Raw genomic sequence first — 57,671 nt, 5'->3', positions numbered from 1 at the left:
ATTATAAAGCGCATCAACACTCTTAGAAGGAATGACAGTTCCATTCTTACCTTCAATAATAATCTCACGCGCACCATTAATATCGGTTACAATTTGAGGTAATCCCATGGCACCAGCCTCTATCACCACATTCGGAAATCCTTCCCGATAGGATGCAAGCACGGCAACATCTGCTGCTGCAAACCAAGGACGCACATCGTTTTGCTGCCCTACAGCCTCAATAGCACTACAATTCTTAATTAAGTTAAGTGTTTCAGATTTAAGAGGATCAAGTTTATCTTCATAACAGCCAACAAGAATCAGACGTGTGGCACTATTTTCCTTATTCAATTTAACAAAAGCTTCAACCAATTCATTTATACCTTTGTCACCCACTATACGACCTACAACAATAAAGGTACAAACAGACTTTTTACGCAATTTCTCAGCCTGTTCCATCACTTCCGGTGTCTTGTCAAAGCGTTCAAGGTCTATTCCGCGACAATTGCCGTAACCCAACACCCTTATTGGCTTTTTAGTAATGCCATTGTTCAACAAATCATTTTTTACCCCCTCCCCTTCTGGAATAATATGTGTAGCACAAGCACAAGTAAGCCAATCCGTTGCCATCAATATTTTCTTTTTCAACCCAACGGAAGTAGGAAATACCAACCCTGTAAAGGTATGCACACGCACAGGTACACCAGCCATCCGAGCCGCCAGCATACAAAGCAAACCTGCTTTAGGGGTCATAGAATGCACCATTTTCGGCTTTTCTTTGCAGAATGTACGCCACAACCGCCACAAAGATTTTATATCCTTGATGGGAGAAATGTGACGTTCCATATCCACCTCTATGCACTTGACATCAGGATGCAATCTACGTACCTCTTCCCATTCTAGACCAGAAGATGACAATAACACTACTTCATACTTTTTTTGTAAATCGGGAAGCATTCCCATCACAAAACCCAAAGATTGGGGAACTGTGCAGGCACGAATTATTTTCTGTTTTGCCATTTTTCTATTATTAAAAAATACCTATCCTATCATTTACCAATCAAATCCATATGAATGATATATCTGATTATTCACATCCTTCACCCTATACTAATCAACTTATTACCAACAACTTCCAGTGAATAATTAGTTTTTTTTCACTCTTCACACCCTTCACTTATCGAATCACGGCATCACGGAGACGCTTACCCAGCCTCTTTCATTAGTAACCGTTTTAGGGATAAATAACCACTTGGCAAAGTCTAATTGTTTCTCTAATCAATAGCCGACTGTAGTCGGCTGATTGGTCAACTACAGTCAGCCGTCCAGCCGACTCCAGTCGGCAAAGTGGACAACTATAGTCGTCTACTTATATATTAAGACATTCAATCAAATAAAATATAGTCAGTCGACAGTTTTTAGCATGAAGATAAAAGGCCGTGAGTCCGTGAAGGTGTGAATGATAGATGTTTTCTTCATTTCTTCACAGAATATATCTGTTAAACAGATAATTATCTCCTCGTGAAGGAAGTGAAGGTTCAAAATTCAACTTTATTACACCTTTAGCTAGTTCCGATGAAGTTCCATATAGAACTGCCATGAAGCTTTACCGTTCCTATTACACTATGATAAGTTGCAGCCATCTCAACACCGGCATCACTTCTCAACCTGAGGTCATGATTCTGCTCAGCAAGGTATTGTATGTATCGGTCTTTTTGATCGTCTGCCATACATTCACTATAATTTATAGGATTACGTGAGTAGGTTTCCCTACTCAACACCTCCTTTTTTGAGTCGATTTGAAGCCGTTCACGAATGATAGACAACACACGGCTGTGCTTGCAACGCATATCGGTAAAGTCACGCACATAATAATAATGATTCAGACCGGTAACATTCAACATAAAATCTCCAATTTCTCTACCATACGAACTAAATCCTGATAGCTTAAATTCTTTTTGGGACAAGTGTAATCCATTACTAATACGAAGGTCAATCCATATGCGAACGGAATTTTCACTGTTTTTTGATACAGGTTGAGGTTGAACACCGGTCTTGTCTTTTTTCTCATGAGTAGGCACAGGAGCACCATCAATCTGAACTTCGATTACTTTTTTGCGAGTATCCTTAAACCGTTTTTGAAAGATGTTATAAGGAACTTTGTTCTTAACACAGAATGATTGGAGAGATTCTCCATGAGGCAAAGCCTCGCTCTGGTACTGAAAGTAAAACCTTTCCAGATCTTCACTGCTATACATAATTATATAAATTGGGTTGGCAGCGAAGGTATCACTTTCAATTAATAGCCTTTTTTGACTGCTTACCATTTTCTATGACAAATAACAGTGAAAAAGGAGAAAATTGCATTTACCAAATAAGAACACAACAAACTTACTATAACCAATACCACATATATAACCAAAGGATAACGTAGCGAGTACACAAAATCATGAAATATATAGTAACAAAACCAAGCGTGTATCAACCACATGTTCATAGAATGGTCACCCAAATGTGCCAATACTTTATCAACCCATTGCTGGCGGGGAGCCGAAAGAAATAGTACTATAAATGTTGTTGCATACAATGGTCCCCAAGCCGCTGTGCGTGTGATACACATAATAATAACTATTATCGTCAATGCAAGCCATAACCATTTTGTTCTACATTTCTGCTGCACTTTATATACAAATCCCGTTCTTTGCAACATTGCACCGAATATAAAAGACGGCGCCAAATGTATTATCAAGAAAGGATCGTACAACCAAGGAGTATTATAAAGATACTTCGCACCATAACGACTGACAATAAAACTAGTGCATGTTCCCACTAAAAACGATACCAGCAATATCCATCTGACCTTAAACTTATCAGTCAATTTGAAAAGTAATGGAGCCAAGAGAGACAAACAAACGAATGGGAACAGAAACCAGCCTTCAGCATACCACGAGGTTTTAAATGCCGTATAATTATTTACTACTTGAGAATAGTTAGTATAGTAATTCCCATTATAAACAAAAGACGGTACTGTAAACAATGCTAAAATCACCCACCAATGCAAATATAATTTTGCAACTCGGCTCCATCTATGAGTATCCCTACTTTCCGTCCGAACATGAATAAAATGCATACCGTAACCGGAAAGAATAAGAAAAAACGAAACAGGATTTGTTGCCGCAGAAAGCCAATACACAAAAGGCATATTCCCTATGTATATAAATGACTCACATAACTCAACATTGTGCATCTGATTGAAAAGGTGAAGGAATATCATCAGCAATACTGCCACTCCTTTCATTATTTGAGTTTCTTGCTTTGTCATGTTGCTAACACTGATAGTTTTCTACCACAAACGCCCCATTGTATTTGGCAGTTGGAGATGACGTTCTTTGAATTATTGTGCCCGGATTTCCAATTACAATACAGTTATCAGGTACATCGAAGTTACAGAATGCACCAGGAGCAATCAATACATTGTTTCCTATTGTAACTTTACCTATCACCATCGAATTAGTACACATACGCACATTATCTCCAATCGTCGGATGCCCTATTCTTTTCCCAAGAGTAAATCCGACCAAAGCGCCAGCGGCTATCGTAAAGTTCTTTCCAATCTTCGCTCCGGGATTTATGATGATATTCCCAAAATGAGCAATGTACAACCCTTCTCCTATGGTTGTCTGATACGGAATCTGAATCCCTGTTTTAAACATGCACCATCTGAGAAGTATCATCCAGAAGAATTTGAATACTCCACCTTTTTGACATTTACGCATCAAATAGGTGTATTGAAACCCTGGGGTAAAAAATAAATAGCGTAGCTGCATATGCAACTTATGACAATCCGAACCAATATATCGGAACAAGTCTTTCTTGATTCGCACATTCATTATCCAAGCAATTTTTTATATACATCAAGATATTTTTCAGTCATCACACTTATATCATATCGGATTGCCTTTGCCTGACATTGTTTGACAATACGTTCTCTGTATGCAGTATCGTTATCGAGTTTTAAAACAGCATCTGCAAACCCTTTTGCATCCTTGTACCCGAACAAGACTCCATTCCCTTTAACTATTTCACGAAGACCGTCTACATCATCGGCAAGAAACGGCTTACCGGATGCCATGCCTTCGAGTGAAGAAAGAGACAAACCTTCAAAATGGCTACACATCACAATATAATCGCTTGCTGCAAGTATTTCGGGAACATCGCTACGCAAACCCGATAAATGCACACGTTGTTCCAAACGATGCTCTTTTATCAACGCTTCAAACTCTGCCCTACGTTCACCGTCTCCGACAAGACAAAGATGATAAGTATCTGGAAGATATTTCATCGCTTTAATAAGTGTGGGCTGATCTTTCTGATAACGAAAACCCGCTACATTTGTAATAATCTTCTCTCCCAACGACCTTATATCTTCAGCAAGAGCAGCATTGGCGTATTTATGATAATCAATACCGTTATATATCGTACATACGTTCTTGCTATCATTATCGCTCATATGGTTGCGATGATTAATCTCGGCTTGGTCGCTGATACATATCACCTCCTTATACTGTCGAAACATCCATCTGTCAAACCAAGCATACCACTTCCAATCGCGTCTGCGATTGGAAGTGTTATGCTCTGTGGTGACAAGCACCACAGAGCATAACACTCCGCCGAAAGCGGCAAATAATTGTGGAGCAGTATTATGGGTATGTACAATATCCCAACCTTTACACATCAAACGCCAAAGACGATAGACATTTAACGGATTGTAAACACTACCTCCTTTACGAAACCAGTGAATCTTTATTCCAGAGTTTTCCAACTGCACAAAAAAAGGAGTACGGGTTCCATCAAATATACATAATTCTACTTGATGACCTTTTTTCTGCATACGCGGAAGCAAATCAACCATCAACTTTTCAGCCCCCCCTGTATAGAGAGAAGTAATTACATGAAGGATTTTCATAACTAAACTTTACTTTTATCTTTCATATGCATCAACCACCCCAATGGAGCAATTAAATTGCCCCATGATGCAATTTTTACATTTCTTTTTTTTGTACAGAATGCAAATCGCCAATAGTTAATTGCATTACGCAGTTTGTGTTTCAATGGCACATTAAGGTCAAACAATTCCGAATATGTCAACATAGCACCGACAGGACTCTTCATACGAATTTTTATGATATTGTCTGTCAACCCTCCATCAAGGTAGTCTCTATAATAAATAATATCAGGTACTAGAAGTAATTTGTACTTTCGTGCTATGCGATACCATACCAACACCTCCGGACAAAATCGTTCACCCTCTATCTCAGGAAAAGGGAACTCACGTAAGGCCGATGTCAGAAACACCTCCATCATATCACCTGTTATTCCCAGCTTATAGCGCATCTCTATGGATGACACCACCTTGGGTTCTGCCACAACCGGATTTCCTATAATCTCACCATTATGATGTGCCATATAGCCGCAAACACCAGCAGCGGCAACATTTTTCATTTGAGGAACATATCTCAGCACCACCTCAATGGCATTAGCGGGCAGACTGTCATCACTGTCCAAAATCCAAAACAAATCGCCTTTAGCTTCCTTAACCCCTCTGTTTATTGCCGTATGCTTTCCACCATTGGACTTTTTCACATAGCTTATCGGTATCTTCTGTTCTGCAATAATTATCTGCATCAGTTCTTCCGTATTATCGGTCGAACCGTCATCTACCACCACCCATTCAAAAGGGTGGTCCCATCCGGATTTAAGTACAGTTTGCTCACAAAGACTATCATAGAGTCTTTGCAACAAATGTGCTCTGTTGTACGTAGGAGTAAAAACTGTTATCATCGCCAAAACATAAAATAGGTAAATAAATTTATTCCCAACAAAGTCCAAAAGACCTTATCACGTACATTTTTAAAATGTTCAGGATTTTCCAACAACGGATACATCATAACCAATGCATACATAAACCAAGAAAGATATGCGAATCGGTCAGAGAAATTGGCGCGAATCACCAAAACCCAAAAGGCATTGGCTATGATATATGTACTATGGATCAATGAATAAAATTCATTTTTATAATATAGCCTATTTTGATAGATATATCCTATAATAATAGGCAAGCAGCTATATAAAACAAAATCGATTCTAAAACCTACATTGTAATGAGTTTCAACAGTTGTCAAATAGCTCGTACGCGAATCAAATTCATTCCCCCATGACGAAAAAAGACCTGTGAAGAATCCTCCCATAGCTGCACTTAATACTATACATAGGAACCAGAAATAATAAAAAAACTTAGGTCTATTATAGTATCTTGCCACCAAAAACGCGGCAATTGGAATAGCTGTCGAGTGATGAATGTGGTAAGCAATGAAAAAGAATACAAGAACTTTCCAAATATTTCTATAATATGTCAATCCGACCAAGACAAAAGAAAGAGCCAACCCTGCACGAATTGTATTAACGCCATATCCTCTAAAACAAAAAGCTCCAAGCATTGCCAACAACAGCAAAAAAACACTTTTCGGGGCTAGTCTCTTGGCTACAATATAATTATTGAATACATAAATTAACGCCGTTAGTACAAACCAATACTGTGGTTCTCCTAAGAAACTTGTTACTTTTTGATAACCCTGAAACATCCACTCACTTTCTGCCAATATTTCTTCCCAGCTTACATCATAATTCACATATCGCAGAAAAGAATATGCATATCTCTCACGATCGGCACTATATCCATACCCTATGTCATACAGTCCAAGCATAAATGCCACAAACACAGCAAAGATAAATGCCTCCCCCTTAGTGTTACTTCTTATCGCTGCCGACCCTGAACGTATTTGTAAGCTATATACAAGCGCAATAAAAAAAGTTACATGAGCCAACATGTCAAGTGTATATAATGAGAACATCATTAATCAACCAATTCGTAAATCTTACTTATTTCTGATGTATTATCTGTTTGATGCGTTTTCAAACAACTAACGTATTTTTCGCACAAAGCCTTGTCTTTAATCAAGGTCTCAATAGCATTGGCAATAGCGACAGGATTCATTTCACAGATAGTAGCATTTACCTTGTCCTTAAACTGGTCATGGACAGTAGAGAAGTTTGTGACAACCACCGGCTTGCACAAGAGTTTTGCTTCGTCAAGAGCGATACTTTTACCTTCAAACTGCGAAGGATGCACAAATATATCAGCCGACTTGATATAAGGATATGGATTTGGAGTAATTCCGGCAAATGTGATAGTATCTCGCAGACTCCATTGTTCTATCATTTTATTATATCGAAGAGCATTACTGACAGAACCAACAAAAACCCAATGTATATTTATTCCACGTTCTTTGAGGATATGCGCCGCTTCAATAGCCCAATGAGAACCTTTGGTATCCACTACATGCCCCACTGTTATCAACTTTACACTTCCGGCAGGCCACGGATTCTCAAACGATTCTTCTGCCAGTTTGTTTATAAGTAATGGCGAAGTGATATTCTCCATCAGATGTATCTTATCGTCCTGTTCAGGAAACCACTCTTTCAGCACCTCCACACAATGTTGGGAAATAGTAAATATCGCATCAACTTTGGGAAAATATTTTTTATCTGCCATGAAGTAATAGGGCCATTGCGAATAGTCGCTATGGAAAAAAGTAACTTTTTTCTTTCCTCTCAGTTTATTGACCATATAGTATAACTGTTGCTGACCATTATAATCTACAATCAAATCATACTCACTTTTATCAATGACAGGCATCAACCGTGCCAGGAGAAGCCCCGCCCATGATTTGGATACTTTAGACACCCCCATACGAAGCAAACTACCGGATGCCCTCAATAAGCACCCTTGTCTTAACAAGCCGACAACCCCGTTAAAACCTTGCATGAGTGCTGTAATCCGCTTATCGGAAATCACTTTCACATCCTTAGGTACTTGTGCGAAAAACACACCGTGAGGAGATGCTATCCACAATGCCACATCATACTTCTGTCTGTCAATGGTATTGAGCAAACTCACCATGCTTTTACTCACTCCACCGCTCTCAAGATTACTTATAAGGAATAATATTCGTTTTTTCATGCCAAATTACAATAAATAGATCTGCTTCATGCATTCTTCAGCAGCATATTTCTTGACACGTTCTTTACCGACCATAGCATAATGTCTACGCAAGTCTGCATCGTTTACCATCGTAAGCACAGCGTTGAACATGGACTCTTCATCGTGGTCACATAATATTCCATATTTGTCATTGTCTATAATTTCTATCGGACCTGACGTTTTAGTACTTACCACCGGCACACCAAGTACCATCGCCTCACAGATAGCCAAGCAAAAGCCTTCATAACCAGAACAACAGAACATCATATCAGCAGATTTCACATAAGGGAAAGGATTCCGTTTAAATCCCAATATCTGCACCATATCCCCTACTTCAAGGTCATGAATCTGCTGTTCCATTGTACTGCGCAGTTCACCATCACCTATCCATTGGAACAGAATATCACTACGCCCTATATCTTTGAAACGTTTTGCCAACAACGCAAAGCGCTCTGTTTTTTTTTGGGGGGTTAGTCTACCAGTCATAACAATTGTAAAACGCTTGTTATCAACATTTTTTTCATTCCCCATCCGTTCCACTTTGGCAATATCGATGGGATTATATATCACTTGAGTTTGTGTAGTACATTGTGGAAATCGTTCTTTGAATGCACGTTCGGTATCTTGTGCCACACACACCACAGCATTCATGCTATTGTACGCAGCCAATTGCTCACCAATGCGAAATTGACTATCAGTATATGGAAAACGTAACAAATCGCAATGTACCCATGTCACCTGTTTCCCCTTCTTTATATCCAGCAGGTAGTGAATACGCAAAGGCATACCTTCAAGAAAACTGATAACAACATCGAAATTTCCGTAGGCATCCATTATTTTATGAAATTGATGACGTAAAAGTCCATGCCAACCAAATTTCAACGATGCACGATAAGCCAATTTATAACCCAACGTATAGCCAGGCCACAGTTCATGCTTCACAACTTTTGCTGGTACCTCATCAATTAAAATCCCACCACCACAAAAGAGACACAAATGCACCTCGTTTTCTGTATAATCGAAATTACGCAAAATATCAAGCAACACCCGCTCTGCACCGCCACCATTGAGGGGACCATATAAAAATAAGTATTTCTTTTTCATTGAATAGTTTTATTCAAACTTTTTACCAACCATTCTAAAGAATTCTTCGTAAGGGAAGAAATGGCTTCATCTGTTTTCTTAAATTGCATTTTTTGAGAGAGATTCACAAAGCTTGGCTCTTTTACTATTCTGTCATTCAGTTCAAATTGATTTATCAATCCAGCCATTCGGCTTGAACGTACAAGATCGCCATAATAAGCCACAAACTCTTTATGAAACTTCAATGAAAAAATAACGGCATGAAAACTATTTGTATATACAAATTGTGAATTACTTAGAAGATTCATCCAATCAACAGCAAGTTCCCCTGTCAGAATTCGGTCAGCCCAAGGATAATTTTCATTTAATTCAGTAGTTAGGGCTATAACCTGAATATTACCCACTGTTTTACGGATGTGTTCTATGTTCCTTGCATGCCATTCCACAGGTTTATCACCCAATACATAAGCAAAAATATATGGTTCTGCAATATTTACAGGCTTAATATATTTTTCAAAATCGTAAAGCAATGTCGGATCGGCTACAATTGCAGGTTTAGGACACTTCACGCTTTCTACAAGATGAACCGTGGTTGTATCACGGACTGAGATTGCGGTAAATTTATTAAGCGACTGTCTTATATGTTTGCGGTTATAGAACGGTACCCTATCATGTGCCGAACAAGCAGCATAAGCAATTCTTAACCCTTTAAAGTCACCCACACCATCGCAAAAAAAAGGATGTACAGCGGAATAAACATCCGTCCATACCTGGTCACTACCAACAATGATAGCATCATATCGCTTACAATACTTCGGCAACTCGACCATACCGAATTTGGGTGTATAGTTTAAGTTCTCATAATTAAAAGCGTCACAACGCTTATATAAATCCCAATTACCTACCCAAATAGATTTTTTCTTCACAATTCTCGATTTCAATTCACGAATCGCCCCCCAAAAACTATATGATGACAATACCCCTAAAATCCTACGAAAAACAGATTGAGATATATCGTTCTGCACACAAACCACCTGTGGTTCATGCCCCATAGACTTCAATATTTCAAAAAGTGCAATTTGCTGCAATCCGCCACCAAAGTTTGTGTTACTATGAAGGGTAAATATTCCTATCTTCATTTAATAATTGTTTTTAAAATAAAACGACTGACATAATTATTGGACTTCATCAAGAATAAAAGGAACTTGTCAAATATGTTTAATGGGAGAATATCAGAAAATCCAAAATCCTTGTCATAAACAACAATATTCAAATATTCTTTCAGACTCGCCTGTGCATGTTTGATACTACTAAGCAATCCACGTAAAGCCACCAATTTTATTTTATTCTCAGTCGGATAGAAAAGCTGTTCTATGCCATATTGTTTACGAAGTTTCTTATACTCACCACGTCTATTAACCTGATTAGCCCAAAATTTATCAGGGTGCAGTCTCACAGACGAGAGTGAACCAGTTACCGCCACAGAATAATTATAAAAAGTATTGGAAAGAAAAGAGATACTTCTGCACAAATACAGATACTTCACATAAAAAACAAAATCTTCACCATAAGCTATGTTTGGTGGAAACTCTATTTTATTATTATGAATATAATCAGCACGGAAAAGTTTACAATATGGGCCACAGAAATAAAACAACTCTTCAAACATCTTATCGTCAAGTTCACCGACTTTTACTATCAGATTAGGAAATACTTTCTTATCTCCCAATCTACCATCATAAAGATTGTTCAATCCCTGCAATACAATATCAACATGCGTTTCCTCCATAGTCTTCACCATACATTCCACATAACAGGGTTCTACACTATCATCGGAATCTACAAAACAAATATAATCGCCATGTGAATGTACAATACCTTTGTTACGCGCCATTGATACACCCGCATTCTCCTGTTCTATGTAGACAAAACGTTCATCTTCCTTTGCGAATTCCTTGCATATTGATGCGCTATTATCCTTGCTGCCATCATTCACCATCAGTACCTCAATATCGTGATAAGTCTGTGACTTAATACTGTCAAGGCACACACGAAACTTATCACCGGGATTATAGATAGGTATAATTATTGATACCATTATTTCGACAGATCTATAATAATTTGTTTCTGGTATATATCATCTTTCAGTTCGCCCACAACAGTACTCTCTGCAAGGCCAAGTATTGCTGCCTCGTTAGAAAATTTGCCAGTAACGGGCACTTTTTGAGTTACCCCCATACGATACCATTCATATTCTATATCCATATGCCCCATATCCAACGCTTGTAAACCTGCTTTGTGCAAATCTGCCGCCATAGCTGTCGCTGTAGGACCAAGAGCAAGTATGAACAGATTATTTTCGTTATGTGATATTTCTAAAACCTTGGTAATAATATCGTCATACTTTTCAAAGGCATCTTTTGAAGGACATAACACTCGGCGGATAGATTGGGCATTGTCAAACAAATCATTACCTACCCCCATCTTTGTATCTCGTCCCTCAACAAAGATTATATCCCTATTATTCCAGAGTTGCTTAAGAAGAGTTATGCGATGAGCTGATAGAGCCTTATCAAACTCCATACTATAAAAACGTGACAAAAATGTATTGCCATAACATTTACCCGACTTCAAACTTTTAAGCCAACGTCTACGGTTAAAATAATGATGAGCATTCCAAAAGTCTTGTTCAACTTGATTATACCGCTCCAAATTCTGAAAAGTATCAGGAAGACAAATAAGCAAATTTTCTACATCCGACTCCAACACCTGCCGTAACTTTGTACTTAATTTCTCATTTCTTTCTTGAAATCCCAACGTGCGACCGTAAATCACTCCCAATTCTCCATCACCAAAACGAGTGATAGATGCACGATGACTAAGGATGTAAGCAACACAATCCTGATACGACATTACAAAAGGCGGGGTAACAATCCTGCGATATATTTGATCGGTCCATTTGTGCCATTCCCAATGCAAACGACGTTTGATTCTAAACAGCATATTCATTTTTTTAATTGTTTGCCTAAAAATATCGGAGTAAATTTCAACATAAATCGAATAATAGGATATGAAACCACGAAGGTAAGAATGGTTACAATAATCTTCTCAAGTAACGTATTCCCCGAAAAATCACCTGTGGCTTTATTCCATATAAGAAGCATATACTCAAACATCAAAGTGTGCATACAGAGGTAAAATAGCGCACCTTGCATAAAGGTATCGAGAATTTTATGAGGGATACGGATGTATTGTGACAGACGTACCAGCACTGCTGTACCCATCAAACCGAAAAACAAGAAAGCTATCATATTATTACCATACGAATGTTCATGTATACCTACTTGACCGTTAAGTATAGCCAAAAGACTTACAATAGCCATAAGAACTGTAGTCCCAATACCTCCATAGTTTATATACTTCAGAACATACTCTTTCGTTATATATCCCATTAAGTAAAAAGGCAATCCCAAAACAGAAGAACCTAAGTTCAACATATTCCATACACTACAATTCTCTGTAAAAACAAACGTACCTAACAACACAATGGTTACAATCAACAACGTACGTATTTTCCCATATTTATAGGCATATGAACAAAATACCCTAATACAAAACAGTGATAATAAGAACCAACTTGGTCCTATCGCATACCCACTCATCAGCCATTTCATAGGATGCAAATTGGGGAATTGTAGTGTTCTGTATAATAAAAAATCAACGCAAACAGACATGAAGACCGCCAATACATTGAATAGAATAAAAGGTACTAATAATTGCATCGCAGTTCTTTTCACCGAAAAACTCTCAGGTTTGAAAAACATTCCACTTAACAAGAAAAACAACGGCATATGAAAGGAATACACCCACACATGAAAATCTCCTTCTGGTAAAGGGATATGACAGAAACAAACCAATGATAATCCTATGAGTTTTGCGATATCAAGATAATCTATACGCTGTGACATTTATTTATACAATTATTTATTAATGAGCGTAATTGATATATTGGAGCTAAAACCAAATAGTACTTCATAAAACGTTCATAAAAAACTTTACTCTCCACAGTCCAAGTCTCACTATACTTTTTGTAATACTTCATTAATATTTCATTATTGAGAAAACGTTTAGGATACTTAAACATTTCATTCTGACAAGTCTCAATGAACAATTTTGCACGATTTGAACAAAATACAGGATTTATTTCTGGAATAATATCCACTATTGAAAAAAAAGATTGCATGTGTAGTGCAGCCTGTTCAATAGTCATCTCATATTTCAAACTATAACTATCAGGAGTATAGTATTTATATACCTTTTGAGATATTGTCCTCACAGTATCAGAATTACTTAAACATTGAATAGTAAATAAAGTATCTTCAGCAAGTTTCATTTTGGTATTGAATCTAATGTCTCCGATGACAGAACGTTTCCATATCATAGAGCAAGGTCCTGAAAAACGAGGAGACACCTTATGTACTTCCGAGAAGATTTGTTTTCTACCCGAAAAAACAGCCGGTGCGACTATTTCATCAATCTCAGATGTCTTTCTTATCATCCCATCAAGAGTTAATAAAACAGAACCTCCAGATACAACATCTTCATCATACCCCATTGTCGTACTAAAGAAACCTTGAATTATTTCATCATCGCTATCTACAAATGTTACACGCTCTCCTATTGCTATATCAAGTCCAACATTACGAGCCGAACCAACACCACTATTTTGCTTGTGTATAACCTTTATACGAGAATCTATTGCAGCATATTCATCACATATTTTACCACTATCATCTGGGCTACCATCATCAACTAGTATCAATTCCCAATCCCTATAATCTTGTAACAATATACTTCTAATACACCGTTCTATAGTCTTCTCTGCTTTATATACAGGGACAATAATAGAAAGTTTCGTCATATTATTTTTTTAGTGCGTTATCTATAAAACTCTTGAATATTTCACGTTTTTCCTCTAAAATTAGATTCACTTTCTCCCACTGAATACCATTAAGTAACCATTCCTTGCTACAGTTTGTTGCTGTTTCTATCAATCTATCCTCTAAATCAAAAATACTTAAAAGTGTTTCAATGCGTGCAAGCCCTCTTGTTTTATTAACAACGACAATGAATGGTCGATGATGTAAAATAGAGAACACAGTACCATGAAATGAATCCGTTACTACTAATTCGGTTTCTTGAAACCCTCGTAGCCACTGAGATACAGATTTAGGAGCATATTCCATCGCCTTCTTTTTACTTGCGTATGGACCATACTTATGGTTTTCTATTTCAAGATTCATAACTGGAAGTTCCAGTTCCTTTGAAATATAATTTAAAAACATTTGGTTTTCTACACTCTCATCCAATACATACGAAAAGATACCTCCCCGCATGCTCTGCGTATTCTGCACATCCATGTCTACCAACTGAACATAATCACTATGTGTAAGCATCATAGTTGGATCAATCACCTGTATAGCTTGAACACCTAAATATTTTTGACATAAATCTACCCCTGATATTTCACGAACCGATATTGCATCAAATCTTTTAGCAAAGGGTTTTAAATAATCAGTTTGTTCTTTTGAATATTCCCAATCACTTATACCAAAACTGGCTGAAAGTGCTATACGTTTGACTTTTGTATCCTCTGGAAGAAAGCTCAAAAAATACCAACTAATATTAGGACTATACATGAGACGCCATACTTGGTCACTACCAACGAAATAAGCATCGAAATTTTGTTCTTTTATATAATATTTAATAGCACTTTCTGACTCCAACGTAGGCGATAAACGAATAATACGTTTGATAAAAGGGTGCATTGAATGACTAATGAGCTTCCTATTACGCTTTCTTGTATTATATGGCCACACTATATCTTGTGCTTTCAATTTATTTAAAAGAAAAAGCAATAGTGTAACAAAAAAAAGGCGAATGTGAGTATATAAAGAACATTTATACTTCACATTTTGATAAGGTATGTCCAAAGTCACTACTTCATGCCCCATATTGCGCAAAATCTTCTGTACAGCATAAGCTTGTAGTATACCTCCGTAATTGGTATACAACGGTTGAGTTAATATTGCAATTTTCATTATCTCTTTATAAAATTCTTCAAAATTGACTTTATCTTAATTTTCATCCGTATGGAAAATGATGGCAACATAGCCTTTTTCAATGATTCGGATATTGTTTTTCCTTTATAGAAATTCTTCCAAAACTTAATACGACCAACAGGAACGGATACAGATTTATAATATGAAGAATTAGCCCTTACAACTTCATCATATTGCACTTCCATATATTCTGCTTCTATTGAAGAAAATAGATTTTTTCCCTTTTCCGTATGTACAAAGACAACTCCAACACCTTTATCATCATCAAACTCCGGATACAAATTTTCTATTCCCCAAAAATCTGCAATGGTCAAATCGCTTCCGCTTTTTCCATCCTTAGCAGGGCATGAATAGCAAGAGGGACGTAAAATCAAATTGGAAAGAAATCCCCTCATAAAATCATTCTCATTAAATACTGTGGACAACAAAACCGAATTTTGATCGCCCTTAAAGGGCGATTTTTCGTGGACAACAAAACCGTATTTTTTCCAGCGATAACCACCAAGTTGCTTTTCTCTAAAATTTATACCTGTTATCACAGGCACAGATTTTAGAGAAAAAGGCAAAACCGTATTTTTTCCAGCGACCTCGCTTCGCGAGGATTTATCGCTTATTATTTCTTCTAAATATTTACGCCACACACCCGGACTAGGTACACCATGACAAATAAAATCAACCGTAAGCAAGTTGTCATAATCCTTTCTTAAAAATTTATGTAATCCGGCTATTTGGCAAGAAGTCCCCACAAACAAAATCTGTCTACCATGTTTCAAAAAAGACTCTACTTCTTTGTAGGTATTAGCAATTCGGCTCTGCACATATTTGCTACGCATCAACGGCTGAAGTTCTTCTATCCTTTCCGCATAACAGTGTTCAACTTCCCAATTCTTGTCAAAACGGGCGCCGAAGACCACACCTCCATTTTGAATTATTTGCTCAGCAAGAAGAATGAAAATCCCTCCCGAGGAACTATGCAAACGCTGAATCTCATTTCTATTTTTTGCCGCAAACACTTGAAGAGGCTTCCTCACATTATTCTGGTTCAGCACCGGACACACCTTCTCGCAAAGTCCGCAATCAATACATACAGCAGTATCTATCACCGGATAAAGGAAACCTTCCTTATCATCATGCATCTCTATGCATTGCTTGGGACAACGCTGCACACAAGCATTACAGCCGCAACATTTACTTTTATCCGTTATTTGCAACATGTTATTTTCTTTAGTATAGAATATGCTTTATCTCCAAAAAATGCACGTTCACTCTTAGTGAGCCCAAATAGCACGCAACATGTGCACGTCCAAACAACAGAAATCGTTCCATTCACAAAAAAACGTATAATGCCTTCTTCCATGTAATATGCTACCATAACAGGTAATATAAACGAAGTTATAGATACTATCATACAAGGAACAATACACTCTTTTAGAAAAATACGTACGGAAAATGCCATTAAACGCCTGAGAACATTAAAACGAACAATATTGAGCAACAAGAAATCTATAATAAAGATAAGGTAAGCCGTCCAAACAGGAGCTCCAGCATTAAACGCCAACCACACCAAAGGAAATATCAAACCGGCAGTAATAGCGGCACGTATCGTATAATTCTTAATATGTCCGTCCGCTTGTATCAATTTGAAAAGGTTCTGCCCAGAAGATACGGCAAGTGACTCAAACATGGCAAAACGCAAAAACAAAGGTGCAAGTTCCGGAACTTCACCAAGCCAAAGTCGCAAGAGGGTTTCGGCTTCCATACAGACAGGTACGATAAAAACATACATCATCAACCATGTAAACTTGGTTCCTCTATTTGCCAAATGGACTGCATATGCAGCATCACCAGCAGCGTAACTTTTGGTTATCTGTGGTGAAAACGCAACTGTAAAATTATTTACAAAGCCTTGAACAGTACCATTTACAGTCATGGCTATTGACCGGGAAGCGTTATAAACAACACCAAAAAACACATTCACAAGCATATTCACACCCTGAGTGGCAAAAACATATGCACCATTATTTATCAGATTCCAGCCACTGAACATGGAGAGTTCCTTCATTAAGCTTTTATCTAATATTCGGGGGCTGTAATGTGCGCCTTCAAAATTTCTACTGCAATAATAACCGTAAAATATACTCATACTAAAAGCGACTACTACTTGTAGAACTACAAGCAACACAAGCCTGTCACCGCCATACGCCATAATAACAAAGCATATAGCAAGTTTCAGCGTAACATCCACAACACTCATATATGCATAGATTGCCATTCGTTCGTGGGCGATTATCAATGCATTAAAGGGAGAACTGATAAGTGAAATCATTAAGGTGACAATAGAACATTGTAACACCCAGTTTGCTGCTTCCATGCGTCCCTCCGGTATATTGGCCTCATTATTAAGAAACCATACACCAGCAATTTCCAAGACCAATGCAACAATCATAGCCATCACAATCTGTGCATTGATAGATGTGGAAAACATGGTCTTCAACTGTCCGTCCTCCTTCTTACCCAATGCACATGTAATATAACGGCTAATAGCTGCTGACATGGTGCCAGTGATAAGCGAACTCATACCTACGATACCTCCTACAACAGCATTGATACCATAGTTTTCTACCCCTAACGCCTGCAACATCACACGACCGGTATATAACCCCACAATCATTGTAATGAATGTACGGAAATAAAGGGCAAGCGTATTTTTAGCTATACGTTTATTATTTTCCGTTATGGACATTTTTCAAGATATAGAAGCCCCCTTTTGCTGACTTTCAATTTGTTCAAACACAACATTACTTCTGATCTAACTCCTCAAACCGTGAATTCTTCGACTTAAACTCCGGCACCGTCCGTTTCATCAACTTCACCGTCTCCCAAATCTGCACCGAACGGGACAATTTCTCAAACTCATCGTATGTCTCTACAATATCCTCATACTCATATTTTCGAACCTTAGCTATCTTTATCTTCTTATGATGCGTAGGAATCGTATTCTCCTCGTTACTCAACACTTCCTCATACAATTTCTCTCCCGGACGAAGACCCGTAAATTGAATCTCAATATCGTCTCCCGGCTTATATCCCGCTAACTCTATCATACGGGTAGCCAAATCCACAATCTTCACAGGTTTACCCATTTCGAATACAAAGATCTCATTTCCTTCCCCCATAGTAGCGGCCTCCATCACCAGGCGACACGCTTCGGGGATAGTCATGAAATAGCGTATGATATCAGGGTGTGTCACGGTAACGGGACCGCCATTTTCTATCTGTTCCTTGAAGCGGGGAATCACCGAACCATTACTGCCCAGGACGTTGCCGAAACGGGTAGTGATAAATTTGGTTTTACCCTCTATCTTACCTTCTTTAATGGCATAACTCAAACTCTGCACATAGATTTCAGCCAGACGTTTGGAGCATCCCATCACATTGGTAGGATTGACAGCCTTGTCCGTGGAAACCATTACCATCTTCTCCGCACCATACTTCACTGCCATATCCGCCACCTGGCGGCTACCCGTGACATTCACCAATACAGCCTCACAAGGATTTTCTTCCATCAGCGGAACATGCTTATAGGCTGCTGCATGAAATATGATTTGAGGATGATAAATGTCAAATACCATACGCAGGCGGTCTATCACACGGACATCTCCTATCACCGGAACAAAATCAAGGTTAGGGTACTTCCGCTCGCACTCAAGACGGATGTTATGTAAAGGCGTCTCGGCAGAATCGAACATAATCAGTTTACCGATATTCATCTGCGCCAATTGACGGCAGAGTTCACTACCGATACTACCGGCTGCTCCTGTAACCATGACCACCTTTCCACTGAATTCATCAGCGACTTCACTCATATTGATATTAATCTCAGGGCGTCCCAACAAGTCTTCAATCTTTACCGGACGTACCCATTGATGAAAATTCCCGTCTTCATCAGCCTCACTGATAGAAGGGGCAATGAGTGTCTTTATATGGTTATTCTTGCAGTATTGAAGCAAACGGGTCTCTTCCGCACGGGTCGACTCATTGTGAGCAAACAGGATACCTTGAATATGCCGTTTATGGACCAGTTGCTGGAATGTCTGCTCGTTCGTAAAATAATAGATAGGCAATTCGGCCAGGCGACGATGCTTATAGATAGTGCCATAGCTATAAAAACCTACCACTTTATAATGAGAGCTATGCAGCAAACGGGTCTTCAAAGCCACACTTTTGTCATCCGTTCCATAAATCAGAATACGCATATTCTCCTTGTTCATCATGTCTATCAAGGCCTCGTAGATGATAACCATCAACATCCGGGAAGTAGCGAATACGATGATAGTCAACATTCCGTCGAACAAGACAAACAAAAGTTTCTGATTGGCCGGTAAGCCGACAGAAGGCAGGAATGTAAAGACAGCAATTGCCACACATGCCATCTTAAACAATGAACTACAAATGAGCGGCCATAAACAACGCAGTTGAGAATAACGAACCGTGTTACGGTATGTGTGAAACAGATAGGAAGCTATCGTAGTGGCAACTGCTGCTAAAGCTCCGGTCTGAATCATTCCCCAACCATTCAGTAATGTGCCCGTAAGATAATGTATCCACCAATAAGTGAAACAGGTGGAAGTCACCGAAATGACTAAGTCAATTCCCCATATTATCCAGTAACTAAAATAAGTCCTGCTTATATACCGGATAAATTTTTCCAGATTTTGTTTCATCTCTATTATTTATATCTATTTATATTCCTCATATTTATAACCATAGCCGTAGCCATAGCCGTAACCGTAGCCATATTTTTTCTTTTCAATATGGCTGTCATTCAAAACGATACACAAGTGATTAAACTTACCTTCCTTGTGTAGTCGCTCCAATTCCGGAAGATAGCGACGGTCAAGCTGTCCGTCACGAATGACATACAAAGTCAATTCTGCTACACGATTCACAATGGCGGCATCTGCCACAACTTGTGCCGGAACATTATCCAATATGATATAGTCATAACGTTTCTTCAGTTCCTCTATTAATTTCTCCAACCGGTCGCTCATCAATAGTTCGGAAGGATTAGGCGGAATAGGACCAACAAACAGGGAGTCGACAGACGGATGAATCAGTCCTTTATCCAAGATGCTGTCAACATCATTATGCTGTCCTGACAGGTATGTACTCAGCCCGTCTTTATGCTTAATTCCCGCCAATTTACTCTGCGTTCTCTTGCGCATATCAGTATCGACCAATACCACTTTTTTCCCGGCAATAGCGATTGCCACCGCTAGATTGCGGGATACGAACGACTTTCCTTCTCCCGGCATAGTGGAAGTGAACATGAGGACACGCGCGTCTTTCGCAACAAAGTTTATATTGGCACGAAGCAGACGGAACGATTCGGAAATAAAGTCATTCTTCTTATCGTCTACCACGATAGCATCGTCTGCCATGTCTTCTTTACGGGAAGGAATCTCACCCAAAAGCGGAATGGTGGTATAATCTTCAATATCCTTTCTACCGCGGACGGACGTATTCCACAACATAGTTAATATCTGGATTCCCAACGGGATAGCCAGTCCTACAGCTAAAGCCGCCAGCAGAAAAGTTGCAGGATGAGGCGCGATAGGTGCATTGGAGCCGAACGGTGACTCCACCACACGGATATTCGCTTCGGTCACTGCCAGTTGCAGTGCGTTCTCTTCACGCTTGTTTAACAGGAAAGTATATAACGCTTCTTTGATGGATTGCTGACGGATAATACTTAATGCCATCTTCTCCTGCTTGGGCACAGCCTGAATCTCTGAGTTGATCTGACGTTCTACCGCACGGGTCTTTTCCAGTCGCAGTCGAAGGTTCTTGATATAGTTATCCATGGAACCGGAAATTACCGTACGCATCTCTGCCAGGTTCTTATCTGCCGTCTGCACAACGGGATTCTTTGCACCGGATTCAGCCAGCAGATGGTTGCGTTGAAGCATCAGTTCATTGTATGCGGTTATCTGACTTTGGACGCTTGCGTCTCCGACACCGGATACGTTAGGTATCAACTGATTGTTTCGGGTGGCATCCAATAAATAGCTTTTAATGGATTGGGCTATGGACAATTCCGTTTCCATCTGAAGGTTTTCGGTCTTCATCCGGCTGCTTTCCGCAAGAAATTGCGACCCGTTCCCTTCCGAGCCTATAATCCGGTTACGCTGCTTGAAGTCTGTCAGTTCTTCTTCCACATCGCCCAACTCTTTTCCGATTACCGCAATACGTTCGTCTATAAACTTGGCGGTGTTTACCGCTATACGGTTCTTGTCCTCGATGATGGTTTCATTATAAACATTAATCAAGGCATTCAAAATCGCATCGGCACGGGATACATTATCTCCGGTACAAGTAATCTGCACCATAGTAGTACCTTTGCCCGCAAGTGAAGTAGAAATACCACTTTTATATATAGCTGCCGCCGTTTCGGGGCTTATTCGTGTCACTGAAACAAGCTTGCCTATATAAGCACTTAAATTTTCCGGTTTCAAATTCACAACTATTCTTCCCGCTTCTGTCTGAACAGTATCCCCGTAAGCATATTTTTTATCTGAAATGGTGTAATTCTTTACGTCCAACGGGGTCACCTTCGTACGGTAATAAGCATGATACGGATCTATGAAATTCACTTCAACCGGAGATTCCGCATATAAAGATGTATTACGGAAAAAGCCTTCTTTCTCATATGACACATCCAAATGCAGCCGATTGACAACCTCTCGTACCAGTTGATGGGAACGGAGTATGAACATTTCATTTTCAACGCCACTGCCGGTAATTCCGCCTTGCAACTCCAGCATAGCCGAGATGTCGGAATTCGCAGTCTTTCCTCCCGTCTTTACCAGCATTACAGCCTGACGCTGGTAAACAGGGACCAAGGTACGGGTATATAGATAAGCCGCACTTACACAAATAAATACTGAAAGGGCAAACCAGTACCATTTAGCAATGAGCAATTCTACAATATCACGCAAATTAATATTGAGTCCGCTTTCCTTGACTGTTTTCTCATTATTTTCCTGTGTATATTCCATCTTATTATTTTGCAAGAATAAATACTAATGATAATATAGAAGCCAATACGCCGATAATGCTGCTACCGGCAGACAGGTAGGTAAGTGCGGAACTTCCTTTCACATTTATAGCCTTGTTGGGTTCCACATAGACCACATCATTCTGCTGAAGATAAAAAACCGGTGAGTTCAGGATATCTTTTCCGGAAGTAAGATTGACGCTATAACTCTTACGTTCACCATTTTCCTCACGGATAACCAGAATATTCTCCCGATGGGCTGTCGGCGGCAAATCACCTGCCAAGCCGATAGCTTCGAGGATGGTCACACGTTCACCGGGCAAGTCTTTTACTCCGGGACTGCCCACTTCACCGAGAACGACTATTTTTGCCCCCTTGAAGCGTACCAATACGGTAGGGTCCTTGATATACTCACCTTCGATAAGTTTGTTTTTAATCGCAGCCGCCAATTCCTGGCGTGTCAATCCGGCCGCCTGCATCTCGCCCAAAACAGGTATTTCTATCTTACCACTCTGGCTGACTAAAAGGCCGGTGGTTTCCTGAATATTCGTAGACGAACTTGAGCCTAATACCTGGCTGTTCGCGAAAGGAGTCAACAACTCAGGAGCCTTACTATTAATCGTAATCAGAAGCTGGTCATCCGGTTTGATACGCAATTCATAATTGCTTTCTATTCTCTGTGGATTCTCATGCAACTTATCAGCGCCTTGCAGATAAAGCATTTTTTTGGATGACACACAAGAGGTCATCCCGCCCAAGACACATACCAACAGCATAAAAAGAAAAGGAACTCTACTGCTTTTCATATTCATTACAAATTGAGGATAAAATTAAAGAGAGGGGAATTAGTTTTTCGCGCTGATTGACTCTACATAACCAATAGGCATATCAACACAAGCACAGCCAAGCATATTCAAACGGACGGCAATCTTGCTCTTGCCGTCAACATTGACCAACTCACCGACAAGTCCGGTCAAAGGGCCTTTGACAACACGGACTTTTTCACCACGTGCCAAAGGAGAACTGTTCATACAGATTGCTTCTTCGGAATAATCAAGCATAAAACGGAAACGAGCCATCTGATCATCAGGAATCACCGCCGGTGTACTCTCACCCCGCATCACCATATAGCGGCTCACTGTAGAAAAACTCAAAACCTCCATACGCTCTTTCGGATCAACATGAACAAAAACCATCATTGGGAGCAGGACTGACTCGACCATCTTACGGCGGTCACTCCATTGATGAATTTCTTGTTGGACAGGAACGAAATTCTCAATCCCCATTCTGTCCAAACGCTCGGCAACCTTCTTTTCGTGATGCATACGAACCAAAGCTACATACCAGCGTTTAGAGTGTGCTACGCCTTCCCCTGTCCCATTGCTAGGCCCAGCAATTACTGATTTTCTCTTCGTTAAAATCATGTTTTTTTACCCCATTTTTGTCCGTTACTTCTTAGGTAACGGAATGAGCACACACACAACAATGGAAAGGAAAATTATGCACATAAACAGAGCATAAAAAAGAGAAAATCCTAATAATCAGAGAAAAAGCTCATGATTTTAGGCAATAAAAAGTTAGAGCATGAAAAATCTATTATTTCATGTTCGGATTGTTTTTTGCTCTATGTTTCAGATAAAACTAAAAAAAGTGAAGAAATATTTGTATGCTATCCATGTTTTTGTCTATCTTTGCCCCAAATTTAAATCCGTTACCTAAGAAGTAACGGATGATTATTACCACTGATTGCCAATATATTACGCCAAAATCATCTGTTAGTGCAGTAGTTTCTTACGTAAGATAAATTCCCTTTATTTACCTTTGTACGTTCTTCAAGTCCGAAGCCTTTCAAGTAGATTTGTGTGGTTTTTATAGATTTATGCCCCAATGATTCACTAATCATTTCAATTGAGACTCCCCGGTATTTGGCGGTAGTAGCCCAGGAGTGCCGGAACGTGTAGGAAGAAACCGGAGATTTCAGATGCAACACTCTTGCCAAATCTTTCAGGCTATTATTAAACCGACGGAGAGCGGACTGGTATTCCCGATAAGATGCTACATCTTTCCGTTTCTTGTCACCACGAAGAATATCAAACAGATAATCCGGACAATCGGGCAAAGACTCCTGCTTGTTCCGTAGTTGCTCAATCATCTCCTTTGCGCTGTCCAGCACCTCCACACTCATGGGAGTCTTGGTCTTGACACGGTTATAACGCAGCACATTGCTGTCCAAAGACGACTTCTCCAGGTGAGCCAAGTCGGCGAACGACATTCCGCAAAACTGAAACATCAGGGCGGCAATGGCTTGCGTACGACGTAAACGTTCCGACTTCGGGTCTTCATACAAGAGTTTATGAAGTTCGGCAGCAGGCAAAGCTTTTTTCTGACGGACATCCACGCCTGTATAGACATCACCGAACAATCGCGGCACGTAAGAGGCATTCCCCGCTTCCACCCCCCGATTGTAAATGCTACGGAGCATGCGCATATACGTAGAAACCGTATTAGGCTTCAACCCACACTCGCAAAGATACTGACCGTATAGTCGTAAACGCTCACGGGTGACTTGCCTGAACGACACATTGGATATGCCGCAAAATTTGCAGAAAGAAAAAAGGGCGTTTTTGTAGACGTGCGCTGTAGAGTGGCGTCCCTCTTTTCGCAAACGACCGATGTAGAGTTCCCCACATCGGCTAAATCCATTTTTACTCATCATTTACATCGCTAGTTATTTTATACATATATACCATTTGGCAGGCGGCAAAAGAACGAATCTTTTTGCATAACCGGAACGTATATACTAAACGACACGTGATTATTGACATTTTTTAATATTACCAGATTCACATAAAAAAATATCCGGATGCCCACAAAAGAACATCCGGATATTACTCCCTCTTTACCTTTTTAACTAATTTACCTTTCTGAATAGTTTGCCAGATTGTAACATACCGGCTTCGTGCTATTACCCACACGGTAAATACCGAACTTAAAATAGTAGCCGTCTTTGTCGTTACGTCCAATCAGGATTTTCTCATTGTCTACGATATGTTTACTAACCTTTTTTCCTTTGTCCCGATAATCCATCTGCACATCGAGCATACCCGGCTTCACGATTGTTTCGGCTTCTTTTCCGTAGACCGTCCAGTCGATATGGATGCGGAATGTAATCCAGCAATCTTTCGGGAAGTCTGCGAAAGGCATTTTGTAGGCGATGGTAGATGCTTTATACTCAGATGTCACAGGTTTCATAATCTGAGTTCTCTCTACATTTGCGTTGCAACGGTCATCTTTGTCTGTCAACCACCTACGATCGGAGTTTGCCTTGATATAAAACCAGCCACCTGAGAATCCGAACGCCAGTGGCGGGTATCCTCCCTGTTCAACCAGCCATCCGTTGGCTTTGCCGGCTACATACACCGGATTGCCTTGTTTGTCTTTAACCGGATTGCCCTGCTTGTCCAGTTTGACTTTTTTCTCGTGTCCTATGTTTTTCTTGAAGATAGTAGACTTATCCAGTTCGATGAATTCGTCAACTGTCAGCGTCTTCACTTCGCCCTGCGGAGTCTGCACCAAGGTACGGTCGGGCATCCCGTGCCATTGGGCGAAAATTGTCGAGACATCACTGCCCAGTGTAGAAGGGATATATACCGAAAACTCATAGTCGCGGGAGGAACCTTGCGGACAAGCCCCTTTACCATGATGATATACAGTTTTCATTATTTGTGCCTTTTTATACGTATCGGCCGGTTTCCCTTTGAAATCATCGGAAGTTGCATAGCAATAAGAAAATTCCGCACGCCCTTTTGTTTCCCCTTTTGCGTAACCCGACAACGTGTTATCATCTTCTTTCAGTTCAAAGCGATAAGAAGGTTTGCCGTTGAACATACGGGTGAAGTCGCGTTGAATGGCATGTGTTTTTTTGGTTCCGACCGCTACCCAACAGCCGTCTATTATCTGGTCGACACGTGCCGAATCTGCCTGTACGTTTACACGCTCGGCAAGCGGAACCAGCGTTTGTGTATTTTTAGTCTGGGCAGTCATTGCCATATATCCTACCACTACCGCACAGATAGCTAAAATGTTTTTCTTCATTCTATTTGGTATTAAGTTTGTTGACGGTGCAAAAATACGAAAGGCAACCTCTTCGGCTGCCTTTCTTTTGTCTCAAATGTTTTCACATTTGTGTAATTCTGCTGTCAATACCCGCTCACAGGCTCAATTGAACGATTCGTCATCGTATGCTTCTTCAAGCATATCCACTTTTTGTATGCTCATTTTTCCATCGGCTGTGATAGTGATAGAAAGCGGCATATACAAATCTGTCTGCGGATAACAAACACTGGCGGCATATACTATTCCCTGTGGAGTGGTCTTGTCATACACGATTCCTTCGAGGACAGAATTCGACAGGAATTTAGCATCTACTACGGATGAAAAATCATTCTTGGTAAATGTTTTATCAAACACTTTCTCGCTGCCACGTGTCAGGCGCAACACGATTTTATTATCGACATAGGTATCTCCCATTTCGTTGACGACATGAGGCAGATTTTCATCCGGTGTGCGCGAAACCATGGAATGATAGTCTTTTCCTTTAAACTTAAAGTCTATTTCGCTTTTGGAAGTTTGCATACGTTGCAGTCCGTGAGCGTCCACACTGTCCATTGTTGCCAACGTTGATTCATTATTTGAAGTTCCTTTTTTACCGCCACAAGCAGTCGCAACCACTGCCAATGGCAACAAAAGCAAATAAATTAGTTTTCTCATACGTAAGTTTTCTGTTTATAAATAGGTAACAAAGGAACAAAAAGAGCGGGATATTTACAAGTGTAACCGACATTTTTCCTACATTTACGAAATAAATCTTGCAAATCTGATACCATAAACAAGTAGTACAGTGTTTGGGAGTACAGACCCACTCATTTATTTAATACCTTTAAGAGACAAATTTATTGGAAGCTTTTTTATATCTTTACCCCGAATCCAAAATTATTTATACCTGAAAAGAAAAAATGAACATGAAACACCAAAAACAGTTAGCAACTGTACTTTTGTTGGGAGCCGCTTGCAGCCTGCAAGCGCAGCGCAGCGAGACGCTGCTCGAGAAGAACTGGAAGTTCAGTAAAGGAGATTTTAAAGAGGCCGGTCAGCCGGAGTTTAATGACACAAAATGGGAATCGGTCGTCATTCCGCACGACTGGGCTATTTTCGGTCCTTTCGACATGAACAATGACCTTCAGAATGTTGCCATCACGCAGAACTTCGAGAAAAAAGCATCTTTAAAGACAGGACGTACCGGGGGACTGCCTTATGTAGGCTCCGGCTGGTATCGTACCAGTTTTGACACTCCTGCCGGCAAAGAAGTAACCTTGCTCTTCGACGGCGCTATGAGTGAAGCCCATATCTATGTGAATGGGAAAGAAGTCTGTTTCTGGCCTTTCGGCTACAATTCTTTCCATTGTAACGTCACTCCTTTCCTGAATAAAGACGGAAAGAGTAATATACTGGCTGTACGGCTGGAAAACCGTCCGCAGTCTTCGCGCTGGTATCCGGGAGCGGGCTTGTATCGCAACGTGCACCTGATTGTTACTGATAAAGTCCACGTGCCTGTATGGGGAACACAGATTACAACTCCTCATGTGAGCAAGGAATTTGCAGCCGTGCACCTGCAGACAAAGATAGACAATGCCGGTGAGAAAACGCAAATCCGCATAGAGACGGATATTCTTTCACCGGACGGAAAAATAGTTACCCGTAAAGAGAATACAAGCCGTATCAATCACGGACAGCCGTTCGAACAGAATTTCATTGTAAATGCACCTGAACTCTGGTCGCCGGAAAGCCCGTCGCTCTACAAAGCGATTTCCAAAATCTATGCAGACAACAAGCTGGTAGATACTTACACCACCCGCTTTGGTATCCGTAGCATCAAGTACATCGCCGATAAAGGTTTCTACCTGAATGGAAAACACCGGAAATTCCAAGGAGTATGTAATCATCACGACTTAGGCCCGTTGGGAGCGGCTATCAATGTAGCGGCACTCCGCCACCAACTTACTCTTTTGAAAGATATGGGTTGTGACGCCATCCGTACATCACATAACATGCCGGCCCCCGAACTCGTTGAACTATGTGACGAAATGGGATTTATGATGATGATTGAACCGTTCGACGAATGGGATATTGCCAAATGTACCAACGGTTATCACCGTTATTTCGATGAATGGGCGGAACGCGACATGGTGAATATGCTTCACAACTACCGCAATAACCCTTGTGTGGTAATGTGGAGTATTGGTAATGAAGTGCCTACTCAGTGTAGCCCCGTCGGTTATAAAGTGGCTAAGTTCCTGCAAGACATCTGTCACCGTGAAGACCCGACCCGTCCTGTGACTTGCGGAATGGACCAGGTAACTTGCGTGCTTGCCAACGGCTTTGCGGCTATGATTGACATACCGGGACTTAACTATCGTACACAACGTTATAAAGAATCTTACGACCAGCTTCCGCAGAACTTGATTTTGGGCAGCGAGACAGCTTCTACCGTCAGCTCACGCGGAGTCTATAAATTCCCGGTGGAAGATAAAAAAGGAGCTAAATATGAAGACCACCAATGTTCTTCGTATGATGTGGAAGTATGTCCGTGGTCAAATATCCCGGATGAAGATTTCGCCTTAGCCGATGATAACCACTGGACTATCGGGCAGTTCGTATGGACAGGATTCGATTACTTGGGCGAACCTTCGCCTTATGATGTCGATTCATGGCCGAATCATAGTTCTATGTTTGGTATTATCGACCTTGCCAGTATTCCTAAAGACCGTTACTATCTTTACCGTAGCGTATGGAACAAAAATGCAGAGACGCTGCATATCCTTCCTCATTGGACTTGGCCGGGACGTGAAGGTGAAGTAACCCCGGTATTCGTATATACCAACTACCCGACAGCCGAACTGTTTATCAATGGAAAAAGCTACGGCAAACAAAGCAAGAACAACAGTTCCTTGAAGAGCCGTTACCGTTTGATGTGGATGGATGCCGTATATGAACCGGGCGAAGTTAGAGTAGTAGCTTATAACAAAGACGGAAAAGTTGCAGCAGAAAAGACAGTCCGCACTGCCGGTAAGCCTCATCATATCGAACTGGTGAGCAACCGCAACGAACTGACTGCTGACGGAAAAGACTTGGCTTATGTCACTGTGAAAGTAGTAGACAAGGACGGTAACCTCTGCCCGGCAGATAGCCGCCTGATAAACTTCTCTGTAAAAGGAGCCGGGAAATTCCGGGCAGTAGCCAACGGCGACCCTACCAATCTGGAACAATTCCATCTTCCGAAGATGCACGCTTTCTACGGAATGCTGACCGCTATTGTACAGACGGATGAAATGGCCGGAGAAATCATACTGACTGCCAAAGCAAGCGGTGTGAAAGCCGGAACAGTCCGTCTTCAAGCAAAATAATTACGCTATTCCAAATTTGACCTTATAAGAGAGCCGGATAATCATGGTAGTCTTTTCTGATTGCAACAGATTATCCGGCTTTCCCAAACATATTCGATAAGTTGACATAAACAACCATCAAATGGCCTTCCAAAAAGACTGAAAATCCCGGTATTTGCCGTAGCAAACCAGCTCATCCCCCTCTTCTACTTTCTCGTTCTCCGGCAGTTCGTTCTTCACATGAAGTTCCGTCAGGGAAATCCCCAGGCAATTGGTTATTTTATCCGCACGCTTCAGCCCGATGAGTTTCAGATGGAATTCTTCATACAAGTTCAGTTCATTGACAAAGTATCCCACAAACTTCCTCGGTACGGTGAACTTTACGACATAGTATTCCGAATCAATGCGGAAAGCTTCCATGTTTGTCCCGAAATCAAGTAATTGTACCAGACTGCGGGCTGCATCCTCTTCCGGTGTCAATATTTTCTCCAGGCTGAAAGCTTCCAGCACAGCTTTATGAACCCCATCAATTGCACGGGCATAAATACGAGTCACCTTTTTCTGTTTCAACAAAGCTACCACCCGCACAGACGCACCGAAATTCTCGCCAATCGCGACAATCACTACGTCCACACTATTCAGCGGAAGAACCGACAAGGACTGTTCATCCGTCGCGTCAATCACAAATGCAGTGGCAATCTTGTCTTTGATGCTGTCCACACGGCTCTCACTAATATCCGCACCAATAATCTCGTGTCCCAATGCAGACAATTCTTCGGCCAGCATATAGCCGTAATTTCCTAAACCGATAATAATATACTTCATATCTTTAGTTTATGATTATGTTATCACTCGGATAACGGTATTTTGTATTCTTTTTCTGTTTCACAATTCCGAGCATCAACGTAATCAGCCCCACACGCCCGATAAACATCAATAATGCCACCAATAATTTACTTGCGTCACACAACTTCGGAGTCAGATTCAAGCTGGAACCTACCGTACTAAGTGCCGACACACATTCGAAAGTCAATGCCATCAATGATACCTGAGGTTCAAGGACGCTCAATATAAAGATAAAGAGGAACAGCACTCCCAATGACATGACTACCGTAGCATTGGAACGCCGGATAGAATCGTGCGAAAGCTCCCTGCCGAATACCTCTACACGCTCCGTTCCACGCAGCACAGCTACAAGGTTCAGGACAACTACTGCAAAAGCATTTACCTTCACACCACCGGCAGTAGACTGGGCGCCCCCACCAATCCACATCAAGACTAAATAAACCAATAAGGTCTGCACACCCAACGAAGTCAGGTCTACGCTGCTAAAACCTGCTGTTCGCGGACAAGTGGCATTAAAGAAAGCCTGCGTCCATTTGTCTGCCACAGGCATTCCTGCAAATGAAGCGTTCCATTCAAAAGCGGCAATCGCCAACGTGCCGATAACCAACAGCAGGAAAGTCATTATCAGTACAATCTTCGTATTCAGATTATAGAGATGAAGCGTACGGTGCTTTTCCAGTTTGCGGGTACGTACAAACCTCCAGAAATGACGCAAATGATACAATACAATATCTTTGAAATTGACCAGGATAGGAAAACCGATACCGCCCAAAATAACCAGAAAAGAAACAGAGATAAACAACCAATTATGATTAGTCATCACCATCGGATTGCCCAAATTGCCGGAAAGCGTGGAGAACCCGGCATTACAGAAAGCAGAAATGGAATGGAAAGCAGAAAAAGCCAGTTCACTCTCCAGACTCATTCCCAATGTGCCGTGAATACTGAACCAGATAGAAACCATGCCGATGCCTTCAATCACCAAGGTAAATCCGAGTATATATAATAAGGTGGACAGCAACGAACCTAACGAATTGGAACTGACCATATCGCGTACCACCAACTGGTTGTAAAGAGAAGTATTCCCCATAAAGAACATCGCAAAGAAGCTGGTCAAGGTCATCACTCCCAATCCGCCTATCTGAATCAGCAGGATAATGACAACAAGACCACCGGTAGTAAACGTAGTCGCCACATCGACCGGGACTAATCCCGTGACACATACCGCACTCGTAGCCGTGAACAACGAATCAACCCAAGTAATGCCATTCACCGTACATCGTGGCAACATCAGCAGCCCTGTACCAATCAGAATAATAGCAAGAAAGCTGACTGCCAGCATCAAAGACGGATTGGTACGGCGTCCCAACAGGCGCACCAGGCCGTTGGACAAATTCAAGAAAGAGAAAATCAGCAATAATACCAAATGATAGAACTTTCCATGCAGGAACCCCCAAAACTGCAGAATAGCTCCTTCCTCCTCCGGTTGATGAAAAATAACAGGTATCAAAGTGAGATATAGCAAGACACTCAATATCCATGCCAACCCTCGATATTGTTTCTTGGTACTTCGGTATTCAAGGGAGATATGCAGGGTGACATCAATCAGAAAGATAACCCATACGGCTTTATACAGGACTTGTATTTTCGCTATTTCATCCACCGACAGCGGAAAGCCATGTTCGTAAACAACCCCGACAATCAGCGCAAGAGACGCTAAATAGGTCAATGCTCCTACCAAGCCTAATATAATATGTATATAAGGTTTCAGCAGTTTGTTTTGGTATAACAAGAATTTATGATAAATCTTCATATCATATTTTTTATAACATCGCGCAAACTTAAATAAAACAACAATCGAAACCGATTCTTTGTTGACAAAATTATCCGAATATTAAAAATTTTGTCTACATCTGGCAGCAGAAAATTAAAAGCCACAATATTATGAACGACGACACAATTTTGCTCCGGTCCATATTCATGCCGGTGGTCTTCGTTACCATGGCGCAGGTGTTATCGTTTCCCTGTTGCTCAAAGACGGTCTGATGGAAGCGGTGGATATATCTTTTTCTATTTTTCATTATACTGTATAGAAAAGATTTTATTACCTTTGGCGCCACTATTAATCTTACGACCTAATAATGAGCTATCTAAAAAATATAATAATCTGTCTGTTCTTTCTATACATAGGAACAAATCCTGCTTTTTCCGAGATTCCGGAACAAATAAATTTCTCTTATATTTCTATTAATGAAGGATTGTCGCAAAGTACCGTATTCGCCATTGACCAGGATAAACGGGGCAATATGTGGTTTGCTACCTATGATGGAGTGAACAAATATGACGGGTATGCCTTCACAGTCTATCAGCACAATGAGGATGACCCTAACAGCATAGCCAATGATATTTCGCGAATTGTAAAAACAGATAGCCGGGGACGGGTTTGGATAGGCACACGGGACGGGCTGTCATGCTATGATGAAGAAAAAGACCAGTTCAACAACTTTTTCTACGAGAAGAAAGGGAAACGGCAGCAAATCAACGGCATTGCCGAGATTTCACCGGAACAATTGCTTATAAGCACACCGGAAGGTCTTATCATGTTCGACATAAAAGAATCCAAATTTGTGGACGATTCTTTCGGCACAGCCATGCATAAGATTATAGCCACCGCTCTTTACAGGCATGGAGATGTAATCTATATCGGTACAATGGAGAACGGGCTTTACAGCTACTCTATCCCACAGAAAAGTCTGGAAAAGATGACTCCTATATCAGACACCAAACGGATTCAATCTATCTTGCAGCAATCTCCCACCCGCATATGGATAGCGACCGAAGGAGCCGGCTTGCTTCTGTTCAACCCGAAAACCAACGAAGTTAAGACATACCTCCATTCCTCTTCCAATCCTAAAAGTATCAGTTCCAATTATATCCGTTCGTTGGCACTGGATTCACAAAACCGTTTATGGATAGGTACATTCAATGATTTGAATATTTATCATGAGGCAAGTGACTCATTTATCTCATATAGTAGTAGTCCGGTAGAAAAAGGCAGTCTGTCGCAACGTTCGGTTCGCAGTATCTTTATGGATTCGCAAGGAGGCATGTGGCTTGGAACTTATTTCGGCGGATTAAACTATTACCATCCCATCCGGAACCGGTTCAAGACCATACAGCGTATTCCTTATAAGAACTCATTGAGCGACAATGTAGTAAGTTGTATTGTAGAAGATAAGGACAAGAATCTTTGGATAGGAACCAATGACGGCGGACTGAACCTATACAACACCAAAACACAACAGTTTACACATTATGCATTGCAGGAAAACGAACGGGAAATAGGAATCGGTTCCAATAACATCAAAGCCGTATATGTAGACGAGCAGAAGTCATTGGTATATATCGGTACTCATGCCGGCGGACTGACTGTTCTCCACCGCAACAGCGGACGAATGGAAAGTTTCAATCAGACCAACAGCCGGTTGGTGAATGAAAACGTATATGCTATTATCCCCGACGAGGGCGGCAATCTCCTGTTGGGAACATTGAGTGCTTTAGTCAGCTTCAATCCCGCCCAACAAAGTTTTACGACCATAAATAAAGAGAAAGACGGTACTCCGTTCACACCCCAGCAGATTACAACCCTGTTCAGGGATTCACATAATCGGCTTTGGGTCGGCGGTGAAGAAGGGATATCAGTTTTCCTGCAACAAGGATTGGATATACAAAAGGCTTCTATTCTTCCGTCGTCTTCCGTTACGAAAATGTTCACCAACTGCATTTACGAAGCAAATAACGGTGTCATTTGGATAGGTACGCGTGAGGGGGTCTATTGCTTTAATGAGAAAGAAAAGAAAATCAAACGATATACCACTGCCAACGGTTTGCCTAATAATGTAGTCTATGGTATCCTGGAAGATACTTTCGGACGACTCTGGCTGAGTACCAACCGGGGTATTTCCTGCTTTAACCCGGAAACTGAAAAATTCCGTAACTTTACCGAATCGGACGGTCTGCAAAGCAACCAGTTCAATACTTCCTCATACTGCCGCACTTCCAGCGGGCAAATGTATTTCGGGGGTATCAACGGTATCACAACTTTCCGTCCGGAATTGCTGCTGGACAACCCTTATACCCCACCTGTAGTAATAACCAAACTGCAACTGTTCAATAAAACAGTCCGCCCCGATGACGAGACCGGCATCCTGACCAAGAGTATCAACGAAACGGAAAGTATCACATTGAAATCATGGCAAACGGCTTTCACCATCGAGTTTGTGGTATCCAACTATATTTCGGGACAGCACAATACATTTGCCTATAAGCTGGAAGGTTATGACAAAGAGTGGTATTATCTGACAGACAAACGTTCTGTCTCCTACTCCAACCTGCCGCAAGGTACTTATCATTTCCTCGTAAAGGCTGCCAATAGCGACGGAAAATGGAATATGACTCCCACCGTACTCGAAATCACAGTCCTGCCCATATGGTACAAGACTTGGTGGGCGATACTTCTTTTCCTCGCCACTTTCATCGGTTTCATCACTTTCGTATTCCGTTTCTTCTGGATGCGGAAAAGCATGGAAGCGGAACTGGAGATAGAACGCAGGGACAAGGAGCACCAGGAGGAAATCAACCAGATGAAGATGCGTTTCTTCATCAATATTTCTCATGAATTGCGTACTCCGCTGACCCTTATCTTAGCTCCTTTACAGGAAATTATCAACAAGATAAGCGACCGCTGGACACGGAACCAACTGGAGTATATCCAGCGAAATGCCAATCGCCTGCTGCATTTGGTCAATCAGTTGATGGATTACCGCCGGGCCGAACTTGGAGTGTTTGAATTAAAGGTGAAAAAAGAAAATGCCCACCAGTTGATACATGACAATTTCCTATTCTATGATAAACTGGCGCGTCATAAAAAGATTACCTATACGCTTCACTCGGAATTGGAAGACAAAGAGGAACTTTTCGATCCCAATTATCTGGAACTGATTGTCAACAATCTGCTTTCAAATGCTTTCAAATATACAGAAAGCGGACAAAGCATTACCGTGACTCTGAAAGAGGAAAATAACTACCTGATACTGCAAGTCAGTGATACAGGTATCGGCATTCCTATCAACAAACAAGGAAAGATATTCGAACGATTCTATCAGATTGAAAGCGAGCACGTGGGAAGCGGTATCGGTCTTTCATTGGTACAACGCTTGGTAGAATTACATCACGGCCGCATTGAACTGGATAGCGAAGAGGGTAAAGGCAGTACGTTCTCTGTATATCTTCCGCAGAATATAAACACCTACAAGCCATCCGAATTAGCTTCCATTGATAACAAAAACGAAGAAGAACAGGTATATTCTACCAATTCCAAAGAGATGTATTTCATTGATACGGAAAAGGTGGAAAATGAAACCATAGAATCAGGTGACAAAAAACGGGGAACAATTCTTATCGTAGAAGACAATAACGAAATCCGCCATTACCTAAGTAGCGGACTTGCCGAACTCTTCAATACACTGGAAGCCGGAAACGGTGAAGAGGCTTTGGAGAAACTGAAAGAGAATGAAGTGGACATTATTGTTACGGATGTCATGATGCCTGTGATGGATGGTATCAAGCTATGTAGGAATGTGAAACAGAATATCCGTACCTGCCATATCCCTGTTATTATCCTGTCAGCCAGAAGCGAGATTAAAGACCAGATGGAAGGTCTGCAAATGGGTGCGGATGATTATATCCCCAAACCATTCTCTCTTGCCATACTGACAACAAAGATACAGAACATGATGCGTACTCGCAGGCGTATGCTCGAACGGTATTCCAAATCTCTGGAAGTGGAACCGGAAAAGATTACATTCAACGCCATGGATGAAGCTTTACTGAAACGCGCCGTTGCCATCGTAGAAAAAAACATGGACAACATCGAATTCTCTACAGACGAGTTTGCCAGAGAAATGAATATGAGCCGTTCCAATCTACATCTGAAGTTGAAAGCTATCACAGGTGAATCTACTATCGACTTTATTCGCAAGATTCGTTTTAATGAAGCTGCCAAATTACTGAAGGACGGACGTTATACGGTAGCCGAAGTCAGTACGATGGTAGGATTCAACACACCGTCTTACTTTGCTACAAGTTTCAAGAAGTATTTCGGATGTTTGCCTACGGAGTATATCAAGAAGGCAAAGGGATAAGCTAACAACAATGTATAAGACTGTACTTTTCTTCTTGACGGATTTGAGCCAAAATATAATCTTACAATATCCCTCTCAAGAATTAAAAAGTGAAAATCTGCTGTCACCTGTCACCTATTTGCATTTAAATATTTGATTATAAGCATGCTATAATGTGACAGCAAGCTATGACAGCACGGTGACGGCATTTTTGCTGTCACCGAATAAAGTTCCAAGGTAGTTTCTCCTAATTGAAACTTTTGTTTCAACAGGAAGAAACTTAAGTTTCATAAGCTTGAAACTAAAGTTCCAAGCTGGTGAAACTTTTGTTTCAAGCCTATGAAACCGGAGTTTCTAAGGCAGGAAACAAAATGTTTCCCTACAGCTAAGAAATAGGAACAAGGTAGGTTGTGATTCTTAAGTAACGTAAGAGAGAGATTATGAGATTATATTTCGAATCATTCCGATTAGTTACACTTATCCTTCTTATTTCTCCAATCCACCATGATTTCCCCAATCATTATGGACTAAAATTCATCCAATAGAACACCTAAAAATGTACAAAACCAACGCTACAAATACAATTGGATTAGATTACATTATGATATATAAAAAGCCTGATATCAGATATATAACAGTTTTCTTAGACAGAAATGATATATGATTCAACAAATTTAATATCAAAAAAATCATTTTTGAACAAAGCTTGAACAAGACAGCTTAATGAATAGGAATAAACAGATTACATTTGCAAACAGTAAAATATAACTTTTAATAATTAAAACCTAATAAAAGCATGAAGAACATCTTCTTTGTTACTTGCGTGTTCACAGCCATCACTTTTACAGGATGTGTGGACGACGATGATGATTTATTATCTGGTGAAATTAGTTCTGGTGTAGAAATACTCCCGGAAAATAAGCCTAATGATGTCGTCGAACCTAAACTCTTTGATATTATCAATCTCGATTACCCCGGATTGGAAAAGGTTAAATCTTTCTACGAAGCAGGCGAGCATTATTATGCAGCTCACGCACTACTGGAATATTATAGAACAAGAACTAATGTGACAAATCCTGGATTATCTCTTGTGAATGTAACAATAACAGATGCAGACCAAGCCAAAGCAGATTACGCATTGGAAGATTACCGTTTTCACGTGAATAATTTTTTTGAAGACGCTAACGCCTTAAAGCCTTATTCTATAAAGAAAGATGATAAAATCAATTGGGAGTATTCACCGGAAGGTGCATCAGATGAATACCAGAAACAATTGCATCGCCATCAATGGTTCATCCCACAAGGTAAAGCTTATCGAGCAAGCGGTGATGAAAAATATATTGAATCATGGATTGCAACCTATACAGATTGGATTTTACAGAATCCTAAACCGGAAACGGGAACAAACACAACATCTTGGTGGCAATTACAAGTAGCAAGCCGCCTCAATGATCAGGTCGAACTATTTGAATATTTTAAACATTCTAACAACTTTACTCCTGAATGGTTATCCACTTTCATTGTCTCTTTTGCCGAACAAGCAGATTTCCTGGTTGATTATCCATATACAGAAGGAGGAAATATCTTGGTTACCCAAGCTAAAGCATTGGCTACAGCCGGAACATTAATGCCTGAGTTGAAAAATGCCGAAGTGTGGATAAATACAGGTTATCAAACACTTGCTCAAGAAGTGAAAAGTCAATTCTTGAATGATGGATGGCACAAAGAGATGTCACTATGTTACCATATAAGTACCGTCAATAATTTCTACGAGATAATGAGAGTAGCAGATGCCAATCACTTATCGGAAAAGCTCCCTGCTGATTTCATTGAACCACTTCGCAAAGCGACAGAAGTATTAATGTACTTCACGTATCCAAACTATTTCCAAAAAGGTTCAGATAACATTGTTCCGATGTTTAATGATTCTTGGTCACGAACACGTAGCATAATCAATAATAATTTTAAAAATTATGTTGAAATGTTTTCAGATAGCGAAGAATTAAAATATATGGCAACTGCCGTTAATGGAAACACGCCACAAGGAAAGACCCCAAATAATGACATGAAACTATTCGATCAAGCCGGATATTATGTATTACGTAATGGATGGACACCCGCTTCCACAGTTATGATATTTAGCAATAATAAGAGTAATGATCTTTCTGCAGTTCTTAGTAGTTGGACTCATAATCAAGCAGATAATGGAACATTTGAATTATATAGAAATGGACGCAACTTCTTCCCAGATTCAGGAGTATGTACTTATTATACAACTGGTGGAGATAATAGTTTACGCAATTGGTTCCGTGGTATTGATAAGCACAATACTTTATCGTTAAACAAAAAGAATATCACAAAAGCAGATGGTAAATTACTAAAATCAGAAAAAGGCAATACTGAACTAATAGTATTTGAGAACCAAGGATATAACAATCTGAAACATCGTCGTGCCGTATTTTATATAAAAGATAAAGACTTGATTGTTTTAGTGGATGAAGGTATAGGCACAGCAGAAGGAACCATCAACCTAAGCTTTAACCTTTGTGAAGGAAGCAATACCGAAGTTGTCATGGATACTCAGGAGAATGGAGTCCATACTGCTTTCAAAGATAATAACAACATCTTAGTCCGTACATTTGCTAACAAAGAAATTACTTGTTCTCCTTTTACAGGACGTATTTCATACGAAGTAAAGGGAGAATACAAAGAAAGACAATCATATACTATTGATATGACAAAGGCAGCTGATGAAACTGCTCGTTATATAACTGTCATTTATCCTAATAATGACGTAAACAGCCTCTCTGCTCAGTTTACAGATAACGGATACAGCGAAAACGGAGCCGCAATAAAAGTGGTCATCAACGGAATAGAATATTCTTTATCATATACCTTATAATTAATAACCTTTTAGAACATGAAATCTAAATTTAAGCAAATTAATTCATTTGCATGGAGATTCGCCACCATTTGTTTGTTGGCAGTTCTCGGCGTTGCCTGTTCGGATTCTGAAACGACAGACACTACTCGATTTACACTCTACTATACAGGTTTGACCGACATTGGGCCTTCTATGAGTGGAACAATTGCAAGTCCTACGTATAAAGGTAGCACTCCTTACGATTTTGTTATCACCAACGTGACACTTAACGGAGAACAATATAATACAACGGAGATTTTTGAAATTGACAGCAATACAGGTGCTATCACCCTTACTAGTGCAAAAGATACTCCTGTAGGACTTTTCAAAATATCTGTTTCTTGCTATTCCGATGGCAAACGCTATGATTATGCAGATGTCATTGAAGTGAATATGATGAAACCTGTTCCTGATGGTATAATAGTAGAGCCGAACTGGTTAGAAACTGACTATGAAAATATCATCAACAATGATGACGCACTACAATTACCAACAGCACATGTTAAAACTGACGGCAATCATATATCTATTACTGGCTATAAAATAGCCTCTGTTATGTATAATAATGTAGCTATAGATCAGCCTAACAAATATTTCACAATATCCAATAGTGGTGAATTCTCCATTGTAAAAGGAAACACAGCCATTAAACCTGGTGTATATACCATTTCACTTCGATTGATAACGGCGGCAGTAGACGAAGAGGAAGAAGAAGGAATTTTTGAAAATGCAATCCAAGTAAATATCACATCCAAACCTCTATCACTTGTCTATACGCCTAATGAAGGAAAAATAGAAGAAGAGACAGCACAAAGCGGACAAACAACGTTCACTAGTTCAGTTCCGGAGTTTGTGGGTTCCTTGGAAGAAATCCAATATAGCATCAGCAAAATAACACCAGCAACAGAAAAGATTCAGATCGATGCAACAACCGGTGTGTTGACTGTTGCAACGGGGCATCAGTTTGCAGCTGGAGAAAATTATGTGGTCAATGTGAAAGTTGCGAATAAGTTCGCTCCAGAAGGTGTAGAATTTGAAGAATGCTTTACACTTAGCACAGTAGAATATATCAATCCTGTAGCCAACTTCACATATTCTGCTACTAAAGCGACACAGGCAATCGCATTTAGCGTAGAAAAAGCAGCCAACTTCATAGGTGATGAGGTGTGGTATGAATTTGTAAATTTGCCGGAAGAATTGAAAGAACAAATTAACATCGGAGAGAGAGACGGTATAATTTCTGCAGTACAAGGCAACACCATCAAACCGGGTACGTATAGCATCCAAGTAAAAGCTTCTAATACAAAAAATGAAGAAATTGCTACTTTGGTTCTGACAGTTGAAGAAAACCCAAATTACTTCACTTATATCCGTTATGGAAACAATTTGGGACTTACTCCTGTTGAGAATTATGCTAATCAGTTTAGAGTAGCATCAGGAGAAGAATTAACAGCTTTGAAGCTTACTCCAGAAACAGACCTCAAACCAGGAGTCTCTGTTAAATGGGAAATTACAAGTTTACATCAATCAGGTAATATAAAAATTAATGATGAAGGTGTTATCACTACTGCATCTAAAGATTATAAAGCAGGTAATTGTGGTATTGCCTTGATTGAAGCAACAGCCGGAAACGGTCCAACAGCAGTCACAGTTAAGACACCTATTTTTTTCCGTTATTCTTCTGTAGTTTCTGGTGTGACTATTGAATATACTCCTTTTGTACTACAAGCAAATCCACGTAAACAAACGCGTTCTGTTGTACCTGTAGTAACAGGAACGGATGATTTATCCAAAATTTATTTAGATTATCGAAGAACATTCAACTATTACAACATCAATGGAGCAACATCTGATGGAGTTGCACATGGAAGTGGAGTGATAACTTCTAATACTTTCTTACAGTATCTTTGGGATAAGTGCGAAGCTGATTATAGTACAAAATTCCCTATATCTTATTACAGTGACACGAAGGGAACCATAAAAAATGATTTAACAAATAACACATTAGCCTACGTAGACAATACAGACAATAGTTCTAATAGACTTTCTGTTGTAGTCAATGCAAATCAATGGGAACACGATGGCTGGGCTAACGGATGTTTTATTGCGCAAATGACATTTGTCACTAATGGCAATGTTGCCAGCATTAATTCAGGTTCACAGATTTTCCCGTTAGTTATCTGGCTTGACACAAAGTTCTAATGAAAACATTTTAAATTAAAAGTTATGCAATATATATATTCAATCAAGTCAATCGGTAAAAGAGGGTGGTTCACCCTCTTAGCCTTGATACTAGTAATTGGGCTCTATGCTCAAGAGGCTTCCGTAAAAGGAGTAGTGTTGGATGAAACCGACACACCGCTTATTGGAGCAACTATTCAAGTGAAAGGAACTTCCACAGGAGCCATCACTGACATTGATGGTAATTTTACGCTCAAAACGAAAAAAGGAAATACACTTGCGATTTCTTATATCGGTTATAAAACCCAAGAAATCAAATATACGGGACAATCCTCTATAAATATAAAAATGGTTCCGGATAATCAATCGCTTGAAGAAGTAGTGGTTGTGGGATATGGTGCAATGAAACGTAGTGACCTGACCGGTTCTGTATCATCAGTTTCGATGAAAGATATTGAAGGATTCCAATCCAGCTCTATTGCCGGAGCATTGGGAGGTCAGGTTGCCGGTGTACAAATTACCTCTACAGATGGTACTCCTGGTGCCGGATTCAGCATCAATATCCGTGGGGTCGGTACACTTACTGGCGACTCTTCCCCACTTTATATCGTAGACGGTTTTGAGGTAGAGAGTATCGACCACATCGCCAACTCCGATATTGAATCTATGGAAATTCTAAAAGACGCTTCCTCTTCTGCTATCTATGGTGCACGTGCAGCTAACGGTGTAGTGTTGATTAGCACTAAATCAGGGAAAGTGGGCCGACCAATTGTTTCATACAACGGTTCGGCAAGTTACCGTAATATCTCTAAAAAACTGGATGTATTGTCTCCATACGAATTTGTCAAATTGCAAGGTGAAGTAAACGAACAATACTTAGGTACTTATTATAAAGAAGGAATGGATGAAGAAGGTAATCCGTATCGTTACCAATCATTGAATGACTATATTGGTGATAAAGGGGTTGATTGGCAAGATCAAACATTCAACTCAACTTGGTCGCAAGATCATAACTTTTCCGTCACTGGTGGTAACAACGACACCAAATATACAGCCTCATTCTCTCGCTACATTGAAAACGGTATCTTCAAAAATAGCGGTTTCGACAAAACAACAGCCAAAGTTCGTTTCAATCAAAAGATAACCAAGAATATCACATTGGACGCTACAATCAATTATGCACAAACCAACCGTAAAGGTTCAGGTACTTCTGCCGATGCCGGACGTTTCAACATGTTGGCACAAATATTAAGTGCGCGTCCAACACCAGGTTGGAAAATGACAATTGAAGAATTTCTTGATGCCGCAATTGACCCCGAAATGTTAGAAACAGGTGAAAGCCTTGCACAAGTGAATCCTGTAAAACAGGCAGAATCTGTGACTAACGACAAACGTTCGGAACTATGGTCGGGCAATGCTTCATTAACTTGGCAAATTATTAAAGGACTGACTTTCAAAACTGCCGGTACATATAATACGACCAACAATCGCACTGATGTTTTCTATAAGAATGGTTCAAAAGAGGCATATCGTAACGGTGAAAGTCCTTATGGACGCACACAAATGGGACGTGATGTTCGCTGGACAAATTATAATAATTTGACTTGGAAGCAAAAAATCAAAAAACACCAATATGATGTGATGCTAGGTCATGAAGTTGCTTATAGAAGTACGGAATATTTATTAGGAGAAGCAATGGATTTCCCATTCGACAACTTAGGTAACAATAATTTAGGACTTGGAGCAACTCCTAGTAAAGTAGAAAGTAACTACAGTGACAAGATGTTGTTGTCATTTTTTGCACGTGGTAATTATAATTACGACAATCGCTATTTGTTAACAGCCACTATACGTGCCGATGGATCTACTGTATTTTCCAATAAAAACAAGTGGGGATATTTCCCTTCATTCTCTGCAGCGTGGCGTGTATCGGAAGAGGCATTCATGAAAGATGTGCGCTGGATTTCCAATTTAAAAGTGCGTTTAGGATGGGGTACGGTAGGAAATGACCGCATTTCCAATTATCTTTCAATGGACTTGTATTCATCAAACAAATATGGAGTAGGAAATAATACAGTAACCGTACTGACTCCTAAACAATTAAAAAACTCCAACTTGAAATGGGAAGGTTCTACAACAACCAACTTCGGTATTGATTTAGGTTTATTTGACAACCGACTGAATGTAATTGCTGACTTTTTCGTGAAAAATACTAAAGACTTATTGTTAGAGCAATCGCTGGCACACGTCACCGGATTTGGCTCACAAATGCAAAATATTGGCAAGATTCAAAACAAAGGGATTGAGTTGAGCTTAAACAGCACTAATATTCAGACTAAAGATTTCACTTGGCAGACCAACTTTAATATTTCGTTCATCAAAAACACATTGAAAGGGTTGGCTTCCGGAGTAGAATCAATGTATGCACGTTCCGGTTTTGACAGCAACTTCACAGCTTATGACTACATCGCTACTGTAGGGCAATCACTCGGATTGATTTATGGATACGAATTCGATGGTATTTATCAAAGCTCTGATTTCAACAGAACACCAAGTGGGCAATTAGTACTGAAAGAAGGTGTAACAAACAATGCCAGATACAACGGTACTTTACAACCTGGAGTCGTAAAATACAAAGACCAAGATGGCGATGGTGTAATTACCACCAATGACCGTACAGTGATTGGAAACGCGATGCCTAAATGGTATGGAGGTATCACTAACACTCTTAATTTTAAAGGAATAGACTTTGGATTTATGTTCCAGTTCAACTATGGTAACAACATCTACAACGCAACGCGTATCTATGCTACACAATCAAGAAGTGGACGTAGAAATATGCTTGCAGAGGTTGCAGACCGTTGGAGCCCGACTAATGCATCAAATAAAGTTCCTGCATATAATGGATATATCACTAATGATGTCTACTCTCGTTTTGTTGAAGATGGTTCATTCCTTCGTTTAAAAAACTTAACATTAGGGTATACACTTCCTCACAAATGGGTACGTAAGTTCCATGCATCCAAGCTACGCATTTACGGAACAGCACAGAACCTGTTCTGCGTTACAAAATACAGTGGATACGACCCCGAAGTAAACAGTGCAAGCAACAACCCAATGACTCCTGGCTTGGACTGGGGAGCTTATCCTAAGAGTAGAGTATTTACATTTGGTATTGATCTTCAATTTTAATTCATAAGACGAAAACAATGAGAAAAATAACATACTTTATAGTGGCATTAGCTATGTGCGTGCTACCTTGCTCCTGTTCACTGGAAGAAGAAACCAGTACAGAGATTGAAAAGAGAAACTATCTGAATAACGCAAGCGAAGCCGAGAATGTATTGTTAGGTGTATACAGGACCAATGTGGAAGATGCAATGTATGCCTATCACCTATCTATTTTGTTCATAATGGGAACGGATATTGCACAAGTGGAAGGTTCGACGACAGAAAACTGGCGCATCATCCCTACCAATGCTTTTCCTACCACTCAGTCAGAAATACAACAAACGTGGGCAGCTCTTTATAAAGGAATTTACAGAGCTAACGATTTTTTGGAACAGATTTCTAGAAAAATCAATACATACAACAACACTGATAAACAACGGGCTACTATCTATATTGCAGAAGCCAGAGCATTAAGAGCTATGTACTACTTTGAACTAGTTCGTCGTTTTGGCAATATTGTTTTGATGCGTACTACAACAGAATCTAACCAAGCCCCCGCTACTTACACACAAGCAGCTCCCGAAAAAGTGTATGAATTTATCGAAGAGGATTTGTTGTTTGCCAGTGATGTACTTCCGTATGCTAGCGATGACACGTATCGAGCAAGTAACGAATACCGTTTTTCAAAAGGTGCAGCACTAGGACTTTTGGCAAAGGTATACGCTACTTGGGCAGGCTATCCGATAAATGACACATCCAAATGGGAGCAGGCTGCCAAAACCGCAAGTATTCTGGTTAATTCCGGCAAACATGGACTGTTACCCAATTACGAACAATTGTGGAAAAACACATGCAATGGCATTTGGAATCCAACAGAAAGTTTGATAGAAGTTTCTTTCTATTCACCAACCGTTTCAGGCAATAGCGATCCTGTAAGCCGTATTGGAAAATGGAATGGAGTGAAAACAACAGCAATTGCCGGTAAACGCGGTAGCTGTGCAGGTAACCTTAAAGTAGTGCATACCTTTGTAAAAGAATGGCGTGAACACTCCAATGATCTTCGTTGCAATTTGTCGGTAGCTAACTATAGATACAATGACGAATATATTTTATGGGCATCTGGTAAAAATGATACACCTGAAACAGCACAAGAAAAAGACGCTGATCCAACAAAAGCTCAAAAAGAGAAGCAGAACTATACCCCGGCCAAATGGGACATTGAGAAATATGTAGAGAATGGATTGCTCATCAACAATGATAAGTCAAATGTCAATTGGTATGTTTTGCGCTATGCCGATGTGCTCCTTTTGTATGCAGAAGCTCTGAACGAATGGAAGCACGGTCCAAATAGCGAGGCATATGCCGCAATCAACGCAGTACGCCGCCGTGGATTCGGAAATCCTAACAATACAGTCTCTTGTGATCTACCTCAAGGATTAGACGAAGAAGGATTCCGCAAAGCTGTTCAAAAAGAACGGGCATATGAACTTGCATTCGAAGGACACCGACGTTTAGACTTAATTCGTTGGGGAATTTATTATGAAACTATTCAAAATACACGTAAGGAATTAGCTAATTGGTGGCAAACAGATAATGCTAAGTTCAACTATGTAGTCTATAATTACACAGAAAAAGGGAAACACGAATTATTTCCTATCCCACAACGTGACATAGACTTGTGCCCGAAATTCGAACAAAATCCAGGCTGGAAATAATCACAAAAACATTCTTATAATCTATAGAAAAAGTTTTAATCCTCTCCAATATGCCCCTAACCAAGGCGTATTGGAGAATATTAAAACCTTTTTCAACAAAATCAAAACTTGAAAAGCAGAGTTCAAACTCCTTTTGGACAATCCTGCAACACAAAGTTAAGCCTTTCCACTACTTTTGTATCAGTTACAAAACTTCTAAAAACAATCACTTAAAATGAATAACATGAAAAAGAAACTTGTTCTCTTTGCTTCGGTTAGTATCGCACTCGCATCGTGCCAGACAACCCCAAAGGAAGACTACAGTTGGATAAAAAAAGGACTGGATGTAGCTTCTGCCCAATTACAACTTTCCGCAGAAGAGGTTAGTGGTACGGGAATGTTGCCACGCTCCATCCGCACAGGTTATGATATGGATTTCCTTTGCCGCCAGTTGGAAAGAGATTCATCAACATTCAAAGATTCACTCCGCGCACAACCGACTGCCGATCAACTAGGCAAACGCCGTCTTTGTGGCGTTTATGACTGGACAAGCGGTTTCTTCCCCGGTTCTTTGTGGTACGCATACGAACTGACAGGAAACGATACACTGAAAGCGGAAGCCATCCAATATACAAATCTGCTGAATCCGGTACGCTATTATAAAGGTACACACGACTTGGGATTCATGGTTAATTGCAGCTACGGTAATGCAGAGCGTCTTGCTCCCAATGATACTATCGCAGCTGTGATGAGAGAAACTGCCGATAATCTTTGCGGACGTTTCAACGATTCTATCGGTGCTATCCGTTCATGGGATTTCGGAACATGGAACTTCCCGGTAATCATCGACAATATGATGAACCTCGATCTGCTGTTTAATGTAGCCAAAGCGACAGGTGACCATAAATACAAAGACATTGCTATCAAGCATGCTATGACTACCATGAACAATCACTTCCGTCCGGATTATACTTGCTGGCATGTAGTAAGCTACAACAACGATGGAACTGTTGAACGCAAACAAACTCACCAAGGCAAGAATGACGATTCTTCATGGGCACGTGGTCAAGCATGGGCTGTATATGGCTACACAGCTTGCTACCGTGAAACAAACGACAGTACTTTCCTGAACTTCGCTATCAAAGTGGCTGATATGATTATGGATCGCGTTAAAACAGACGATACTATCCCCTACTGGGATTATGATGCGCCTGTGACGGAAGAAACTCCACGTGACGCTTCTGCCGCTTCTGTTACCGCTTCTGCCATGATCGAACTAAGCACCATGGTTCCTGACGGACAAAAATATCTGGATTATGCGGAAAAGATTCTGAAAAGTTTATCAAGCGATGCATATCTTGCAAAAGTTGGCGACAACCAAGGATACATTCTGATGCACTCTGTAGGTTCACTGCCTAACGGTTCTGAAATCGACACTCCACTGAACTATGCTGACTACTACTATTTGGAAGCATTGAAGAGATTCATGGACTTGAAGAAGTTGAGAGTTGAGAATGGAGAGTTGAGAGTGATCCAATAATACAAAAGTGAGAGTGTTCTCAATCGTAAATTGTAAATCGTAAAATCGTAAATTATATCATGAATAAAATTTTAAAGTATATCCTTTTGCTGGCTATTGCTTGTTTTGCAGGTAAAGCTAGTGCCCAGGAATTGAAAAGCGAAGTCTTTTCTCTTCTTAATCTGGACTACCCGGGATTGGAAAAAGTAAAAGCCTTGCACCAGGAAGGTAAGGACGAAGATGCCGCAAAAGCATTACTCGACTACTATCGTGCACGCACCAACGTAAAAACTCCGGATATTAACCTGAAAAAGGTTACTATCGGCAAAGAAGAACAACAGTGGGCAGATGACGCATTGAAGCACACTTTCTTCGTTCACAAAGGTTATCAGCCTTCTTACAATTACGGAGAAGACATCAACTGGCAATACTGGCCGGTAAAGGATAACGAACTTCGCTGGCAACTTCACCGTCACAAATGGTTTACTCCGATGGGTAAGGCTTACCGTGTATCCGGTGACGAGAAATATGCCAAAGAATGGGCACATCAGTATATCGACTGGATTAAAAAAAATCCGTTGGTAAAGATGGACAAAAAAGAATATGAGCTGGTAAGTGATGGAAAAATCAAAGGCGAAATAGAAAACGTACGTTTCGCATGGCGTCCACTGGAAGTGAGCAACCGTCTGCAAGACCAGACTTCACAGTTCCAGTTGTTCCTGCCTTCTCCTTCTTTCACTCCGGACTTCCTGACTGAATTCCTGGTGAACTACCACAAACATGCCGTACATATCTTAGGTAACTACTCCGACAAGGGTAATCACCTGTTATTTGAAGCTCAGCGCATGATTTATGCAGGTGCTTTCTTCCCTGAGTTCAAAGATGCTCCGGCTTGGAGAAAGAGTGGTATCGATATCCTGAACCGCGAAATTCACGTACAGGTATATGAAGACGGCGGTCAGTTTGAACTCGACCCTCACTATCACCTTGCTGCTATCAACATTTTCTGCAAAGCATTAGGAATTGCAGATGTAAACGGATTCCGCAAGGAATTCCCACAAGATTATCTGGATACTATCGAAAGTATGATTATGTTCTACGCCAACATTTCTTTCCCGGATTACACAAACCCATGTTTCAGCGACGCCAAGTTGACAACTAAGAAAGAAATGGTGAAGAACTACAAAGCTTGGAGCAAACTGTTCCCGAAAAACCAGGCTATCAAGTACTTTGCAACAGAAGGCAAAGAAGGTGCATTGCCGGATTATATGTCTAAAGGATTCTTGAAATCAGGTTTCTTCGTGTTCCGCAATTCTTGGGGAACGGATGCTACTCAGATGGTAGTAAAAGCTGGTCCGAAAGCATTCTGGCACTGTCAGCCGGACAACGGTACATTCGAACTTTGGTTCAACGGCAAGAACTTGTTCCCGGATTCCGGTTCGTATGTATATGCAGGTGAAGGCGAAGTGATGGAACAACGCAACTGGCACCGTCAGACTTGTGTACACAACACAGTAACGCTGAACAACAAGAACTTGGATACTACAGAATCGGTTACCAAACTGTGGCAGCCGGAAGGTGCCATCCAGACTTTGGTTACCGAAAACCCGGGTTACAAAAACTTGAAACACCGTCGTTCCGTATTCTTCGTGGATAATACTTATTTTGTAATTGTGGACGAAATGGCAGGCAGTGCCAAAGGTTCTATCAATCTTCATTACCAAATGCCGAAAGGCGAAATCGCCAACAGCCGCGAAGACATGACATTCCTTACTCAGTTTGAGGATGGAAGCAACATGAAACTGCAATGTTTCGGTCCCGACGGTATGTCGATGAAGAAAGAACCCGGATGGTGTTCAACAGCTTATCGCAAACGTTACAAACGTATGAACGTATCATTCAACGTAAGAAAAGACGGAGAAGAAGCTGTACGTTATATCACTGTCATCTATCCTGTTAAGAAAAGCGCAGATGCCCCTAAATTTGCCGCTAAATTCAAGAACAAAGCGTTCGATGAAAACGGATTGGAAGTAGAAGTGAAAGTAAATGGAAAGAAACAGTCACTAAAATATAAACTCTGATAAAAAGACATTGACCGATGTCCATCAGAGCGTAGCGAAGAATCTCCTCTCTACGTTATAAAGAGAGGAGATTTTTCGTCACTACGCATCCCCCCTGAATGACAGTCATATCCGGCTATTATTCGTTTATTAGTATCACATTCTCCTCAAAAAGACTCTTTATTATGAGAAACTATCCCTCTACCCTACTCCTTCCATTGGCTGCATTAAGCCTTGCTTCCTGCGGCAATCAGAAGAAAGAAGAAACTAAACGCCCGAACATCATCTTTATGATGACGGACGACCATACCACCCAAGCCATGTCCTGCTATGGTGGAAACTTAATCCAGACTCCTAACATGGACCGGATTGCCAACGAAGGTATCCGTTTCGACAACTGTTATGCAGTCAACGCCCTCTCCGGCCCTTCACGTGCTTGTATCCTCACCGGCAAATTCAGCCACGAAAACGGTTTTACCGATAACGCAAGTACATTCAACGGTGACCAGCAGACATTCCCCAAACTTCTCCAACAAGCCGGATACCAAACCGCAATGATTGGTAAATGGCATCTTATCAGCGAACCGCAAGGTTTCGACCATTGGAGCATCCTCAGCGGTCAGCACGAACAAGGCGACTACTACGACCCCGACTTTTGGGAAGACGGCAAGCATATCGTAGAAAAGGGATATGCAACGGATATTATCACTGACAAAGCTATCAAGTTCCTTGAAGGCCGCGATAAAAATAAACCGTTCTGTATGATGTATCATCAGAAAGCACCGCACCGCAACTGGATGCCTGCTCCCCGTTATCTCGGCATCTTCAACAATACCACTTTCCCGGAACCCGCCAATCTGTTCGACGATTACGAAGGTCGTGGAAGAGCATCCCGTGAACAAGATATGTCTATCGAGCACACACTGACGAATGACTGGGACCTCAAGCTACTGACCCGCGAAGAGATGCTGAAAGATACGATCAACCGCCTGTACAGCGTGTATAAGCGTATGCCTATCGAAGTACAGGACAAATGGGATTCCGTATATGCACAGCGCATCGCTGAATATCGCAAAGGCGACTTGAAGGGCAAAGCATTAATCAGTTGGAAATATCAACAGTATATGCGCGACTATCTGGCTACCACATTAGCGGTAGATGAAAATATCGGTCGCCTGATGAATTACCTCGAAAAAATCGGCGAACTGGACAATACTATTATTGTCTACACCTCCGACCAGGGTTTCTTCCTTGGCGAACATGGCTGGTTTGACAAACGCTTCATGTATGAAGAATGTCAACGCATGCCGCTTATTATCCGTTATCCGAAAGCAATTAAAGCAGGAAGTACCAGTAACGCCATCAGCATGAACGTAGACTTTGCCCCTACTTTCCTCGACTTTGCCGGAGTGGAAATCCCGTCTGATATCCAAGGAGCCTCCCTGAAACCGATATTGACAAGCGAAGGCAAAACTCCCGCCGACTGGCGTAAAGCCGCTTATTACCATTACTACGAATACCCAGCCGAACATTCTGTAAAACGCCACTACGGTATCCGTACACAAGATTTCAAACTCATTCACTTCTATAACGACATCGACGAATGGGAAATGTATGACATGAAAGCTGACCCAAGAGAAATGAACAATGTCTTCGGCAAACCGGAATATGCTGAAAAACAAAAAGAACTGATGCAACTGCTTCAGGAAACTCAAAAACAGTATAAAGATACAGACCCTGATGAAAAGGAAAAGGTTCTTTTCAAAGGTGACAGAAGACTGATGAAGAATAGATAAAGATTAACCAAAAACAATTATATCATGGACAGAAGAAGTTTTTTAAAAAACACAGGATGGTCTTTCCTCGGATTGGCAGCTTCGGGCAGCTTGCTCGGTTCTTGCGCACCAGGAAGCAAGGATGCCAAGAAAATCATGCCATCAGCCAGCAACCTCAAAATGTATTGGGGCGACTTACATAACCACTGTAACATCACATACGGACACGGCGACATGCGCGATGCTTTTGAGGCGGCGAAAGGACAATTGGATTTTGTGAGTGTTACTCCTCATGCCATGTGGCCGGATATTCCCGGCGCGGACGACCCTCGTCTGAAATGGGTAATCGACTACCACACCGGTGCTTTCAAGCGTTTGCGTGAAGGCGGTTATGAGAAGTACGTAAAAATGACAAATGAGTATAACAAGGAAGGTGAATTCCTGACTTTCGTAGGATACGAAGCTCATAGTATGGAACATGGAGATCATGTTGCGCTGAATTATGATTTGGACGCACCGCTTGTAGAATGTACTTCAATCGAAGACTGGAAAGAAAAGGCTAAAGGACATAAGGTATTCGTCACTCCGCACCACATGGGATACCAGGGCGGTTATCGCGGTTACAACTGGAAATGCTTTACCGAAGGTGATATTACTCCGTTCGTAGAAATGTACTCCCGCCACGGTCTGGCAGAAAGCGATCAGGGAGACTACCCCTATTTGCATGATATGGGACCACGCCAATGGGAAGGAACCATTCAATATGGTCTTGAATTAGGTAATAAATTCGGTATCATGGCTTCCACCGACCAACACTCCGGTTATCCGGGAAGTTATGGCGACGGACGTATCGGTGTCTTGGCTCCGTCACTGACTCGTGACGCTATCTGGGAAGCGCTCCGCACCCGTCACGTATGTGCCGCAACGGGTGATAAGATTCTTATCGATTTCCGTTTGAATGACGCTCTTATGGGAGATGTAGTCCGTGGCAACAGCCGTCGCATCTATCTGAACGTAACGGGCGAAAGCTGTATCGACTATGTAGATATTGTAAAGAACGGTCAGATTTTGGCTCGCATGAACGGTCCGTTGACTCCGGTTGCCCCGGAAGGCGATACAGTACGTTGCAAAGTTAAAGTAGATTTCGGTTGGAACCGTGAAGAGCAATACGTACATTGGCAAGGCAAATTATCATTAGACAAAGGACAGCTCCATAGCGTGACTCCTTGTTTCCGCGGTGCAGCCTTCACTTCTCCTCAAGAAGGTGAGACTGAGTTCCACACACATGTCAACCGCATCGTATCTGTCGGTGACAAGGAAACCGAACTGGATATGTATAGCAGCAAAAACCCGAATACGACGACTGCGGCCATGCAAGCTGTAATCCTTGATGTGGAAATGCCGAAAGACGGTAAGATTATCGCAGAGTTCAACGGTAAGAAGTTTGAGCATACATTGGGCGAATTGCTCGAAGGCTCACGTTCGCACTTCATGATAGGCTGGTTGAGCGAAGCAATCCTCTTCAACCGTGCAATGCCGGAAAGCTGCTTCACAGTAGAGCACTACATGGAAGACAAAGAGCCTCAACGCGATACGGATTACTGCTATGTACGCGTTCGCCAACGTGACGGACAATGGGCTTGGAGTTCACCCATCTGGGCAGAAAGAGTATGATTTTCAAGTATTAAGAAATAAGTATCAAGCATTACTTTGCAGATATGGAAAAAGAATACGCTATAGGAATTGACCTTGGCGGAACTTCTGTGAAATACGCCCTTATTGATAATGAAGGCGTATTTCATTTTCAAGGGAAGTTGCCGTCGAAAGCTGATGTATCAGCCGAAGCTGTCATCGGACAGTTGGTTAGTGCTATCAATGAAGTGAAAGCCTTTGCACAGGAAAAAGGCTACCAAATTGATGGTATAGGAATCGGAACACCGGGCATTGTGGATGGTACGAACCGTATTGTTTTAGGAGGTGCGGAAAATATCAACGGCTGGGAAAACATTCACTTGGCAGACCGCATTGAAACGGAAACCGGACTTCCGGCTTTATTGGGAAATGATGCCAATCTGATGGGACTGGGAGAAACGATGTACGGAGCCGGTCAGGGAGCCACTCATGTTGTTTTCTTGACGGTAGGAACGGGTATTGGCGGTGCAGTAGTCATCGACGGCAAATTGTTCAACGGTTATGCCAACCGGGGAACGGAGCTGGGACACGTGCCTCTCATTGCCAATGGCGAACCGTGTGCTTGCGGTTCTGTCGGCTGTCTGGAACACTATGCTTCCACTTCTGCTTTGGTACGCCGCTTCAGTCAACGAATAATAGACGCAGGCATCTCCTACCCGGATGAAGAGATTAACGGAGAATTGATTGTCCGCCTTTATAAACAAGGGGATCCGATTGCAAAAATATCACTGGAAGAACACTGTGACTTTTTGGGACACGGAATTGCAGGATTTATCAATATCTTCAGTCCGCAAAAGATTGTGATTGGTGGAGGGCTCTCCGAAGCAGGAGACTTTTACATTCAGAAAGTAAGCGAAAAAGCGCGTAGTTATGCCATCCCCGACTGTGCTGTGAATACTCAAATCATAGCTGCCGCTCTTGGAAACAAAGCTGGAAGTATTGGAGCTGCGTCACTTGTATTTACTCAATTATCTGCTCCAAACCTGATTAAATTATGAGAAAGAATTTAGGTATGTTGACGCTGATTATGGCGTTCTTGTTTACCATTCTGCTATCCGCCAACGGGTATGCGCAAAAAGGAATCATGCGCCTGACTCAACAGACTTTGATGCATGAGGTCCGCGAAACGCCTTCACCACTGGACGGACAGCATATAGCAATCAATCCGCCACGTTTCATGTGGCCGGACAAGTTTCCTCATCTCGGCGCCGTACTTGACGGTGTAGAAGAAGAGGATTTCAAACCGGAAGTGACTTACCGCATCCGGATCGCATGCGACCCAGAATTCAAATCGGAAGTGATAACCGCTGAAAGGAAATGGGCCTTTTTCAATCCTTTCAAATTATTCGGAAAAGGGAAATGGTATTGGCAACACGCTTATGTAGATAAAGACGGAAAGGAAGAATGGTCGCCTGTTTATCATTTTTATGTAGACGACCAGACACGCACATTCAATCCGCCTTCATTGCAAGAAGTATTGGCTAAATTGCCCAAGTCCCATCCCCGCATCCTGCTCGATGCCAACGACTGGGACAACATCATCGAACGGAACAAGAATAACCCGGAAGCACAGATGTATATCACGAAGGCAAACAAATGCCTCAACCACCCGTTGAAGCATTTGGAAGAAGAGATTGATACGACGCAAGTTGTCAAGTTGACCAATATTGTGCAGTATCGCTCCGCCCTGATTCGTGAGAGCCGGAAGATTGTAGACCGTGAAGAAGCGAATATCGAAGCGATGGTACGTGCCTATCTGCTGACTAAAGATGACGTGTATTATAAAGAAGGTATCAAACGCCTTTCCGAAATTCTTTCCTGGAAGAACAGCAAATATTTTGCAGGAGACTTCAACCGTTCCACTATCCTGTCCATGAGCACTTCGGCTTATGACGCATGGTACAATCTGCTGACACCGGAAGAGAAGAAGTTGCTTTTAAGAACTATCCGTGACAACGGCAAGAAGTTCTATCACGAATACGTCAACCATCTCGAAAACCGTATTGCCGACAACCACGTTTGGCAAATGACATTCCGTATTCTGAATATGGCAGCCTTTGCTACGTATGGCGAACTCCCGATGGCTTCCACTTGGGTGGACTATTGCTACAACGAGTGGGTATCCCGTCTGCCGGGACTGAATGCCGACGGCGGATGGCACAACGGTGATTCTTATTTTCATGTCAATCTCCGTACATTGATCGAAGTCCCCGCTTTCTACTCCCGTATCAGCGGATTCGACTTCTTTGCCGACCCCTGGTATAACAATAACGCACTTTACGTTATTTACCAGCAACCGCCATTCTCGAAATCTGCCGGACAAGGCAATTCGCATGAAACGAAGATGAAACCGAACGGTACACGGGTAGGTTATGCGGACGCATTGGCACGCGAATGCAACAACCCTTGGGCAGCCGCTTATGCACGCACGATATTGGAGAAAGAACCGGATATTATGAAGAAAACATTCTTGGGAAAATCCGGCGACTTGACCTGGTATCGTTGTACGACAAGAAAATCTTTACCGAAAGAGGAGCACTCATTGGCAGAACTTCCCATGACAAAGGTATTCAACGAAACAGGAATTGCAACGATGCATACTTCTTTGGGAGACATAGACAAGAATGCAATGTTGTCATTCCGTTCCAGCCCTTATGGTTCCACCTCCCATGCACTTGCCAATCAGAATGCGTTCAATACTTTCTATGGCGGCAAAGCTATTTTCTACAGTAGCGGACACCGTACGGGATTCACAGACGACCATTGCATGTATTCGTACCGTAATACACGTGCGCATAATAGCATGCTGGTCAACGGAATGACCCAGAAGATAGGAACGGAAGGATACGGATGGATTCCACGCTGGTATGAAGGAGAAAAGATTTCGTACATGGTCGGCGATGCTTCCAACGCTTATGGCGATGTGACTTCCCCCCTATGGCTGAAACGCGGTGAATTGTCCGGCACTCAATACACGCCTGAGAAAGGTTGGGACGAAAACAAAGTAGACATGTTCCGCCGCCACATCATCCAATTGGGAACTACCGGAGTGTACGTTATCTATGATGAACTGGAAGGAAAAGAAGCTGTGACATGGAGTTATCTTCTGCATACGGTAGAACTTCCGATGGAAATGCAGGAACTGCCCGATGAAGTAAAAGTCATCGGACAAAATAAAGCCGGCGGTACCTCCGTGGCTCATTTATTCAGCTCGGCAAAAACAGAACAAGCTATCATAGATACTTTCTTCTGCGCCCCGACCAACTGGAAGAATGTAACGAATGCCCAGGGAAAGGCTCTGAAATATCCCAACCACTGGCATTTCTCCTCAACAACCGTTCCTTGCAAAACCGCCCGTTTCTTAACGGTTATGGACACTCACGGGAACAACCGTCCGGACATGGAAGTGACTCGCAAAGGCAATACCGTACAGGTAGGCAATTGGGTTATCACTTGTAATCTGACAGATAAAGGAAAGGCCGCTATCAGTGTCACCAATAAGGCTGAAAAGGTTTCCTTGAATTATGATGCAGGTAAAGAGGAAGGTGCGACGATTGTCACTGACCAAGTGGAAGGTAAACAGGTCAGCAAAGTTCTGACGGACTATTTACCTGATTTTGAGATATAAGCCAACAGTATTCAAGAGGGTGTCCGAAAAGGGTATCCTCTTGAATCAGAAAATAAAATCGTTCAAGTTTCTTTTACAATAAATCTCTGTAATTTTAGTCTCTGAGAACATAGTGATAATCGTTTAAATGTTATAACTCAGAGCCTGTTTAAATTCTCTTCAGTCATAATTTTATAGCTGATATTTCAACTTACCCCGGCTCTTCTTGTCGCGTCC

General features: G+C 41.2%; 37 protein-coding genes and 2 pseudogenes (1 of these 39 running past the window's edge). 12 read left to right on the top strand and 27 right to left on the bottom strand.

Annotated elements, in window-relative coordinates; translation table 11 throughout:
• The 25 genes and pseudogenes from NSB03_RS01355 to NSB03_RS01235 all read right to left on the bottom strand — a co-directional run.
• Positions 1-999: the 5' portion of a glycosyltransferase family 4 protein gene (locus tag NSB03_RS01355; protein ID WP_257466162.1), read on the bottom strand. Its footprint begins 141 nt before the window's first position; only the first 999 of its 1,140 coding nucleotides appear in the window; it begins with the start codon at positions 997-999; the stop codon falls past the left edge of the window.
• Positions 1,000-1,631: 632 nt separating this feature from the next.
• Positions 1,632-1,829, bottom strand: a pseudogene (locus NSB03_RS01350) (hypothetical protein); the annotation flags it as partial.
• A 47-nt stretch (positions 1,830-1,876) separates the two neighbouring features.
• Positions 1,877-2,237, bottom strand: a pseudogene (locus tag NSB03_RS01345) (hypothetical protein).
• A 62-nt stretch (positions 2,238-2,299) separates the two neighbouring features.
• On the bottom strand, positions 2,300-3,301 hold the full coding sequence (locus NSB03_RS01340) for an acyltransferase family protein (RefSeq protein ID WP_257466161.1): 1,002 nt from the start codon (positions 3,299-3,301) through the stop codon (positions 2,300-2,302).
• 4 nt (positions 3,302-3,305) lie between these two features.
• Entirely contained in the window at positions 3,306-3,755 is a 450-nt protein-coding gene (locus tag NSB03_RS01335; protein WP_257466160.1) for a serine acetyltransferase, read from the bottom strand.
• 113 nt (positions 3,756-3,868) lie between these two features.
• The gene (locus NSB03_RS01330; RefSeq protein WP_257466159.1) at positions 3,869-4,945 is read right to left on the bottom strand and encodes a glycosyltransferase; all 1,077 of its coding nucleotides are present in this window, start codon (positions 4,943-4,945) and stop codon (positions 3,869-3,871) included.
• 2 nt (positions 4,946-4,947) lie between these two features.
• Positions 4,948-5,820 carry a glycosyltransferase family 2 protein gene (locus NSB03_RS01325; RefSeq protein ID WP_257466158.1) on the bottom strand — a complete coding sequence of 291 codons (873 nt, stop codon included), beginning with the start codon at positions 5,818-5,820 and terminating at the stop codon, positions 4,948-4,950.
• On the bottom strand, positions 5,817-6,866 hold the full coding sequence (locus NSB03_RS01320) for an EpsG family protein (RefSeq protein ID WP_159102115.1): 1,050 nt from the start codon (positions 6,864-6,866) through the stop codon (positions 5,817-5,819). The genes NSB03_RS01325 and NSB03_RS01320 overlap by 4 nt, the downstream gene beginning before the upstream one ends.
• A gap of 26 nt (positions 6,867-6,892) precedes the next feature.
• A complete protein-coding gene (locus NSB03_RS01315; RefSeq protein ID WP_024986221.1) occupies positions 6,893-8,059 on the bottom strand; it encodes a glycosyltransferase in 1,167 nt (388 codons plus the stop codon).
• Positions 8,060-8,065: 6 nt separating this feature from the next.
• On the bottom strand, positions 8,066-9,184 hold the full coding sequence (locus tag NSB03_RS01310) for a glycosyltransferase (RefSeq protein ID WP_024986222.1): 1,119 nt from the start codon (positions 9,182-9,184) through the stop codon (positions 8,066-8,068).
• Positions 9,181-10,302: a polysaccharide pyruvyl transferase family protein gene (locus NSB03_RS01305; RefSeq protein ID WP_024986223.1), complete on the bottom strand. Its 1,122-nt coding sequence runs from the start codon at positions 10,300-10,302 to the stop codon at positions 9,181-9,183. The genes NSB03_RS01310 and NSB03_RS01305 overlap by 4 nt, the downstream gene beginning before the upstream one ends.
• The gene (locus NSB03_RS01300; RefSeq protein WP_024986224.1) at positions 10,299-11,261 is read right to left on the bottom strand and encodes a glycosyltransferase family 2 protein; all 963 of its coding nucleotides are present in this window, start codon (positions 11,259-11,261) and stop codon (positions 10,299-10,301) included. Before NSB03_RS01300 ends, NSB03_RS01305 begins: the two co-directional genes overlap by 4 nt.
• On the bottom strand, positions 11,261-12,172 hold the full coding sequence (locus NSB03_RS01295) for an SP_1767 family glycosyltransferase (RefSeq protein WP_024986225.1): 912 nt from the start codon (positions 12,170-12,172) through the stop codon (positions 11,261-11,263). The genes NSB03_RS01300 and NSB03_RS01295 overlap by 1 nt, the downstream gene beginning before the upstream one ends.
• Positions 12,169-13,131: an acyltransferase family protein gene (locus tag NSB03_RS01290; protein WP_024986226.1), complete on the bottom strand. Its 963-nt coding sequence runs from the start codon at positions 13,129-13,131 to the stop codon at positions 12,169-12,171. The genes NSB03_RS01295 and NSB03_RS01290 overlap by 4 nt, the downstream gene beginning before the upstream one ends.
• The gene (locus tag NSB03_RS01285) at positions 13,116-14,084 is read right to left on the bottom strand and encodes a glycosyltransferase family 2 protein (RefSeq protein WP_024986227.1); all 969 of its coding nucleotides are present in this window, start codon (positions 14,082-14,084) and stop codon (positions 13,116-13,118) included. The genes NSB03_RS01290 and NSB03_RS01285 overlap by 16 nt, the downstream gene beginning before the upstream one ends.
• Position 14,085: 1 nt before the next feature.
• Positions 14,086-15,264, bottom strand: a complete 1,179-nt coding sequence (locus NSB03_RS01280) for a polysaccharide pyruvyl transferase family protein (RefSeq protein ID WP_024986228.1) — start codon at positions 15,262-15,264, stop codon at positions 14,086-14,088.
• Positions 15,264-16,499: a Coenzyme F420 hydrogenase/dehydrogenase, beta subunit C-terminal domain gene (locus NSB03_RS01275; RefSeq protein ID WP_024986229.1), complete on the bottom strand. Its 1,236-nt coding sequence runs from the start codon at positions 16,497-16,499 to the stop codon at positions 15,264-15,266. Before NSB03_RS01275 ends, NSB03_RS01280 begins: the two co-directional genes overlap by 1 nt.
• The gene (locus tag NSB03_RS01270) at positions 16,487-18,028 is read right to left on the bottom strand and encodes a lipopolysaccharide biosynthesis protein (RefSeq protein WP_135035018.1); all 1,542 of its coding nucleotides are present in this window, start codon (positions 18,026-18,028) and stop codon (positions 16,487-16,489) included. Before NSB03_RS01270 ends, NSB03_RS01275 begins: the two co-directional genes overlap by 13 nt.
• Positions 18,029-18,083: 55 nt before the next feature.
• Positions 18,084-20,009 carry a polysaccharide biosynthesis protein gene (locus NSB03_RS01265; RefSeq protein ID WP_257466157.1) on the bottom strand — a complete coding sequence of 642 codons (1,926 nt, stop codon included), beginning with the start codon at positions 20,007-20,009 and terminating at the stop codon, positions 18,084-18,086.
• Between the two features lie 15 nt (positions 20,010-20,024).
• Complete coding sequence (locus NSB03_RS01260; RefSeq protein WP_024986230.1) at positions 20,025-22,343, bottom strand: GumC family protein; 2,319 nt, start codon at positions 22,341-22,343, stop codon at positions 20,025-20,027.
• Positions 22,344-22,347: 4 nt separating this feature from the next.
• Positions 22,348-23,148, bottom strand: coding sequence for a polysaccharide biosynthesis/export family protein (locus tag NSB03_RS01255; protein WP_228767179.1), 801 nt, complete (start codon positions 23,146-23,148; stop codon positions 22,348-22,350).
• A gap of 39 nt (positions 23,149-23,187) precedes the next feature.
• Positions 23,188-23,766: a UpxY family transcription antiterminator gene (locus tag NSB03_RS01250; protein WP_024986232.1), complete on the bottom strand. Its 579-nt coding sequence runs from the start codon at positions 23,764-23,766 to the stop codon at positions 23,188-23,190.
• Between the two features lie 344 nt (positions 23,767-24,110).
• Positions 24,111-25,058, bottom strand: a complete 948-nt coding sequence (locus NSB03_RS01245) for a tyrosine-type DNA invertase cluster 3b (protein ID WP_135035009.1) — start codon at positions 25,056-25,058, stop codon at positions 24,111-24,113.
• Between the two features lie 200 nt (positions 25,059-25,258).
• A complete protein-coding gene (locus NSB03_RS01240) occupies positions 25,259-26,437 on the bottom strand; it encodes a heparin lyase I family protein (RefSeq protein ID WP_257466156.1) in 1,179 nt (392 codons plus the stop codon).
• 123 nt (positions 26,438-26,560) lie between these two features.
• Complete coding sequence (locus tag NSB03_RS01235; RefSeq protein ID WP_024986233.1) at positions 26,561-27,112, bottom strand: DUF4738 domain-containing protein; 552 nt, start codon at positions 27,110-27,112, stop codon at positions 26,561-26,563.
• Between the two features lie 245 nt (positions 27,113-27,357).
• Between NSB03_RS01235 and galB the strand changes: the two genes are divergently transcribed.
• Entirely contained in the window at positions 27,358-29,805 is a 2,448-nt protein-coding gene (gene galB / locus NSB03_RS01230) for a beta-galactosidase GalB (protein ID WP_371826224.1), read from the top strand.
• A 117-nt stretch (positions 29,806-29,922) separates the two neighbouring features.
• Here the strand turns inward: galB and NSB03_RS01225 are convergent, their stop codons facing one another.
• Both NSB03_RS01225 and NSB03_RS01220 read right to left on the bottom strand, forming a co-directional pair.
• Positions 29,923-30,609: a potassium channel family protein gene (locus NSB03_RS01225; RefSeq protein WP_024986234.1), complete on the bottom strand. Its 687-nt coding sequence runs from the start codon at positions 30,607-30,609 to the stop codon at positions 29,923-29,925.
• A gap of 4 nt (positions 30,610-30,613) precedes the next feature.
• Positions 30,614-32,443 (bottom strand): TrkH family potassium uptake protein, encoded by a 1,830-nt coding sequence (locus NSB03_RS01220; RefSeq protein ID WP_024986235.1) that lies wholly within the window; start codon positions 32,441-32,443, stop codon positions 30,614-30,616.
• A 328-nt stretch (positions 32,444-32,771) separates the two neighbouring features.
• On the opposite strand from NSB03_RS01220, the gene NSB03_RS01215 reads away from it, so the two are divergent.
• The 11 genes from NSB03_RS01215 (at position 32,772) to NSB03_RS01165 (ending at position 57,455) form a co-directional block, all read left to right on the top strand.
• Complete coding sequence (locus NSB03_RS01215; protein ID WP_024986236.1) at positions 32,772-36,833, top strand: hybrid sensor histidine kinase/response regulator transcription factor; 4,062 nt, start codon at positions 32,772-32,774, stop codon at positions 36,831-36,833.
• A 775-nt stretch (positions 36,834-37,608) separates the two neighbouring features.
• Positions 37,609-39,714 (top strand): heparin-sulfate lyase HepC, encoded by a 2,106-nt coding sequence (gene hepC, locus NSB03_RS01210; protein WP_024986237.1) that lies wholly within the window; start codon positions 37,609-37,611, stop codon positions 39,712-39,714.
• A gap of 18 nt (positions 39,715-39,732) precedes the next feature.
• Positions 39,733-41,937 carry a surface glycan-binding family protein gene (locus NSB03_RS01205; protein ID WP_024986238.1) on the top strand — a complete coding sequence of 735 codons (2,205 nt, stop codon included), beginning with the start codon at positions 39,733-39,735 and terminating at the stop codon, positions 41,935-41,937.
• A 24-nt stretch (positions 41,938-41,961) separates the two neighbouring features.
• The gene (locus NSB03_RS01200; RefSeq protein ID WP_024986239.1) at positions 41,962-45,108 is read left to right on the top strand and encodes a SusC/RagA family TonB-linked outer membrane protein; all 3,147 of its coding nucleotides are present in this window, start codon (positions 41,962-41,964) and stop codon (positions 45,106-45,108) included.
• 17 nt (positions 45,109-45,125) lie between these two features.
• Positions 45,126-46,802 carry a RagB/SusD family nutrient uptake outer membrane protein gene (locus NSB03_RS01195; protein WP_121766696.1) on the top strand — a complete coding sequence of 559 codons (1,677 nt, stop codon included), beginning with the start codon at positions 45,126-45,128 and terminating at the stop codon, positions 46,800-46,802.
• Positions 46,803-47,016: 214 nt separating this feature from the next.
• Complete coding sequence (locus NSB03_RS01190; protein WP_257466154.1) at positions 47,017-48,321, top strand: DUF4995 domain-containing protein; 1,305 nt, start codon at positions 47,017-47,019, stop codon at positions 48,319-48,321.
• Between the two features lie 59 nt (positions 48,322-48,380).
• Positions 48,381-50,381: a heparin-sulfate lyase HepC gene (gene hepC / locus NSB03_RS01185; RefSeq protein ID WP_024986240.1), complete on the top strand. Its 2,001-nt coding sequence runs from the start codon at positions 48,381-48,383 to the stop codon at positions 50,379-50,381.
• A gap of 164 nt (positions 50,382-50,545) precedes the next feature.
• Positions 50,546-52,156 (top strand): sulfatase family protein, encoded by a 1,611-nt coding sequence (locus NSB03_RS01180; RefSeq protein WP_024986241.1) that lies wholly within the window; start codon positions 50,546-50,548, stop codon positions 52,154-52,156.
• Positions 52,157-52,180: 24 nt separating this feature from the next.
• Complete coding sequence (locus NSB03_RS01175; RefSeq protein WP_024986242.1) at positions 52,181-53,809, top strand: PHP domain-containing protein; 1,629 nt, start codon at positions 52,181-52,183, stop codon at positions 53,807-53,809.
• Positions 53,810-53,853: 44 nt separating this feature from the next.
• Complete coding sequence (locus tag NSB03_RS01170; protein WP_024986243.1) at positions 53,854-54,825, top strand: ROK family protein; 972 nt, start codon at positions 53,854-53,856, stop codon at positions 54,823-54,825.
• A 14-nt stretch (positions 54,826-54,839) separates the two neighbouring features.
• Complete coding sequence (locus NSB03_RS01165) at positions 54,840-57,455, top strand: DUF4962 domain-containing protein (protein ID WP_172503962.1); 2,616 nt, start codon at positions 54,840-54,842, stop codon at positions 57,453-57,455.
• Positions 57,456-57,671: the final 216 nt, after the last annotated feature.

The organism is Bacteroides acidifaciens, from assembly GCF_024623065.1.
Lineage (GTDB): Bacteria > Bacteroidota > Bacteroidia > Bacteroidales > Bacteroidaceae > Bacteroides > Bacteroides acidifaciens.
The sequence above is the reverse complement of the archived record's forward strand: the minus strand, read 5'-3'. Positions and strand labels throughout refer to the sequence as shown.

Excerpts from the sequence above, each read along its gene's own strand:
- NSB03_RS01180 (WP_024986241.1), top strand. The coding sequence starts at position 50,546 with ATGAGAAACTATCCCTCTACCCTACTCCTTCCATTGGCTGCATTAAGC.
- NSB03_RS01315 (WP_024986221.1), bottom strand. The coding sequence starts at position 8,059 with ATGAAAAAACGAATATTATTCCTTATAAGTAATCTTGAGAGCGGTGGA.
- NSB03_RS01290 (WP_024986226.1), bottom strand. The coding sequence starts at position 13,131 with ATGTCACAGCGTATAGATTATCTTGATATCGCAAAACTCATAGGATTA.
- NSB03_RS01330 (WP_257466159.1), bottom strand. The coding sequence starts at position 4,945 with ATGAAAATCCTTCATGTAATTACTTCTCTCTATACAGGGGGGGCTGAA.
- NSB03_RS01240 (WP_257466156.1), bottom strand. The coding sequence starts at position 26,437 with ATGAAGAAAAACATTTTAGCTATCTGTGCGGTAGTGGTAGGATATATG.
- NSB03_RS01270 (WP_135035018.1), bottom strand. The coding sequence starts at position 18,028 with ATGTCCATAACGGAAAATAATAAACGTATAGCTAAAAATACGCTTGCC.
- NSB03_RS01305 (WP_024986223.1), bottom strand. The coding sequence starts at position 10,302 with ATGAAGATAGGAATATTTACCCTTCATAGTAACACAAACTTTGGTGGC.
- NSB03_RS01235 (WP_024986233.1), bottom strand. The coding sequence starts at position 27,112 with ATGAGAAAACTAATTTATTTGCTTTTGTTGCCATTGGCAGTGGTTGCG.
- NSB03_RS01215 (WP_024986236.1), top strand. The coding sequence starts at position 32,772 with ATGAGCTATCTAAAAAATATAATAATCTGTCTGTTCTTTCTATACATA.
- NSB03_RS01295 (WP_024986225.1), bottom strand. The coding sequence starts at position 12,172 with ATGAATATGCTGTTTAGAATCAAACGTCGTTTGCATTGGGAATGGCAC.
- NSB03_RS01200 (WP_024986239.1), top strand. The coding sequence starts at position 41,962 with ATGCAATATATATATTCAATCAAGTCAATCGGTAAAAGAGGGTGGTTC.
- NSB03_RS01265 (WP_257466157.1), bottom strand. The coding sequence starts at position 20,009 with ATGAAACAAAATCTGGAAAAATTTATCCGGTATATAAGCAGGACTTAT.
- NSB03_RS01165 (WP_172503962.1), top strand. The coding sequence starts at position 54,840 with ATGTTGACGCTGATTATGGCGTTCTTGTTTACCATTCTGCTATCCGCC.
- NSB03_RS01250 (WP_024986232.1), bottom strand. The coding sequence starts at position 23,766 with ATGATTTTAACGAAGAGAAAATCAGTAATTGCTGGGCCTAGCAATGGG.
- NSB03_RS01325 (WP_257466158.1), bottom strand. The coding sequence starts at position 5,820 with ATGATAACAGTTTTTACTCCTACGTACAACAGAGCACATTTGTTGCAA.
- NSB03_RS01225 (WP_024986234.1), bottom strand. The coding sequence starts at position 30,609 with ATGAAGTATATTATTATCGGTTTAGGAAATTACGGCTATATGCTGGCC.
- NSB03_RS01245 (WP_135035009.1), bottom strand. The coding sequence starts at position 25,058 with ATGATGAGTAAAAATGGATTTAGCCGATGTGGGGAACTCTACATCGGT.
- hepC (WP_024986237.1), top strand. The coding sequence starts at position 37,609 with ATGAAGAACATCTTCTTTGTTACTTGCGTGTTCACAGCCATCACTTTT.
- NSB03_RS01220 (WP_024986235.1), bottom strand. The coding sequence starts at position 32,443 with ATGAAGATTTATCATAAATTCTTGTTATACCAAAACAAACTGCTGAAA.
- NSB03_RS01300 (WP_024986224.1), bottom strand. The coding sequence starts at position 11,261 with ATGGTATCAATAATTATACCTATCTATAATCCCGGTGATAAGTTTCGT.
- NSB03_RS01285 (WP_024986227.1), bottom strand. The coding sequence starts at position 14,084 with ATGACGAAACTTTCTATTATTGTCCCTGTATATAAAGCAGAGAAGACT.
- galB (WP_371826224.1), top strand. The coding sequence starts at position 27,358 with ATGAACATGAAACACCAAAAACAGTTAGCAACTGTACTTTTGTTGGGA.
- NSB03_RS01205 (WP_024986238.1), top strand. The coding sequence starts at position 39,733 with ATGAAATCTAAATTTAAGCAAATTAATTCATTTGCATGGAGATTCGCC.
- NSB03_RS01340 (WP_257466161.1), bottom strand. The coding sequence starts at position 3,301 with ATGACAAAGCAAGAAACTCAAATAATGAAAGGAGTGGCAGTATTGCTG.
- NSB03_RS01175 (WP_024986242.1), top strand. The coding sequence starts at position 52,181 with ATGGACAGAAGAAGTTTTTTAAAAAACACAGGATGGTCTTTCCTCGGA.
- NSB03_RS01280 (WP_024986228.1), bottom strand. The coding sequence starts at position 15,264 with ATGAAAATTGCAATATTAACTCAACCGTTGTATACCAATTACGGAGGT.
- hepC (WP_024986240.1), top strand. The coding sequence starts at position 48,381 with ATGAATAAAATTTTAAAGTATATCCTTTTGCTGGCTATTGCTTGTTTT.
- NSB03_RS01170 (WP_024986243.1), top strand. The coding sequence starts at position 53,854 with ATGGAAAAAGAATACGCTATAGGAATTGACCTTGGCGGAACTTCTGTG.
- NSB03_RS01260 (WP_024986230.1), bottom strand. The coding sequence starts at position 22,343 with ATGGAATATACACAGGAAAATAATGAGAAAACAGTCAAGGAAAGCGGA.
- NSB03_RS01310 (WP_024986222.1), bottom strand. The coding sequence starts at position 9,184 with ATGAAAAAGAAATACTTATTTTTATATGGTCCCCTCAATGGTGGCGGT.
- NSB03_RS01190 (WP_257466154.1), top strand. The coding sequence starts at position 47,017 with ATGAATAACATGAAAAAGAAACTTGTTCTCTTTGCTTCGGTTAGTATC.
- NSB03_RS01195 (WP_121766696.1), top strand. The coding sequence starts at position 45,126 with ATGAGAAAAATAACATACTTTATAGTGGCATTAGCTATGTGCGTGCTA.
- NSB03_RS01255 (WP_228767179.1), bottom strand. The coding sequence starts at position 23,148 with ATGAAAAGCAGTAGAGTTCCTTTTCTTTTTATGCTGTTGGTATGTGTC.
- NSB03_RS01320 (WP_159102115.1), bottom strand. The coding sequence starts at position 6,866 with ATGTTGGCTCATGTAACTTTTTTTATTGCGCTTGTATATAGCTTACAA.
- NSB03_RS01275 (WP_024986229.1), bottom strand. The coding sequence starts at position 16,499 with ATGTTGCAAATAACGGATAAAAGTAAATGTTGCGGCTGTAATGCTTGT.
- NSB03_RS01335 (WP_257466160.1), bottom strand. The coding sequence starts at position 3,755 with ATGCGTAAATGTCAAAAAGGTGGAGTATTCAAATTCTTCTGGATGATA.